This window comes from Rhizobium tumorigenes, assembly GCF_003240565.2.
In the GTDB taxonomy this organism is placed as follows: domain Bacteria; phylum Pseudomonadota; class Alphaproteobacteria; order Rhizobiales; family Rhizobiaceae; genus Rhizobium; species Rhizobium tumorigenes.
Genome location: NZ_CP117255.1, coordinates 3618017 through 3664408 on the forward strand (window position 1 = coordinate 3618017; position 46392 = coordinate 3664408).

44 protein-coding genes (1 of these 44 running past the window's edge) are annotated in these 46392 nt (G+C 59.9%); 23 read left to right on the plus strand and 21 right to left on the minus strand.

The window, feature by feature from the left end; translation table 11 throughout:
- From PR017_RS17540 to PR017_RS17560, 5 genes are all read right to left on the minus strand, one after another.
- Nucleotides 1-362, minus strand: partial view of an ABC transporter permease gene (locus tag PR017_RS17540; protein WP_111216308.1) — the start only. It extends 637 nt beyond the left edge of the window; 362 of the gene's 999 nt are visible here — the first part of the coding sequence; its start codon is at nucleotides 360-362; the stop codon falls past the left edge of the window.
- Complete coding sequence (locus PR017_RS17545) at nucleotides 355-2274, minus strand: ABC transporter substrate-binding protein (protein WP_111216310.1); 1920 nt, start codon at nucleotides 2272-2274, stop codon at nucleotides 355-357. The genes PR017_RS17540 and PR017_RS17545 overlap by 8 nt, the downstream gene beginning before the upstream one ends.
- Nucleotides 2268-4154 carry an ABC transporter ATP-binding protein gene (locus PR017_RS17550; protein WP_111216312.1) on the minus strand — a complete coding sequence of 629 codons (1887 nt, stop codon included), beginning with the start codon at nucleotides 4152-4154 and terminating at the stop codon, nucleotides 2268-2270. The genes PR017_RS17545 and PR017_RS17550 overlap by 7 nt, the downstream gene beginning before the upstream one ends.
- A 154-nt stretch (nucleotides 4155-4308) precedes the next feature.
- Nucleotides 4309-5649, minus strand: coding sequence for an adenylate/guanylate cyclase domain-containing protein (locus PR017_RS17555; protein WP_111216314.1), 1341 nt, complete (start codon nucleotides 5647-5649; stop codon nucleotides 4309-4311).
- Between the two features lie 167 nt (nucleotides 5650-5816).
- Nucleotides 5817-6998: a DUF3095 domain-containing protein gene (locus PR017_RS17560; RefSeq protein ID WP_111216316.1), complete on the minus strand. Its 1182-nt coding sequence runs from the start codon at nucleotides 6996-6998 to the stop codon at nucleotides 5817-5819.
- A gap of 156 nt (nucleotides 6999-7154) precedes the next feature.
- On the opposite strand from PR017_RS17560, the gene PR017_RS17565 reads away from it, so the two are divergent.
- On the plus strand, nucleotides 7155-7634 hold the full coding sequence (locus PR017_RS17565) for a class I SAM-dependent methyltransferase (protein WP_111216318.1): 480 nt from the start codon (nucleotides 7155-7157) through the stop codon (nucleotides 7632-7634).
- Between the two features lie 3 nt (nucleotides 7635-7637).
- Here PR017_RS17565 and PR017_RS17570 read toward each other — a convergent pair whose 3' ends face one another.
- Nucleotides 7638-8513: an FkbM family methyltransferase gene (locus tag PR017_RS17570; protein WP_111216320.1), complete on the minus strand. Its 876-nt coding sequence runs from the start codon at nucleotides 8511-8513 to the stop codon at nucleotides 7638-7640.
- Nucleotides 8514-8541: 28 nt separating this feature from the next.
- On the minus strand, nucleotides 8542-10188 hold the full coding sequence (locus PR017_RS17575) for an adenylate/guanylate cyclase domain-containing protein (protein ID WP_425070007.1): 1647 nt from the start codon (nucleotides 10186-10188) through the stop codon (nucleotides 8542-8544).
- Nucleotides 10189-10497: 309 nt separating this feature from the next.
- Between PR017_RS17575 and PR017_RS17580 the strand changes: the two genes are divergently transcribed.
- A complete protein-coding gene (locus PR017_RS17580; protein WP_111216322.1) occupies nucleotides 10498-11592 on the plus strand; it encodes a glycosyltransferase family 4 protein in 1095 nt (364 codons plus the stop codon).
- Entirely contained in the window at nucleotides 11582-12325 is a 744-nt protein-coding gene (locus tag PR017_RS17585) for a polysaccharide deacetylase family protein (protein ID WP_111216324.1), read from the plus strand. Before PR017_RS17580 ends, PR017_RS17585 begins: the two co-directional genes overlap by 11 nt.
- Here the strand turns inward: PR017_RS17585 and PR017_RS17590 are convergent.
- Nucleotides 12322-13152 carry an MBL fold metallo-hydrolase gene (locus PR017_RS17590; RefSeq protein ID WP_111216326.1) on the minus strand — a complete coding sequence of 277 codons (831 nt, stop codon included), beginning with the start codon at nucleotides 13150-13152 and terminating at the stop codon, nucleotides 12322-12324. The two genes, PR017_RS17585 and PR017_RS17590, sit on opposite strands and share 4 nt — an antisense overlap.
- A 355-nt stretch (nucleotides 13153-13507) precedes the next feature.
- Between PR017_RS17590 and glgX the strand changes: the two genes are divergently transcribed.
- From glgX to ku (PR017_RS17610), 4 genes are all read left to right on the plus strand, one after another.
- Entirely contained in the window at nucleotides 13508-15673 is a 2166-nt protein-coding gene (gene glgX, locus PR017_RS17595) for a glycogen debranching protein GlgX (protein ID WP_111216328.1), read from the plus strand.
- Nucleotides 15674-15685: 12 nt separating this feature from the next.
- Nucleotides 15686-16720 (plus strand): DNA topoisomerase IB, encoded by a 1035-nt coding sequence (locus PR017_RS17600; protein WP_111216330.1) that lies wholly within the window; start codon nucleotides 15686-15688, stop codon nucleotides 16718-16720.
- A 72-nt stretch (nucleotides 16721-16792) separates the two neighbouring features.
- Nucleotides 16793-17044 (plus strand): hypothetical protein, encoded by a 252-nt coding sequence (locus tag PR017_RS17605; protein WP_111216332.1) that lies wholly within the window; start codon nucleotides 16793-16795, stop codon nucleotides 17042-17044.
- Nucleotides 17045-17046: 2 nt separating this feature from the next.
- Nucleotides 17047-17880, plus strand: a complete 834-nt coding sequence (gene ku, locus PR017_RS17610) for a non-homologous end joining protein Ku (RefSeq protein WP_111216334.1) — start codon at nucleotides 17047-17049, stop codon at nucleotides 17878-17880.
- Nucleotides 17881-17896: 16 nt separating this feature from the next.
- On the opposite strand, the gene ku (PR017_RS17615) is transcribed toward ku (PR017_RS17610), so the two are convergent.
- The 3 genes from ku (PR017_RS17615) to PR017_RS17625 all read right to left on the minus strand — a co-directional run bounded on the left by ku (PR017_RS17615) (nucleotide 17897) and on the right by PR017_RS17625 (nucleotide 19833).
- On the minus strand, nucleotides 17897-18703 hold the full coding sequence (gene ku, locus PR017_RS17615; RefSeq protein WP_111216336.1) for a non-homologous end joining protein Ku: 807 nt from the start codon (nucleotides 18701-18703) through the stop codon (nucleotides 17897-17899).
- A gap of 23 nt (nucleotides 18704-18726) precedes the next feature.
- Nucleotides 18727-19458, minus strand: coding sequence for a glutathione S-transferase (locus tag PR017_RS17620; protein ID WP_111216338.1), 732 nt, complete (start codon nucleotides 19456-19458; stop codon nucleotides 18727-18729).
- A gap of 108 nt (nucleotides 19459-19566) precedes the next feature.
- On the minus strand, nucleotides 19567-19833 hold the full coding sequence (locus PR017_RS17625; RefSeq protein ID WP_111216341.1) for a DUF2934 domain-containing protein: 267 nt from the start codon (nucleotides 19831-19833) through the stop codon (nucleotides 19567-19569).
- A gap of 323 nt (nucleotides 19834-20156) precedes the next feature.
- Here PR017_RS17625 and PR017_RS17630 point away from each other — a divergent pair, with 323 nt between their 5' ends.
- A complete protein-coding gene (locus PR017_RS17630; RefSeq protein WP_111216343.1) occupies nucleotides 20157-21620 on the plus strand; it encodes a phospholipase D-like domain-containing protein in 1464 nt (487 codons plus the stop codon).
- A 93-nt stretch (nucleotides 21621-21713) separates the two neighbouring features.
- The gene (locus tag PR017_RS17635; RefSeq protein ID WP_111216345.1) at nucleotides 21714-22541 is read left to right on the plus strand and encodes an endonuclease/exonuclease/phosphatase family protein; all 828 of its coding nucleotides are present in this window, start codon (nucleotides 21714-21716) and stop codon (nucleotides 22539-22541) included.
- A gap of 9 nt (nucleotides 22542-22550) precedes the next feature.
- Here PR017_RS17635 and PR017_RS17640 read toward each other — a convergent pair whose 3' ends face one another.
- From PR017_RS17640 to PR017_RS17655, 4 genes are read right to left on the minus strand one after another with little or no spacing between them, the layout of a single operon-like run.
- Entirely contained in the window at nucleotides 22551-23597 is a 1047-nt protein-coding gene (locus PR017_RS17640; RefSeq protein ID WP_111216347.1) for a sulfate/molybdate ABC transporter ATP-binding protein, read from the minus strand.
- Between the two features lie 9 nt (nucleotides 23598-23606).
- Complete coding sequence (gene cysW, locus PR017_RS17645) at nucleotides 23607-24479, minus strand: sulfate ABC transporter permease subunit CysW (protein WP_111216349.1); 873 nt, start codon at nucleotides 24477-24479, stop codon at nucleotides 23607-23609.
- Complete coding sequence (gene cysT, locus PR017_RS17650) at nucleotides 24469-25326, minus strand: sulfate ABC transporter permease subunit CysT (protein WP_111216351.1); 858 nt, start codon at nucleotides 25324-25326, stop codon at nucleotides 24469-24471. The genes cysW and cysT overlap by 11 nt, the downstream gene beginning before the upstream one ends.
- A gap of 6 nt (nucleotides 25327-25332) precedes the next feature.
- Complete coding sequence (locus tag PR017_RS17655; protein WP_111216353.1) at nucleotides 25333-26361, minus strand: sulfate ABC transporter substrate-binding protein; 1029 nt, start codon at nucleotides 26359-26361, stop codon at nucleotides 25333-25335.
- Nucleotides 26362-26612: 251 nt separating this feature from the next.
- On the opposite strand from PR017_RS17655, the gene PR017_RS17660 reads away from it, so the two are divergent.
- Nucleotides 26613-27896 carry a nucleotide sugar dehydrogenase gene (locus PR017_RS17660; RefSeq protein WP_111216355.1) on the plus strand — a complete coding sequence of 428 codons (1284 nt, stop codon included), beginning with the start codon at nucleotides 26613-26615 and terminating at the stop codon, nucleotides 27894-27896.
- On the opposite strand, the gene PR017_RS17665 is transcribed toward PR017_RS17660, so the two are convergent.
- A complete protein-coding gene (locus PR017_RS17665) occupies nucleotides 27893-28819 on the minus strand; it encodes a UDP-glucose 4-epimerase family protein (RefSeq protein WP_111216357.1) in 927 nt (308 codons plus the stop codon). The genes PR017_RS17660 and PR017_RS17665 overlap by 4 nt on opposite strands.
- Before the next feature lie 191 nt (nucleotides 28820-29010).
- Between PR017_RS17665 and PR017_RS17670 the strand changes: the two genes are divergently transcribed.
- From PR017_RS17670 to PR017_RS17705, 8 genes are all read left to right on the plus strand, one after another.
- Nucleotides 29011-29586 (plus strand): sugar transferase, encoded by a 576-nt coding sequence (locus PR017_RS17670; protein ID WP_111216359.1) that lies wholly within the window; start codon nucleotides 29011-29013, stop codon nucleotides 29584-29586.
- A 186-nt stretch (nucleotides 29587-29772) separates the two neighbouring features.
- Nucleotides 29773-31110 (plus strand): O-antigen ligase family protein, encoded by a 1338-nt coding sequence (locus PR017_RS17675; protein ID WP_161959278.1) that lies wholly within the window; start codon nucleotides 29773-29775, stop codon nucleotides 31108-31110.
- A 203-nt stretch (nucleotides 31111-31313) separates the two neighbouring features.
- Nucleotides 31314-31793: a chemotaxis protein CheW gene (locus PR017_RS17680; RefSeq protein WP_111216363.1), complete on the plus strand. Its 480-nt coding sequence runs from the start codon at nucleotides 31314-31316 to the stop codon at nucleotides 31791-31793.
- Between the two features lie 235 nt (nucleotides 31794-32028).
- Nucleotides 32029-32238 (plus strand): cold-shock protein, encoded by a 210-nt coding sequence (locus tag PR017_RS17685; RefSeq protein ID WP_111216365.1) that lies wholly within the window; start codon nucleotides 32029-32031, stop codon nucleotides 32236-32238.
- A gap of 226 nt (nucleotides 32239-32464) precedes the next feature.
- Nucleotides 32465-32707: a DUF982 domain-containing protein gene (locus tag PR017_RS17690; protein WP_111216367.1), complete on the plus strand. Its 243-nt coding sequence runs from the start codon at nucleotides 32465-32467 to the stop codon at nucleotides 32705-32707.
- Nucleotides 32708-32904: 197 nt separating this feature from the next.
- On the plus strand, nucleotides 32905-34116 hold the full coding sequence (locus PR017_RS17695; protein WP_111216369.1) for an efflux RND transporter periplasmic adaptor subunit: 1212 nt from the start codon (nucleotides 32905-32907) through the stop codon (nucleotides 34114-34116).
- 3 nt (nucleotides 34117-34119) lie between these two features.
- A complete protein-coding gene (locus PR017_RS17700) occupies nucleotides 34120-36081 on the plus strand; it encodes a MacB family efflux pump subunit (protein WP_111216371.1) in 1962 nt (653 codons plus the stop codon).
- Between the two features lie 388 nt (nucleotides 36082-36469).
- Nucleotides 36470-36946 carry a hypothetical protein gene (locus tag PR017_RS17705; protein ID WP_111216373.1) on the plus strand — a complete coding sequence of 159 codons (477 nt, stop codon included), beginning with the start codon at nucleotides 36470-36472 and terminating at the stop codon, nucleotides 36944-36946.
- A 27-nt stretch (nucleotides 36947-36973) separates the two neighbouring features.
- Here the strand turns inward: PR017_RS17705 and PR017_RS17710 are convergent, their stop codons facing one another.
- Together PR017_RS17710 and PR017_RS17715 are read right to left on the minus strand one after the other, a co-directional pair.
- A complete protein-coding gene (locus PR017_RS17710; protein ID WP_111216375.1) occupies nucleotides 36974-38245 on the minus strand; it encodes a sensor histidine kinase in 1272 nt (423 codons plus the stop codon).
- Complete coding sequence (locus tag PR017_RS17715) at nucleotides 38242-38973, minus strand: response regulator (RefSeq protein ID WP_111216377.1); 732 nt, start codon at nucleotides 38971-38973, stop codon at nucleotides 38242-38244. The genes PR017_RS17710 and PR017_RS17715 overlap by 4 nt, the downstream gene beginning before the upstream one ends.
- Nucleotides 38974-39176: 203 nt before the next feature.
- Between PR017_RS17715 and PR017_RS17720 the strand changes: the two genes are divergently transcribed.
- Both PR017_RS17720 and PR017_RS17725 read left to right on the plus strand, forming a co-directional pair.
- Nucleotides 39177-39614, plus strand: coding sequence for a hypothetical protein (locus tag PR017_RS17720; protein WP_111216379.1), 438 nt, complete (start codon nucleotides 39177-39179; stop codon nucleotides 39612-39614).
- A gap of 131 nt (nucleotides 39615-39745) precedes the next feature.
- Entirely contained in the window at nucleotides 39746-40006 is a 261-nt protein-coding gene (locus PR017_RS17725) for a DUF2934 domain-containing protein (RefSeq protein WP_111216381.1), read from the plus strand.
- A 111-nt stretch (nucleotides 40007-40117) separates the two neighbouring features.
- Here PR017_RS17725 and PR017_RS17730 read toward each other — a convergent pair whose 3' ends face one another.
- The 3 genes from PR017_RS17730 to ubiE form a co-directional block, all read right to left on the minus strand.
- The gene (locus tag PR017_RS17730) at nucleotides 40118-40795 is read right to left on the minus strand and encodes a spermidine synthase (protein WP_111216383.1); all 678 of its coding nucleotides are present in this window, start codon (nucleotides 40793-40795) and stop codon (nucleotides 40118-40120) included.
- A gap of 93 nt (nucleotides 40796-40888) precedes the next feature.
- Entirely contained in the window at nucleotides 40889-42463 is a 1575-nt protein-coding gene (gene ubiB / locus PR017_RS17735; RefSeq protein ID WP_111216385.1) for a 2-polyprenylphenol 6-hydroxylase, read from the minus strand.
- 64 nt (nucleotides 42464-42527) lie between these two features.
- A complete protein-coding gene (gene ubiE / locus PR017_RS17740; protein ID WP_111216387.1) occupies nucleotides 42528-43304 on the minus strand; it encodes a bifunctional demethylmenaquinone methyltransferase/2-methoxy-6-polyprenyl-1,4-benzoquinol methylase UbiE in 777 nt (258 codons plus the stop codon).
- A 174-nt stretch (nucleotides 43305-43478) separates the two neighbouring features.
- Here ubiE and mutM point away from each other — a divergent pair, with 174 nt between their 5' ends.
- The 3 genes from mutM to rpsT all read left to right on the plus strand — a co-directional run bounded on the left by mutM (nucleotide 43479) and on the right by rpsT (nucleotide 45638).
- Nucleotides 43479-44369, plus strand: a complete 891-nt coding sequence (gene mutM / locus PR017_RS17745; protein WP_111216389.1) for a bifunctional DNA-formamidopyrimidine glycosylase/DNA-(apurinic or apyrimidinic site) lyase — start codon at nucleotides 43479-43481, stop codon at nucleotides 44367-44369.
- A gap of 15 nt (nucleotides 44370-44384) precedes the next feature.
- The gene (locus PR017_RS17750) at nucleotides 44385-45158 is read left to right on the plus strand and encodes an enoyl-CoA hydratase (protein WP_111216391.1); all 774 of its coding nucleotides are present in this window, start codon (nucleotides 44385-44387) and stop codon (nucleotides 45156-45158) included.
- A gap of 204 nt (nucleotides 45159-45362) precedes the next feature.
- Nucleotides 45363-45638: a 30S ribosomal protein S20 gene (rpsT, locus tag PR017_RS17755; protein ID WP_111216945.1), complete on the plus strand. Its 276-nt coding sequence runs from the start codon at nucleotides 45363-45365 to the stop codon at nucleotides 45636-45638.
- Nucleotides 45639-46392: the final 754 nt, after the last annotated feature.

Here is a 46392-nt window from a genome sequence, read left to right on the forward strand (position 1 = left end):
GGAAACGCGATCAACCATGTCAGCAGGATGGTGGTGAACGACACGAGGATGGTCAGCCACAGTCGGTCGCCGACCACCTGCGATACCGGCAGCTGATATTCGAAGGAATAGCCGAAATTGCCGTGCAACATGCCGGCCACCCAATAGACGTACTGGACTGCCACCGGCTTATCCAGGCCGTATTCCTTGCGAAGCTCCTGTATTTCCTGAAGGTTGGCGGTCTCGCCCTGGGCTTGCAGTTCAGCGATCTGGCTTTCGAAGAAGTCGCCCGGTGGCAACTGGATGATGGTGAACACCAGCATAGAGATGACTAGAAGCGTCGGAACCATGACGGCAATGCGCCAGACGATATATCTAAGCACGGGGATGGTCCTCCGTCAGCCAGAAGGTATCGGGCATGTAGATGCCGAGAAAGCATGTCGGGTCGAAGCCGTAGAGCGCCTTTTCAGGCACGTTCTGCAACCGCTTGGAGTGCAGGATGGGCTGCAGGGTGCCATTGATCAAGCCGATCGAAAAGACCTGCTCGGTATAGATCGCCAGCATTTTTTGCCAGATTTCCGTTCGTTCCTCGAACGACGCTGCGATACCCCATTGTGCCAGGAGCTCGTTCAGCTGCGCAGCCTCGGGAACATCGGGGGCAACCCCTTGGCTGCCGCCGGACAGGTAATACATGCCCCAGAGCGGCCATTGAAGCTGGTCGTCCATCGTGGGGGCCAGTTCGCCGGGGTTCATGTCTGCGGTCGGTACGCCGTTATCCAGCCCGTACCAGATGGACATCATGATACGCCCGCCCATCGCGCGGCTGCGGAAGATGTCGCGCTGCGAGGAGCGGGTAAAGGCGGCAATGCCGATCTTCCGCCAGTGGTCGGTGACCAGCTCCATCACATCGGTGTCGAGCGAGCTTTCGCCCGCCGTCTCGACGGTGATTTCCATCGGCCGCCCGTCTGGCAGCAGGCGCAGGCCATCGGCGTTGCGCTTGTCGAGGCCAGCGGCGTCAAGCAGGGTGTTGGCCTGGGCCGGGTCGTGGTTCACCCACGCCTTGGCGTATTCCGGCTTGAAGAGCGGGCTTTCGGGCAGCACGGTGTCAGCGCTTTCGGCACCGAGGCCATAGAAAGCCGCCATGTTGATCTCATGGCGGTCGATCGCCATGGACAGCGCCCGGCGTACCCTGACGTCGCGGAAAACATCGCGCCAGACCTTGTCGGCGCAATTGAGATTTGGCAACAGCGCCACGCGGGAGCCGCGCGCCATTTTCCAGAGGTTTACCTTCACCGGGTAGCGCTTTTCGGCGTCTTTCAGGAACGCATAATCATCAAAATCGATGCCGGTCGCCTGCAGGTCGCTTTCGCCGGCACCGGTTTTGGCGGCTATGATCGACGACGAACTGACATTCAAAATGAAGCGGTCGATATAGGGAAGCTGCCGCCCGTTCTCGTCGACACGGTGGAAATACGGGTTGCGCTCGAAAACGAACTGCTCGGCCGGTGGTGCGGTGGTGTTGTGCCACGGGTCCAGCACCGGCAGGGCCGGATTTTCCGGACGGTATGCTCGACCCATCTTGATGTGCATCTCCTGCCACTTGCGCGCATGATTTTCCTTCATGAGCGAAGACAGCCTGATCTCGTCCTGGTATTTCTTGTGGAACTGCTTGAGGTAGTGAGCGGGGCCGGCAAGCACCAGCGGCTGCGGGGCAGCGATGATCGGCAGGAAGTTGGGGTTCGGCTTGTCCCAGGAGTAACGCACCGTCAGGGAATCGATCACCTCGAACTTCGGCAGGCTGCCATGCGGCCTCAGTTCCAGAGCACCGCCGCCCGGAGTGAGCTGCTTGTTGAGGATGACGTCTTCCCACCAGTAGCGAAAATCGTCGACGGTGAACGGCGCGCCATCCGACCATTTATGGCCGGGCCGGAGGTGGAAGGTGAAGACCCGGTCGTCTTCGATGTCGTAGGATTCGAGGATGTCCGGCTGCATCTGCAACTTCTGGTCATAGCCGATCAGTCGCGCATAGCCGTAGATCGTCATGAACCGGAGATCGCTCTGCCCGCCGATGATGGTCCGCACCGAGCCTCCATATTGGCCGGGCTGGCGCCCCATCGCCTTTAGCTGGATGACCCTAGGGCGGTCCGGCAGGCGGTCGGCCATAGCTGGCATCTGGGCTGCATCGAGCCAAGGCCGAAGATATTCCGGCTCGATATCGCGATCTGCAGCGCGCGCCGAAAACGCCGGCAGCATGGTCGATGCGATTGCACCAAGGAACGTCCGACGGGTTACCACGTGCGCAATTCCTGGATGTTGGCGTCGCGATGGGCGCGGACGAAATGGCCATCGCCGAGATCTGCGTAGGCAAGTTCCTCGCCTTCGGCCTCAGCGAAATTAGGCCCCCAGTCCCGCTTCGAACTCGGGCCGACTGCTTGCAGCCCGGCAAAATCCAGAGGACGGTCGAGGTCGGGGAAGGGGACAGCGGACAGCAGCGAACGGGTATAGGGATGCACCGGATCGCGCAGGATGATGCCCCTGGGCGCAATCTCGACGATGCGTCCGCGATACATCACGGCAATGCGGTCGGCCATGTAATCGACGACGGCCAGATTGTGCGAGATGAATAGGTAGGTGAGCCCGAGTTCCTTCTGCAGGTCCTTCAGCAGGTTGAGAATCTGCGCCTGCACGGAAACATCGAGCGCCGAGACCGGCTCGTCCAGGATCAGCAGCTTCGGACCGAGTGCCAGTGCCCGGGCGATGCCGATACGCTGGCGCTGCCCGCCGGAAAAGCTGTGTGGATAGCGGCTGAGGTAGCGTTCGTCGAGGCCGATCGCGCGCATCAGCGCCGAGACTTTCTGCTTCCGGTCGGCGCTGTCGCCGCGACCGTGTATTTCCAGAGGCTCGCTGAGAATGTTGCGCACGGTCATGCGCGGCGAAAGCGACGAAACCGGATCCTGGAACACCATCTGGATGTTGGTGCGCATTTCCATCAGTTCGTCGCCGCTCACGGACAGCACGTCGACGTCGCCGTGGCCGTCGTTGAAAACGACAGTACCGCTGTCCGGCTGCACGGCGCGCATCAATATCTTGCTGACGGTGGTCTTGCCGCAGCCGCTTTCGCCGACCAGTCCGAGGCACTCGCCGCGACGAATGTCGAAGCTGACATTGTCGACAGCACGCATCTCGGAACCGCTACCCCTGTCGAAAAGGCCGCGTTTCTTGGTCTTGTAGGTCTTGGCAAGATTGCGCACCGTCAGCAGCACTTCCGGCCCTGCGGGCTCGCTCTTGCGCTTTGAGGAGAATGTATCGATGTTGACAGGCACGTCGCGCAGTGATTTCAACCGCTCGCCGGGCTTCATGTCGAAATGCGGTACGGCAGACATCAGCCCCTTCAGATAGGGATGTTGCGGGTTCCTGAAGATTGTCTCCACGGGACCGGCCTCCATCACCTCGCCGTGGTAAATGACTACAACCTCGTCGGCCATGTTTGCGACCACGCCGAGATCGTGGGTGATCAGCAGCATCGCCATCTGCATCTTGCTCTGCAGATCGCGCAGCAGGGTAAGGATTTGTGCCTGGATGGTCACATCGAGGGCCGTCGTCGGCTCGTCTGCGATCAGCAGCGCCGGGCTGCAGATCAGCGCCATGGCGATCATTGCGCGCTGGCGCATGCCGCCGGAAAGCTCGAACGGATACATGTTGAAGGTGCGCTTTGGATCCTGAAAGCCCACCAGCTCCAGCATTTCTTCGGTCTTGCGGCGCTGCTCTTCTTTGGTCGCAGTGCTGTGGATGCGAAGCGCTTCGCTGATCTGGTTGCCGACAGTGTGAAGCGGCGACAACGACGTCATCGGCTCCTGAAAAATGGTCGCCATCCTCCCGCCACGCAGCGCCCGCATGGGAGCACTGTCGCGAGACAGGCTCAAAATGTCGGTGGTGAGGCCGTTTTTTGGGTCGGTGAACAAGATGCTGCCGGAGGCTGTAGCAGGCGTGGGCAAAATGCCCATGATTGCCTGGCTTATGATCGACTTTCCGGATCCGGATTCGCCCACCAAGGCGGTCACCTTGCCCGGCAAGATCCGGAGGCTGGCGCCTTTGACGACGGACAGCCTATCGCCATAGAGCGAAAAGGACACGTCGAGATTTTCGATACGCAGCAAGTCCGTCTCAGGCGCCATGCAAAAAGAATTTCCCCGTATCACCTGTGACCCGCGCCGGCACACTAACGTAGGCTATAACGGGTGTCCAGTTAGCCGGTTCCAGTCTCCTGACAGAAATCTGGTTCGTCTTCAGATACCTATCGGAATGGCGCGAAGGAGCTTATGCTTGGCTCTACTGGACGATTTTTCCGGGTTGCCGCCGGATATCCTGTTTCTTGGCGTCACGATGCAGAAGAATGACTTGCTCTGCCTCGGATAACCCGTCCGTCGCGGCATCGTAGAAAACATCTTGATCACCCTGCGATGTAACGACAGGCTTCGGATGAAGTACAGTCAGTTTCTGGCCTACGCCGCGAAGCTTTTCTTCGCCAAGCGTTACCCAATCGCCGCCGCTATAGCCAACGAATGCCTTGCTGGCGACCACTTCGCGGGAATACTTCTTGGTCAGCGACTGCAGTCGTTGTACTTCGTTGACGGCAGAGCCGAACGCGGAGAACGTCAGCCGGTCCCTGAGGCCGACATTGCCGAACATAACATTGCCGACATGCAAGCCGATGCCATAGCGGATCGGGTTTAGCTTTCGAGACAGGCGATCTTCGTTCAGTTGCGCGACACGCATCTGCGCCTGCGCGACCGCAGCAAGCGCTGCCCGGCAGGCAACCTTGGACGGGTCCCTGTGCCTGTCGCAGGGATACACCGCCAGAAATCCGTCCCCGAGGAAACTCATGATTTCGCCGCCGTTCCGATTGAACGGCGCGGCTATCGCGTCGAAGAACGCGTTCAGCGTGTCGATATACGCCTGGCGCCCCTCTTTCTCGGCAAATACCGTCGATTGACGCATGTCTCCCATCACCAAAGCCGCACGAATGGTCTCGCCGTCGCCGCGCCGGATCTGGCCGTTCAGCACGCGTCTGCCCGCATCGCCTCCGAGATAGGTGGTCAGCATATTGTTGGCGAGCTTGCCGAGCACCGCCATCTTGGCTGCCAGCGCCAGATGGTTTTGCATCCGCAGCAGGGCGCCGATCATCTCTTCGCTGAAGCCGCTGGCGCCGTCCGTTGCCCACGAACCCATCATGCCTTGCGCCGAGCCGTCGCCGAACGTCTGCACGAAGGCTATGTAGTCGGTAACTTTCTCCTTGCGGAGTTCCTCGAATATCGGGAAGTCGAGCGGCCCGTCGCCGTCGATGCGGCGGCGCATGTAGTCGAGATTGCTGGTCAGCAGATGGTAATAGGGGCTTTGCAGGAACCGCTCCGGCTTTTCGCCGGAATGGCGATAGCCTTCGATCGTCAGCCCGCTTGCGCGACGCCAGGTGAAGCCCAGCGCATCGTAAAGTGGATGCAGCATCGAAAACGTCAGATGCACACGGGCAATCGGCAGGCCGGATGCGGAAATACGGTCGCAGAAACCGCGCACGACGTTCTCGAGGTTTTCACCCGTCAGCGCCGCTTGCGTCAGCCACTCCGCCACCTTGTCGAGAAAAATGTCGGAGACGCTGGAAAAGGAGTTCGTCATGCAACCGGTTCTCTGGATTGGCGTCAGCTGCCCAGTCGGAAGGCGCAACTGCTACCCAGGCAGATAAGAACATTTCAGAGTGAGGCAATGGGCATGGCAACGTCCGTCGCGTAAAACGCAGTTCCACCGGACGAACAGCGTCAGGCCGGGCCCGGTGCGAGAGCCGACTAGCCTCCAGCTGGCATCTCAGCCCCAGACTGCTGCTTGGCACGAAGATCCGCGGCAGCCATTGCGTAGCCGCCATTGGCGCCATCGATGAAATGCATGTGGTCGCGCGACAGGGGCGTTGGCACGAAGCAGGTCATCAGGGCCGAGGCCTGCCGGTGCAATCCGTAGCGGCATATGCCCGCGGCTTCCGCTTCCTTCAGGATTTGCCCCAGTCGTGCGAGGCGGTCGGCATCGAGGTCGATCGTCATTTTCAGGCCGTCGTCGAATTTCCGGAAGTCGGAATTGGCCGCGACGTCCTGCTTGTAACGGCGTGCATTGAAGGACCCGAGTGTCAGCCGAAGCTTATGCAGGGCGATGGTCAGGCTGATTTGTGCGGCGATGGCAAGTTTGCGGCGCAATATCCGTCCGTCCAAGGCGGTCGCGCGCGCTTCGTCCGCTACCCCGCCAAGCGCGAGACCGAGGTTGGGGCCGTCGACGGGCACCGGATGGCCGTCGCGACCTTGCTCGGCGACGATCGCAATGATGCCAGCCACAAGGCTCTGGAACTCCCGGCCATGGCCGCGCGCATCCGGCACCGCGATGACGGAGACGATTTCCCCGTTGCGCGCCTCGATCGGGTTCCAGCGACAGGAGAGACCTGTAAGGTCCGGACGCATCTGGGTCTGGTCGGCTTCGACACCGTAGTTACCGGTCTTCATCTGCGCCTCGGCCCAAGTGGTGCCGCCGCCGGCAAACATGGCGTATGAGACGAAATCCGTTGGGCTGAAGCGCGCCACCCTAACGTCCATTCCCTGTGCCCTGATGTCGGCCATCGGCACGAGCGCGCATCGCAGGCTCAGGTGCAGGTCGGCGGCCACGAAGGACTGCACAGAGGCCAGCGCCTGGCGTGTGCGCTCGAGGCCGGCAGACGGAATGGCAATGCACGCCCCGTCTCCGCCGAAGACGAAAGGATAGTCGGCGCGTCCGAGTGCGTTGAGAACGGCGGAGATAACGCTGGCACCGGCCATGTTGACGGCCTTGTAGCGACCGGCTGCAATCGCTTCCGTCGAAGAAACGATATCGGCCAGCGCCAAGTACCAGTCGTCGGGTAGGGGACTATAGTTGCCGTCGTCCGTCACCCCTTCGAAACGGGTGAAAACCGGCAGGGCACTGAAGAACGCATCATGTGTCAAATCGTCCATAATCCATCCCTACCATATCCCTTTATGTTGAACGAGTGCAGTGACGGATGAGTTGCACGCGGCGCGACAGATCGAAAACGCAGTTGCCCTGTCGACGGGGCCTTCCTGACCTGCTAGGCGGACGAACCCAATTGCCAATCCTGGAAATTCCCGACCATGAGCCGCCTTGACAGCTTCATTCGACGCCTGAGCGCCCAGCGCGATATCCTCGATCATCTTACCAGAGATATCGCCGCTCTCGAAGGCCCGATCCTCGAATTGGGATTGGGCAACGGGCGCACCTTCGATCACCTGAGGGAGCGTTTCCCGGGTCGTCGCATCATTGCCTTCGACCGCGCCGCCAACGCCTCCGCCCATTCGATGCCGGCGCCGGAAGATCTGGTGCTCGGCGAAATCCAGCAGACGGCCCAGGCATTTCTCGGTGTCGATGCGGCACTCGCCCATGCCGATATCGGTACCGGCTACCCAGACCGGGACGAGATCACGCTGCGTTGGCTGCCGCAGTTGATGGCCGGTGTGTTGAGGTCCGGTGGCGTGGCAGCCAGCGGCCTGCCGCTTGTCCACGCCGAACTGCAGCCGCTTCCGCTGCCGGACGGCATTCATGAGGATCGCTATTTCATCTATCGCCGCAGATAAGCCTCAGCCGTAAAAGAGCACGTCGAACTGTTCGCCGGTAACCGGCAGCTCATCGACCTGCATGTCGATCTGCCGGTCTTCGCTGAAGACGATGCAGGTCTGGTAGAAGCCGGCCAGCTGCCGCTTGAATTCTGCAGCCTGCTCCGGCCCGTAGAATGCTGGCGTGAACTCCATGTAGAGCGGCACGCGACGGGCCATCAGCGCGTGCATCGAGCGACACGCCACGGGCTCGTAGCCCTCGATATCCATCCAGATCAGCCCGACCTGACTAACCGCCACGCCGGCCTCTTCGAGAATCTGCGCCACCGGCTTGACCGGCACCGAGATTTTCAAGGACCCGCCGGCCTTGCTCAGGGCGCTGCTTTTGCCATGGTTGCTGTGGTGCTGGAAGAATTCGAGGTTGCCCGTACGATCCCCTGCGGCGCAATTGACAAGCGTGACGCGTTCGTCGAGCTGGTTCTGCCTGATATTGCAGCTGAGCAGCCTGACATTGCGCGGGTCCGGCTCGACCGTCACGATCCGGCGATAGGCCTGGCTCAGGGCAAAATAGATGGTCTGCGTGCCGATATTTCCGCCCAGCTCGAGCAGCACATCGCCGCGGCGCTGCAATCCGCGTTCGCGCAATACAGCCAGCAGGCGGTCGACATGGTCGCGCTCGAAATGTCCCTTCCGGAACACCTTGCGACCGATATAGTCCGATGGCGAAACGCTCATGATGTGATCGCCGCAGTCTACCGTCAGCGTCAAAACCCGCGGCCCTATCCCGCCGATCAGCAGCTTGCGGCCGAACGGCATGTCGAATATGCGCGTCGCCAGACGGTCGCGCAGCTTGCGCAGGCGTCGCTTGTAGTTTTTGCTTATCCAAAGGAGAGGGCTCATCATTGCCTTCCCTACACCGGCCGCCGGCTCATGCAAAGCGGCGGCTCTCGCTCTTCGGCACGATATAAACCTGCAGAGGCTGCGCGCGACCTCGCACGGCGATCTCGCGGCTCTCGATGCCCGCAGTGTCGACGCCGGAGAGCAGCGCGACCGGCTCCGAGAATACAAGCGCGGTCTCGAACTCCTTCGCAGCGCTCTCGAGCCTGCTTGCGACGTTGACCGTATCGCCGATTGCCGTCAGCGCCTTCACGTTGCCATAGCCCATCGATCCGACAACGGCTCTCCCGGTGTGGATGCCGATGGCGATCTGCAGGGGCTTGGAGAGTTCATCCGCCAGTTCCGCCGCCAGCTTGTCGATCTCGACGACAATCGCAGCCGCAGCCTTCAGCGCCTGCCGGCAGGCAACTTCCGGCGTAGTACCAAGCCCGAACAGCGCCATCACGCCATCGCCGATGAACTTGTCGATACGGCCGCCTTGCTCCTCGATGACGCGCCCGACAATGGAGAAATAGCGGTTGAGCAGGAACACGATGTCGAACGGCAGGCGCGATTCGGTGAGCGTTGTGAAATGGCGGATGTCGCAGAATAAAACGACGATCTCGCGCTCCCGGCCCGGGCTTGCCGCCTGGCTGAAGGTGGGAATGGCCGTCTCGGCGAGAGGCACCAGCATCGGCACGACGGTGACGTTATGGGGCGGGCGCAGCTGGCAGGCGAGCCTGACCTCAGGTGCGGCACCAATCCTGGTCAGGGTTTTCTGCTCAAGGGAATCAGGCGGCGGCAGGTTTTTGCCACCTTCGATCACCTGGACGCGGCAGGTCGAACATTGCCCCTTGCCGCCACAGATCGAATAATGCGGAATGCCCCCGAGGCGACTGGCTTCGAGCACGGTAAAGCCACGCGGAACCTCGATGGTCTCTCCGCCGGGATAGCGAATGGTAATCTGGTGCGCCCGCTCGCTCCACCGACGTCTGGCCCGCAGCAGGAACAGTCCAACGATCGAGACAGCAAGGATTCCGTAGAGCGCTAAGCGGTATGGGACAAGCGCCTCCGACACGCCGCGGGGTGCTGGGCCTGCGACGCTCGCAGCCTCCCTGGCTCCATAGTAGCCGCCTGGATAGCCATTGGGGACTTCATGGGCGATCTGGTAGGCGATATTGCGGCCCATCGCCGCAAACCCCAGCAAACCCAGCACTGGCAGTAGGATGGCAAACGCAAGCAGCGCAGGTGCGAGGCGGCTATACCATGAGCGATATCGCAGCCAGAAATGCAGCCCGATGCATCCATGCACCCAGACGACGACCAGCGCGATTGCCTGTCGCGCGCCGACATAGGGCGAGTTGACCCAAAGCGACCGTACAGTTGAGTGGTAGGTGTCGGCAAAGCCGTAGAGACTGTAGACGACCCGGGTGGCGACAACGTGGTCGATCAGTAGCAGCGGCACCAGCAACCCGGTGATAATCTGGAATGCCTCGCCGATAGGCATCCGGAGCGTCCTGCGGAGATACAGCGCCCGGAACACCAGAAGGACATGGATGACGACCGCACCGTAGAAAAGGCCGGTGCCGATGGGATTGCGCCATATCAGCAGGAAGATGAGGCGACCTTTTTCCGCGGCATGGACTGAAATCAGCCCGAGCGCATGGTTGCTGATATGCATCAGCACGAACAGGAACACGACCAGACCCGAGCCCAGTCTGGCTCTCCGGATGGATCGGTCGGAAAGCAGGGTATGTCGCGCCGCTATGGTTTCAATCCGCCTCTGGATGGCTGTTCACAAATGCGCTCGGATAGGCTAACCAAAACCGGCCATGAATATCGACATGCCAGATTTGTCTATGGTTTATCTAGCGAATAACCGGCAAGCTGTCGAGGATCACCCCGCAATACAAGGTTGCTTCACCCTGTCGTTCACGAAGGCTTTATGGGTTTTCCACGCCGTTCGACGGCAACGCGACCGGGGAAACGCCAACAAACCGGCGATGCCATGAAAATTGCCTTCTATGCGCCGCTAAAATCGCCCCACCATGCCGTCCCCTCTGGCGACCGCCTGATGGCAAGGCAGTTGATCGCAGCGCTCGAAATGGCAGGCCACAGCGTCGAGGTTGTATCCGAACTGCGCAGCTTCACGGCAACTCCGGATCCTGATTTGCGCGCGCAAATGACGACAAGGGCAGGCGAGGAGATCGCGCGCCTGCTGGCAATGCCGACGTCTACCAGGCCAGAGCTCTGGTTCACCTACCACCCTTATTACAAGACGCCGGACCAGATCGGTCCGACCGTCGCACGTGTGTTCGGTATCCCCTATGTCACCGCCGAAGCCTCCTATTCCGGGCGTCGGGATAAACAGGGCTGGCGCGAAAACCAGTGCTTGGTTGCCGATGCCGTACGACAGGCCGCCGTCAACTTTTGCTTCACCGAGCGCGACCGGCGGGGGCTGATGGAAGCCATCCCTGAGGGTGTTTACGCTCATCTCCCGCCGTTCATCGACCCCGCGCTGTTTCAGGCGCCTGCGGAAAAGGCGCCGCGCCGGCTGATAACTGTCGCGATGATGCGCGATGGCGACAAACTCGACAGCTACGCGATGCTGGCGCGCTCTCTCGATTTGATTCGCGAGAAAGACTGGACGCTGACGATCATTGGCGATGGCCCCAAACGTCCGGACGTCGAGGCAATGTTCGAAACGTTCGGAGACCGGCGCATCGATTGGCTCGGCCAGAAAAGCCCCGACGAACTCGCCGTCGAGCTTTCGCGCGGTGGCGTCTATGTCTGGCCGGGGTGCGGCGAGGCCTATGGTCTCGCCTATCTCGAAGCCCAGGCAGCTGGCCTTCCCGTCGTTGCCCAGGCAACGGCCGGTGTTCCGGAAGTCGTCGTGAACGGCAAAACGGGCATCCTGGCGCCGGATGGCGATTTAGAGGCATTTGGGGCAGCGATTGCCGAGCTTCTCGACAATCCCCAGCGCAGTCGGGAGACGGGGGGCGCCGCGCGTCAATTCATTTTTGCCGAACGGTCGCTGGAGGCTGCATCGATGCGGCTGGACGCGCTTTTGCAGCAGCATCTGGGAGAACGATATGCGCGATGAGCGGCACTGGAAAAAATTGGGCAACGTGCTCGAGAGGCTGTCCGACGCCAATCGCGGCGTTCGGCTCTGGCTGCGCGATGACGATGCTATCGAACCGACGCCCGCCCTCGAGCGCCTGCTGGACATGACAAGGCATGCCTCGGTGCCGATAAGCCTTGCCGTCATCCCCACCTTCACCGGCCAGCCGCTAGCAGACAGGTTGGAGGGCGAGACCCACGCCGCCGTGACCGTTCACGGCTGGGCCCACGAAAACCATGCCGGCAGCGGTGGCAAGAAGTGCGAACTGGGGTCGGATCGCCCGCCCGCCGTGGTGCTTGGGGAGCTCGGTGACGGTTTGGCCAAACTCCGAGCGCTCCATGCCACCCGGCTCGATCCAGTGCTCGTCCCGCCATGGAACCGGATCGACAAGACACTGCTGCCCGAACTAAAGCCCCTCGGATTTCGCGCCGCATCCGTCTATGGCAAGGCAGACATCGCCAGCCCTATCGAATTGATCAATACCCATGTCGACATCATGGATTGGTCAGCAGGCATATGCCGCCCGCATTCCGCACTCGTGGATCTACTAGTCGCCGAACTCGAACGTCGCATGGATGGCAGCGACGAGCCGATCGGAATTCTGACCCATCATCTCGTGCACGACGAAGCCTGTTGGGATTTCATGGAAAAGCTGTTCGAAGTTACAGCTACAAGCGACGCGCGCTGGCATCCGCTGCGCGATCTATTGGATTAAACAGCCACCGTCTGGCCATCGAAAGCGGCAAATGCGCCGGGCAGCCGTTCGCGAGCTTTTGCCTGCATGGCGTCCAGTTCATCGTCCGTACGCGATGGAGCGTGATGAAAGAGGGCCATGCGCTCGACACCGGCCATCTTTGCGAGCTTGACGCCTTCTTCCCAGGTCGAATGGCCGAACCCGCGATATTTCGTCATTTCCGGTTCGGTATAGGTCGTGTCGTAGACCACCAGATCGGCTCCCTGCATCAGGGCCAGAGCCGCTTCGTTGATCTGGTCGTCACGGTGCTCGGTGTCGTAGACAAGGGCGATGACCCGGCCGGCCCATTCTATGCGGTAGCCGACGGCACCGCCTGGATGATTGAGCAGCGCGGTGTGGATGACGATCCCTGCATGGGGCTCGATCACATCGCCGGGTTTGAAATCGCGAAAGCCGAGTGTCGCCCGGCAGATATCAGGCTCGACTGGAAACCATGGCGGCCGCATGAACTGGTCGATCATGCCTCTCGTGGTCGTTTTGCCGGCGAGATGTCCCGACCACAGGTTTACGGTGACGTTCGGATTGTAGATGGGCTCAAAGAACGGCAGGCCGATAATGTGGTCGTAGTGGGAATGGGTGAAAAACAGGTCGATGTCCGTGACACCGCCTTGGCGCAACGCAGCCGACGCTTCGCGCACGCCTGTTCCAGCGTCGAACAGCAGATGCCTGTCGCCAAATTTGATTTCGATGCAGGACGTGTTGCCGCCGTAACGCTCGAATTCCGGGCCGGAAACCGGGATACTTCCCCGGACGCCCCAGAATTTGAGTTCAAGCAGATCGCTTTTCATGCTCGTTTTTATACCAATTCCCCATTGCCGACAACGTAACCACACTTTTTCCTTCATGCGAAGCCAGCAATTTCCATAAAAGTTCCCTGCAGGCGAAAACCAAATCACCAAAGACCCGGCGTCGACCTTCGACGCCCACGCTTAACGACAGCTTTGTGCGATTTCACGGGAACCTAAGCATCGTCTTAACGTTTCAATTCTCGGCATCATAACGCCTGCCGATCCAGAAATTTTGCAAACGGTGCATCATCTCCTTGTCGATATTCCATCGCATAATGCCATGGCGCCTGTGCTCGACAACGCGATGGGCGCGTTCGCCTGATCTGACAACCAACCCAAGAACGGACATATCCTTATGAGTTTTTCATTCTCGGAACTGGACTTTATGAAGCCGGAACTCGGCGCCGAATACACCGGCGCCGGAACGCATTTTGCGGTGTTTTCGGCCAATGCCGAGAAGATTGAACTTTGCCTCTACACGGAAGACGGCAAGACAGAGACAGCCCGCATGGCTCTACCAAAGCGCGAAGGCGATATCTGGTCGGGATACATCGCAGGCCTCGGTCCGGGCACAGTCTACGGCTATCGCGCGCACGGCCCCTATGATCCCGCCAACGGTCATCGCTTCAACCCTAACAAGCTTCTTCTTGATCCCTACGCCAAGCAGATCATCGGCGAAATCAAGTGGGATGATGCGCTCTACGGATATACGATTGGCGCAGAGGACGGCGATCTCTCGTTCGATGAGCGCGACAGCGGTCCGTTCATGGTCAAGGGCGTTGTTCAGGATCCGGATTTCGATTGGGACGGGGATAAGGCAATCCGCCGCCCCTGGACCGAAACCGTCATCTACGAAGCCCATGTCCGCGGGATGACGATGACCCACCCGGACGTTCCCGACGACCTGCGCGGCACCTTTCTCGGCATGTGCAGCGATCCAATCATCGAGCACCTGACCAAGCTTGGCATCTCCGCCATTGAGCTCCTGCCTATCCAGTCCTTTGTCGATGACCGGTACCTGGAGGAAAAGAATCTCCGCAACTACTGGGGCTACCAGACGCTCGGCTTCTTCGCGCCGATGAACCGCTTCATGTCGAGCAACAAGATCACCGAAATCAAGACGATGGTGCGAAAGTTCCACGCTGCCGGCATCGAAGTGATCATGGACGTCGTCTACAATCATACTGCCGAGGGTTCCGAACGTGGACCGACAATGAGCTTCAGGGGGCTGGACAACCAGAGCTACTATCGCCTGTCGCCGGACGATCAGCGCCACACCTTCGATACCACAGGCACCGGCAATACCCTCAACGTGTCGCATCCGATGGTGCTGCGTATGGTGCTCGACAGCCTTCGTTATTGGGTCGGCGTTATGCACATCGACGGTTTCCGCTTCGATCTGGCGAGCACGCTCGGCCGCGAGGAAATGGATTTCGACCGCCAGGGCGGCTTTTTCGACGCCATTCGCCAGGATCCGGTCCTGGCCGGCGTCAAGCTGATTGCCGAGCCGTGGGACATCGGCGAGGGCGGTTATCAGGTTGGCGGCTTTCCCTATCCCTTCCGCGAATGGAACGATAAGTTCCGCGACACCGTCCGGACCTACTGGACAGGCGAGGGCGGCCAGATTTCAAAGCTTGCCACGCGTCTCGCTGGCTCGGCACGGCAGTTCAACCACTCAGATCGTGGCGCCACCACGTCTATTAATCTGCTGAGCGCCCATGACGGCTTCACATTGATGGACACCGTGTCCTTCAACGAGAAGCACAATGAGGCCAACGGCGAAAACAATAATGACGGCCATTCCGACAATCACTCGGACAACATGGGCGTGGAAGGCGCGACAGACGATCCGGAGATCAACGCTGCCCGGGCCCGTCGCCGTCGCAACATGATCATGACGCTGATGCTGAGCCAGGGCGTGCCGATGATTGTCGGCGGCGATGAAGTCGGCAACAGTCAGGGAGGCAACAACAACGCCTATTGCCAGGACAACGAGATCGGCTGGACGGACTGGAACGGCCTGAAAGATCCCTTCCTTGAATTCTGCCAGAAAGCAGTCGCCTTCAGGAAGGCTCATCCCGTCCTTCGCCAGGAGCGCTTTCTGACCGGCGACACGTCGGAAGACGGTCGCGCTGAGATCGCCTGGTTCAAGCCCGACGGCAACCAGATGGACGACGGCGCCTGGGATGATGGCGAATTGCGAGTCTTGGGCGTCTACATCGGCAAGAGTGTTCACGCCACGGACAGCGAAGTCCTCGACGACCTGTTCATGGTGTTCAACGCCGGCGGCGACAGTGAATTCCATCTTCCTGAATTGGGAGAAGGTGAAAAATGGTGCCGCGTTGTAGACACTGGCACGGAAGAAACCTTCACAACTCATGAGGTCGAAAACACGGTTGTCGTCTACGCCGCCAGTGTCGCGGTATTCGCACCGAAAGCCGATGAGCCAGATCAGCCGAAGACTGCCGAGCGCAAGCGTTGGTTCCACTTTGGTCGTCAGGCTCAACCCGACAGGAAATAGCAGGCAGCTTCGATGAGCGAAATATCGATCACAGATCTTGGTCTTGTGTATGTGAACGACAGCGAACCTGGTATTCGCCGCCATCGAAGAGGCACAGGCTTTTCCTACAAGCTACCGGACGGCAGCGTGCTCAACGACGCGGTCCATCGCAAGCGGATCGCGTCGCTCGGTCTTCCGCCCGCCTATGACAATGTCTGGATCTGCCTGCAGGAAAACGGCCACCTGCAGGCAACCGGCATGGACGCGCGCGGACGCAAGCAATACCGCTATCACAAGGAGTGGCAGTCGCACCGGAGCGTGGAGAAATTCCACCAGCTTATCGAGTTCGGTCAGGCGTTGCCGAAAATGCGCCGCGCCGTTCTGCGTCACCTCGATGGTGGTATGGATGACATCCATGGCGTCCTGGCCGCGTTGGCCACGTTGCTGGACGAGGCGCACCTGCGCGTTGGCAACCAGAGCTATGCGCGCGAAAACGGTACCTATGGCGCCACCACCCTGCTGAAACGCCATCTTAAACTCAATGGCGGGCGTATCGAGCTTCGGTTCATCGCCAAGGGTGGCAAGAGGGTGCAGCGGAGCCTGAAACATCCGCGTCTGCAAAGGATGCTGGAAGAGATTGCCGATCTTCCCGGTCGCCAGCTGTTTGCCTGGAAAGACGAACACGGATTGCTGCGGCCGGTGGATTCGGGCCGCCTCAATCTCTACCTCGGGGAAATCTCCGGCCTTTCAGTCTCGGCAAAGACGTTTCGAACCTGGGGCGGCTCGCTCGCCGCCTTCACTTCCGCCCGCAACGCGCTGGAAAAAGGCATACGGCCGACGGTCAAGGAAATGTCCGAAGCATCGGCCGAGGTGCTTCACAACACGCCGGCAATTTCGCGTTCGAGCTACATACATCCTTCGATCATTGCGCTTGCAGACAAGCAGCATTCCCTCGACGAAGAGGTCTTTGCGCCCCTCGTCGAACCGCTGCGCGGTCTTCGGGCTGACGAAAACCGATTGCTCGATTTTCTGATCAGGCGCAGTGAACAGAGCAGTCCATCTGCATAGTTAGGCCTCGGCTCCAGGAACCATTTGCCCCTGCAGCAGTTGCAACCGGAACGATGCTTTATGGAGGTGGGGATGACGAGCGTGCAAGATACCAAGGCCTCCAGGCAGTCGGATCCCCGCGACCGTCTTATCGTTGCACTCTACGCGCAGCTGAAGGCAGAACGTGAAACCCGCGAGGCGCTTGAATGGCTCATCCATAACGGCACCTTGTCGAGCGAGGTACTTGAGGCGGTCGCGGGCGACGCTGTGCCCGCTGTCAGCAGTGATGAACTGGCTGCCGTCGAAAAGATCGTCGCTTTAGACAACCGTCGTCGTGGGCACTGATCATGACAGCACGAGCAAGCTGGAAGGGGCAGTTGACCATCGGCGCACTAAGTTGCTCGGTAGGGCTCTACACTGCAGTATCGTCCTCCGAACGTCTTTCATTCCACATCATCAATCGCAAGACGGGCAATCGCGTCGAGCGCCAGTTCGTCGACAGCGAGACCGGCAAGCCCGTGGAACGCGACGATCAGGTCAAAGGCTACCTGCTGGACGATGGTGAGTACCTCGTCATGGAAGGCGACGAGCTTGCCTCGATAGTCCCCGAAAGCGACAAGGTCCTGTCGATCGAAAGCTTTATCGCCTGGGACGAGATCGACCGGCTCTATTTCGACCGACCCTATTTCCTGATGCCGGTCGGCGACGATGATCGCGAGGTCCTGGCGCTGGTGATCGAAGCGATGAACCGGGAAAAAGTTGCCGCTCTCGCCCACGCTGTTCTTTTCCGTCGGTACCGGACGTTGCTGGTCCGACCCTATGAAAAGGGTCTCGTCGCCACAATGCTCAATTTCGACTACGAGGTCCGTTCCGAGGCCGATGCCTTCGAGGATATACCCGAGCTCGAGGTGACAGGCGAAATGCTGGAGTTGGCAAGCCATATCATCGATACCAAGAAGGGCACCTTCGACGCCTCGGCCTTTGACGACCGATATGAGGAGGCATTGGTGGAACTGGTCAAGGCGAAGGTGGAGGGCAAGCCTCTGCCGAAGAAGCGGCCGGTGAAGGAAGAAAAGGTCGTCGACCTTATGCAGGCCTTGCGCGAGAGCGCGGGCATGGTAAAGCCGAAGCGCGTGACAAAGACAAAGAAGACACCGGTGCAGGCAAAGAAAGCCGGCTAACCAGTTCGTGACCGCGCTATTTCCCCTTGGTCTTCTGGTTGGCTTCAATGCTCTTCTTCAGCGCATCCATGATATTGATGACATTGCCCGATGTGGCGGGAGCTTCTTTGCGAGCAGCTGCCGGCTTCTTGCTGCGCCCCTTCTTTTTGGCCATGATCAAAGCTGCGAGCTTGTCCTGAACAGGATCCAGCGTCAGCTCGGCAGACCAATCCACCTTGCGTTTTTCTATCAACGTCTTCATCAGGGCCAGCGCTTCTGCTTCCGGCTTTTCTGCCACCGCAAAGGATTTTTCCGGCTCACGTACCTCGTCGCCGTAGCGCAACGTCCAAAGGATGATGCCGTTGCCGCTAGGCTCCAGCAACACCGCGCGTTCGCGCCTGTTCAACACCAGTCGCGCGATCCCGACCACGCCGCTTGCCTTCATGGCCTCCCGAATGACGCAGAAGGCTTCCATGCCCACCTTGTCCTCAGGCGCCAGGAAATGTGGAGCGTCGTAATAGATCCAGTCGATGGAATTCTTCGGCACGAACGTGTCGATACTGATCGCGCGATTGCTTTCCAGGGCGACCGCCTCGATCTCCTCGTCCTCGAGGAAGACGTAATCGTCATCGCCGCGCTCGTATCCCTTGACCTGCTGATCGTCGGTGACGGGCTTTCCGGTCCCGGAATCGATATAGTGACTTTCCAGCCGGTTTCCGCTTTTCCGATTGATCACATTGAAGCGAATCTTGGCGTTGTCCGTTGTCGCCGGCGTCAGCGATACCTGGCAGGTCACCAGCGAGAGCTTCAAGTACCCCTTCCAGTATCTAGGCTGCTTTGCCAAAGTCTGTCTCCTCGTCTTTGCGACTACGTGACGTCCTGATCCAATTCAGGATAGTGCCTGAATATGCCATCTTCGTTGAATGGGAGGCGCCTCTCGGATTGCAGGTAACGCGCAATGTTCGGTCTCTTTGCGACGGCGTCGCGAAGCGCGATCAGTGAAGGATATCGAGGTGCATAGTCTTTCATGGCGCGCGGAAACGCATAAGTCAGTCCTTCAACGACCTGAAACAGCGATAGGTCCACATAGCTCAGCGATGGCCCGACACTGTATGAGGGGCCGGATGTGTTCGCATTCAGGATACGCTCGAAATAGTCGAGGTACTTCGGAATGCGTTCCTGGATGAAGGCTTCAGCGCGCAGCTTTGCCGCCTCCTTCTGATCCTCGTAATATTTCGATGTGGAAAGAGGATGGTGTGTATCGTGTACCTCTGACACAAGGTCCGTAATCGTCGACTGCAGGCCGTTGGCGACAAAACGTTGCGTATCGCCCACAGGCGCCAGCCCGAGCTTCGGCCCAAGATAGAGCAAGATATTGGCAACATGCGATATGAAGAGCTCTCCATCCTTCAGAAAGGGCGGTGAGAATGGGATAAGGGGACGCTTTTCGCGCTTCATAATTTCCAGCATGACACTTGTTCCCCCGCCGGAACTTTCGCGAGCAACATCGATGTATTCAGCGCCGGCTTCTTCCAGCGCAAGGCGCACGAACTCGCCACGGCCCTGTAGTCCGTCCCAGTAATATAATTCGTAGGTCATCGGTTTGATTTCACCATTGCGTAGTCGAGTTTGCTGCCGCAAGCCATCGAACCCCGCTGACAGACTGCCGCTGAGCGGATGACCGTATGATTTTTGGAGAGGTCGGTGCTACGCCTTCGCGGAAGCATCCTTCTTGGTCGACCGCTTGGGCGAAAGGGCCGCCACCGGTGTTTCCGCAGCAACTTTGGGCGCCTTTGGAGCGTTAGTCTTTGCTTTCGGCTTCACAGCAAGGCCATGTGGCGCCGTTGTCTCCATGACGGCCCGCTCCTTGGTCGCCTGTTCCCAGTGGAGGGAATCTCGCCCTGTTGGATAGCCTTCCTCCTCCCAGAGTGCGTATGCGCGTTTCATGATCCATTCGTCTCGGGATTCCGTCATCGCTCGTCTCCATAGCAGCTTGGGAAGTCTAACTTCTCGGGAAATGCAAAGTTCCAGCTCCGCTGTCACATCGGTTTTTTATCGGATTACAGCGCCGGGACGCCGCCGCCGAAACTGGGGCAAAAGTGGGACCAGGAGACATCCGCTCGTCGCGGACATCAGATCGCATCGGCATTGCCGCAAAATCAATATGAGCCGGCAATGTTGCTTCTTCAATTCAAAAACGTGATCCCTCGTTTTTTGCAGTGCAAAACCACCTCTCTCCGCACCGCTCCTCCCAAGCCTCCGATTGCGCACAATCCCGGCACCGTTATAGTCGCCCGATGTTCAGTCTTATCATTACCTATTGGCCCCATATCCTCCTTGTGCTGTCGGTTGCCATGGGTGCAACTGCGGCTATTCATGCCGCTATGACGAAGGAAGATGTGCGTGCCGCCATCGGATGGGTCGCTCTCATCGTCCTGTCTCCCATCGTCGGTGCGCTTCTATACGCGGTCGCGGGCATCAACCGCATCCGGCGGGCGGCGCTGACGTCCCAGCGAGACATGCTTTTCAGGCAGGAAACGCGCAGTGAACTGGCAATCTTCGAAGCCGATAGCGACGCGCTGCGGATTGCCTATGGGCAGCGTTTTGGCGCGATGAAGGTGCTGGGAGATCGCGTCACCCGCCATCCCATGACCAGTGGCAATTCCATCAAGATGCTGGAGGGCGGCGATGTCGCCTACCCGGCGATGCTGGAGGAAATCAATGCCGCGGAGCGTAGCATCGTCCTCGAAACCTACATTTTCGATCGCGATCCCATCGGGCTGAGGATTGCCGATGCGCTGATTGCTGCTGTCCGGCGCGGGATCACGGTCCGCGTGCTGATCGACGCCGTCGGTGCCCGCTATTCGGTGCCGAGCATCATGGGCCACCTGAAGGAGGGTGGGGTTACCGTCGACGTCTTCAACGGCAATGTCATCATTGGCCTCCGGCTGCCCTATGCAAACCTTAGAACCCACCGCAAGATCCTGATCGTCGACGGGCGCGTAGCGTTGACCGGCGGTATGAACATCCGGAAGGGCTTCACGACAGAATTTGCCGGCGAACAGGCCGCCCACGATGCGCATTTCCGCGTCACCGGTCCGGCCGTCGCAGACCTGTTCCACACCGCTTCCGAAGACTGGCGTTTTGCCACAGGGGAAATCCTGCAGGGCGATGAATGGCGAATGGCAGAGCAGCAGAGGGATCCGGATGCACCGATCCTGATGCGCATCGTTTCATCGGGTCCAGACCGTAGCCTCGAGACAAACCACAAGATGCTGATTGGAGCCTTTTCGGTCGCCCGCAGCTCGATCCTGATCATGTCACCCTACTTTCTGCCGGATCGCGAATTGATCAGCGCCCTGATCACGGCGGCGAGACGCGGCGTCACTGTCGATATCGTCGTTCCTGCGGCCAATAATCTGGTGCTTGTCGACCGTGCAATGACCGCGCAGTTCGATCAGATGCTGAAGAACTACTGCCGTATCTGGCGCGCGAAAGGCGCTTTCAATCATTCGAAGCTGCTGTCGATCGACGATGTCTGGGCCTATGTCGGTTCGTCCAATCTGGATCCTCGCTCGATGCGGCTGAACTTCGAGGTCGATATGGAGGTCATCGACCGGGGTTTTGCGAAGAAGATCGGCGATCACATCCGCGAAGTCCTGTCGACTGCGGAGCAGGTCGAGCAGCATGCATTGCGCAAGAGACCGTTCCTGGTGCGGCTGCTGGAAAAGGTTCTGTGGCTCGGATCACCTTTTCTTTAGCGCTAAACGGGCATTGGGGACTGGCAGTCGCGTCGGCCGGCCCTATAGTCGGCAGAAGCGACATCGCGGTTGCCTGCAAGCTGGTCGAGTGAAATGCATACCAAGAACCACCAAAGCCTGCGTCGAAGCATTTTGCATTCCATCCGGAACCGGAAGATCCATCGCGCGCACGCCCATGCGACCGACCATGAACGCATGCCAGGCACTGTGATTGCCTCCTACAATGTTCATAAATGCGTCGGATCGGATCGACGCTTCGATCCTGATCGTATTCTGCGGGTCATCCAGGAAATCGATGCCGACATCATGGCTTTGCAGGAGGCCGACAGCCGGTTCGGCGAACGCACCGGCCTGCTCGATCTTTCCAGGCTCGAGCGTGAGACAGGGTTGGTCGCCGTGCCGGTCGAAGGGGTCGCGAAGGCCCATGGTTGGCATGGCAATGTCGTGCTGTTCAAGCAGGGAAAGGTCCGCGACGTCCATCAGATCAAGCTGCCAGGCCTCGAGCCCCGGGGTGCGCTGGTAGCGGAGATCGAGCTGTCGAACGGCAGTGCCCTGCGCATCATAGCCGCCCATTTCGGCCTATTGCGTCGCTCGCGCGCGCAGCAGGCGCGTGTCCTCGTCGATATCATGACCAGGGACGATGAAACGCCGACCATTCTGCTCGGCGATCTCAACGAATGGCGCCTGGGCAACCGCTCATCGCTACACACGTTTCACGCGGCGTTCGGTCCTCAGCCGGCTGCGGTACCGAGCTTCCCCGCCAATATGCCGATCCTTGCGCTTGATCGCATGATCGCTAACAAGAGCGGCCTTATCTCGGCAATAGAGGTCCATAACACCCCTTTGGCGCGCATGGCCTCCGACCATCTGCCCATCAAGACGACGTTGGTGGCAGAGCCGATAGCCGCAGCAAGCGTCTGATCGCCGGCGTCAAACCTTATCGCGAAACAGTTTCCACCGTGTTGGCCTGAAGGCAATCCTGCTCCGGTCGAGCTCGCCGACTTTTTCCGGCGGCAGCTCGATCTCGACCCGAGGATGATCGGCGCCGATATCGATTTCGATATGACGCGTGCCGGCAACGCGCCGGCTTGCGGTCAGCAGCCCCGCTATGCAGCCGCCGCATCCATCGCGCAGTTCGACGTCGTGAGGCCGAAAGTAGAGATTGGCCGGACCGTCGGGCTCGCCTGCGGCCGTCAGTCCGAGCGGGCGATCCTCGAACCAGATCTCGCCATCGGTCACCTGCACCTTCAGGCAGTTCGACTGGCCGATGAACCCAAAGACGAAAGGCGAATTCGGGGTGTCGTAGATATCGTCGGGCGTGCCGATCTGCTCGATGGCGCCCTGGCTCATGACGACGACCCGGTCCGCAAGCTCGAGTGCCTCGTCCTGGTCGTGGGTCACGAAGACGGTCGTGTGGCCCGTCCGGTCGTGAATTTCCCGGAGCCATTTGCGCAGATCCTTGCGCACCTGCGCATCGAGAGCCCCGAAGGGCTCGTCGAGCAGAAGCACGTTGGGCTCGACGGCCATGGCGCGGGCGAGCGCCACGCGCTGCCGCTGGCCGCCGGACAGCTGTGCTGGATAGCGTTTTTCGAGGCCGGAAAGCTGAACCAGATCGAGCAGTTCGAGCGCCCGCCGACGGATCTCCGATCGCGCCGGGCGGCGCGCCGAGGGACGCACCTTGAGTCCGAATGAAATATTGTCGAGCACCGTCATGTGGCGGAACAGCGCATAGTGCTGGAAGACGAAGCCGATATTGCGCTGCTGCACGGTCTTCATCGAGGCGTCTTCGTTGCCGAAATAGATCTCGCCTTCCGTCGGCGTCTCCAACCCGGCGATCAGCCGCAGCAAGGTCGTCTTGCCGGAGCCGGAGGGCCCGAGCAGCGCAATCAGCTCGCCGGAGCGGATGTCCAGCGTGACGTCGTGCAGGGCCGGAAAGCGGCCGAAATCCTTGCGGATGTTTAGAACGCGAACTTCCATCAGTCTTCCTTAGTGACGCCGGCTCGCAGCGATTTCCTCGCTGAAGCGCATTTCCAGCAACGTCTTGAGAATAAGCGTCACCAGGGCGAGCAGCGCAAGCAGCGTTGCCACGGCGAAAGCGCCGGAGAAATTGTAGTCGTTATAGAGGATCTCGATCTGCAGCGGCATTGTGTTGGTCTCGCCGCGGATATGACCTGACACCACCGAGACTGCGCCGAATTCGCCCATGGCGCGGGCGTTGCAGAGCAGCACGCCGTAGAGCAGTCCCCATTTGATATTGGGCAGCGTCACGTACCAGAAGGTCTGGAAGCCGCTGGCACCGAGCGAAAGGGCGGCCTCTTCATCGGCCGTGCCCTGTTCCTGCATCAGCGGGATCAGTTCGCGGGCGACAAACGGAAAGGTCACGAACATCGTTGCCAGCACGAGCCCCGGCACCGCGAAAAGGATCTTGATATTGTTTGCCTCAAGCCATGGGCCGAGCAGGCTGTTGGAGCCGAAGAGCAATACGAAGACCAATCCGGCGATGACCGGGGATACCGAGAAGGGCAGGTCGATGAGCGTCGTCAGGAACGCCTTGCCCTTGAATTCGAACTTTGCGATCGCCCAGGCCGCACCCACGCCGAAAACCAGATTGAGCGGCACGCTGATGGCCGCGACAATAAGCGTCAGCTTGATGGCGGAAAATGTCTCCTCGTCCTGCAGCGCCTCGAAAAATGCACCAGCGCCCTTGCGAAACGCTTCGACGAAAACGGCGGCCATCGGTAGCAGCAGGATCAGCGCCAAGAAAACCAGCGAGATTGCGATGAGCGTCCAGCGCGCGAACCGGCTCTCGGTGACGGCGGAGGTCACCTGATGAGGAGGCACTATTGGATCATGCGCCATAGCCGTACCTCCGCCTGCTCCAGGTCTGGATGAGGTTGATCACCAGCAGCATCACGAAGGAAATGATCAGCATGATCGCGGCGATACCCGTCGCTGCGGCATAATTATATTCCTCGAGCCGGATGACGATCAGCAACGGTGCAATTTCCGACACGTAGGGCAGGTTGCCGGCGATGAAGATCACAGATCCATACTCCCCGACCGCGCGTGCAAAGGAAAGCGCGAAGCCGGTGAGCACGGCAGGAGCCAGCCCCGGCAGCAGCACCCGCGTGATGGTCTGGAAGCGGTTAGCGCCGAGCGTTGCTGCAGCCTCTTCGACCTCGCGGTCGATTTCTTCCATGATCGGCTGTACCGTGCGCACCACGAAGGGCAGGCCGACGAAAATCAGCGCGATCACCACGCCAACAGGCGTGAAGGCGACCTTGATGCCGAGCGGCGAGAGAAACTGGCCGATCCAGCCATTCGGCGAATAGAGTGTGGTCAGCGCGATACCGGCGACGGCCGTCGGCAGCGCGAAGGGCAGGTCAACGACGGCATCGATGATCCGCTTTCCGGGGAAATTGTAGCGGACCAGCACCCAGGCCAGAATGACGCCGAAAATTGCATTGACGACAGCAGCGACCAGGGCGCCGCCAAAGCTCATTCGCAACGCCGCGAGAACCCGAGGGTCTGACGCTATCGACCAGAATGCTCCCCAGCCGAGCGAACTCGTCTTCAGCAGCAGGCCTGAAATCGGAATGAGAACGATGAGGATAAGCCATATCAAGGTAAAACCGAGCGCCATTCCGAATCCTGGAATGACGCTCGGTTGCCTGAATTGCCACCGCCTACGGGTTGGTGCCTGCATCTAGTCCTACTGTCCCGGCTTGTAGATCTTGTCGAAGATGCCACCATCCGCGAAGAATTTAGGCTGCGCCACCTTCCATCCGCCAAAATCGTCGATCGAGGCGAGCTTGAGGTTAGGGAAGCGGGCAATGTCTTTCGGGTCGGCGGCCGCAGGCTTGATCGGACGGTAATAATGCCCAGCCGCAATCTTTTGTCCATCGTCCGAATAGAGATAGTTTAGATAAGCCTCGGCAAGCTTCCGCGTGCCCTTCTTGTCGACATTGCCATCGACAACGGCAACCGGCGGATCGGCCCGGATCGATATCGAAGGTGTGACGATCTCGAACTTGTCCGGCCCGAGTTCCTCAAGCGACAGGTAGGCTTCGTTTTCCCAGGCCAGCAGGACGTCGCCAAGGCCGCGTTGCACGAATGTCGTCGTCGCGCCACGGGCGCCGCTGTCGAGAACCGGCACATGCTTCAGGAGCTTCGAGAGGTATTCCTCCGCCTTGGCATCATCGCCGCCATTGGCTTCTTTTGCCCAGGCATAGGCCGCAAGAATGTTCCAGCGCGCGCCACCCGAGGTCTTCGGATTTGGAGTGATTACCTGGACGCCGTCCTTGATGAGGTCGGGCCAGTCCTTGATAGCCTTGGGGTTGCCCTTGCGCACGAGGAAGACAATCGTCGAGGTGTAGGGCACGCTCTTGTTGGGAAACTTAGTGTTCCAGTCCGCCGGGATCTTGTTGGTCGCCTTGGAGATCGCATCGATATCGCCTTCGAGCGCCAGCGTTACAACATCTGCGTTCAGCCCGTCGATCACGGAGCGAGCCTGGGCGCCGGAACCACCATGCGAAGCCTTGAGCTCGACGGTCTCTCCGGTATCCTTTTTCCACTTGGCAGCGAAGGCAGCGTTGAAATCCTTGTAAAGTTCGCGTGTCGGGTCGTAGGACACGTTGAGCAGCGTCTGTTCGGCTGCAAACACGGATGCCAGTCCGGGGAGCGAAAAGCTGCCGATCAGCACTGCGGTGGCAAGAAGTCTGGATAGCCGTAGCGTCTGCATGAACACCTCCCTGATTGTGCATCAACTCTACCAATCTGGTCGTATAATGTAACGGCGATTGTTCCCGCGACGCCCGCCAACGTGGAATTTCATCCCATAGACTCGCGAAAAATGAAATCACATTGCTGAGCGAAGCAGCGTGGCCCTGCAATTGCCGCAGAGGCCGGATCTCATCGCTCGTCAATCATGATTTAAGCTGACATTGCCGGTCCCTTTGCGTTAATTGCTCGAAATGCCTGAGGAATAAATTCGTGAGCGAAAAAATTGCAGTGATAGGGCTCGGCTATGTTGGCCTGCCGGTCGCCATGGCCCTAGCCGACAAATACGCCGACGTGATCGGTTTCGATATCCACCACGCGCGGGTCGAAGACCTGAAAAACGGCCGGGACGCGACCCGAGAAGTATCGCCCGACCGACTTCGCAAGACCTCGCTGCGCCTGTCGAGCAGCCTGGAAGACCTTGGCGACCGCACCGTATTCATCGTCGCGGTGCCGACGCCGATCGACAAGAACCGCCAGCCGGACTTGCGGCCGTTGATCGCCGCCTCGCGCACCGTCGGCCAGGTGCTGAAGCCGGGCGCAATCGTCGTCTACGAATCGACCGTATTTCCCGGTGTCACGGAGGAAATCTGCGGCCCGGTGCTGGCCGAAGTCTCCGGCCTGAAACAGGGCGAAGGGTTTCATCTCGGCTATTCGCCGGAGCGCATCAACCCCGGCGACCGCGAGCACACGTTCGAGCGAATCGTCAAAGTGGTGTCAGGCGATACCGCCGAGACCCTTGAACGGGTCGCGGCGATCTACAGCAGTGTCGTCGATGCCGGCATCCACCGCGCGACCAGCATCCGTGTTGCCGAGGCTGCCAAGGTCATCGAGAACACCCAACGCGACCTCAACATCGCGCTGATGAACGAGCTGTCGATCATATTCGAAAAGATGGACATCCGAACCGCCGACGTTCTCGAGGCCGCGCGGACCAAGTGGAATTTCCTGCCTTTCACACCCGGGCTGGTCGGCGGCCACTGCATCGGCGTCGATCCCTATTACCTGACGGCCAAGGCGGAGGAACTCGGCTACCATCCGGAAGTCATCCTGTCCGGCAGGCGGATCAACGACGGCATGGGGGCTTTCATAGCCCAGAAGCTGATCAAGATGCTGGTGTCTGCGGAAAAGCCGATCAACGGCGCGCGGATCGGTATCTTCGGCCTGACATTCAAGGAGAATGTCCCCGATCTGCGCAACAGCCGCGTACCGGACATTATTCGCGAGTTGCATCAGTTCGGCCTCAAGCCCCTGATCCACGATCCGATGGCCGATGCGGACGAGGCCGAACATGAATATGACGTTCGCTTCACCGCCCTCGATGCATTCCCGCCACTCGATGCCGTCGTCCTTGCCGTCCCGCACCGCCAGTATCTCGTCGACGATGCCGGAGCCCTGCTAGGACTGCTGAAACCCGGCGGCGTTGTGGTCGATGTGAAATCGGCGCTCCAACTCGATAATCCAGGCCTTGTGGGCCATGCCGTCTGGAGCCTCTAGCCTGGGAAAGACTGCACCGTCAGCGCCAGACCCTGTTCGCATGAAAATGGCGGTGTCCAGCCGGCAACGCGGCGGGTCTCGCCGGTATCGACTTGCAGCGAACCCAGCAGCCGTCTCGCCGCCGGACCCTTGCCCAGCATTGCCGCAGCCGCTTCGATGAGGCGGGGTGGCACGGGCAGCAGCCAGGCCTTGCGACCCATCGCGCCGGAAATGCCGGCGATCAACTGCCCGATGGAAAGATCCTCGCCGTCGCTGACGAGAAATGTGCGGTTGGTGGCGTTCGGGTGAGCGACGCAGAGGATGATGAAATCCGTCAGGTTACCGACAAACAGCAGCGACCTTCTGTTGGAGATGAGGCCGAAGGGCAGGGGCAGGCCGCGCCGCGCAAGGCGCATCAGGCTCGCGAAATTGGCTTTGACACCCGGGCCGTAGATGAGGGGCGGACGGATCACGACGATGTCCATCCCCGTCTGCCTGCCGAGGTCAAACAGCGCCTGTTCTGCCTCCCATTTCGAAAGTCCGTAGGGATCCCCGGGCTCCGGTACGTCTGCCGCGGTGAACGGACGGTCCGGGGCCGTCTCCTCGCCGTTCACCTTGATCGAACTTATGAAAATGAAACGTCGGGCGCCTGCCGCTGCGGCTTGGCGTGCCAGATTGAGCGTGGCGTCGACATTCGCGGCACGAAACGCAGCCAGCGGATCTGCCGCCGTATCATCCATGACATGCACGCGTGCGGCAAGATGAACCACGCAATCGACGCCGACCAGCGCTTGCGTCCAGTCCGTGCGGGAGTCGATCACGCCCACCGGATGAAATCCTGACGTAGGCAGACGACTGGCCGGACGAAAGGCAATCCCGCGCGCCGTAAGGTCCGCACAGAGCGCTGTGCCAACGAACCCGGTTGCCCCGGTCACCAATATCATGCGCCGGCCCCTCTGGTAGTTTCAAGCATTCGATCATTCCGCATTTCTGTCTGCTATTAGCGGCATCCGCACTCAGACGATAGACATCGGGATGCGATCCGAAACCGGGAAACAGGGTGCAAGCGACAATCTGATTGTGAAATCGCCCCGGATATGAGATTCACGCCGAAATTTCTCTCCGGCAGTTCCAGATGTTGTACCCCGTCGCCAAACGCAGTTTCGACCTGCTCGCAGCCCTTGCGGCAGCGATCCTGTTCTCGATTCCGATCCTGGTCGTGGCAATCTGTGTCCGTGCAACCTCGAAGGGGCCGGTGCTGTACTGGTCCGATCGGGTAGGCCGGGACAATCGCATTTTCCGGATGCCGAAATTTCGTAGCATGCGAGTCGATACGCCAGCCGTTGCGACCCATCTGCTTTCCGACCCGAAACGCTACCTGACGCCGATCGGCTCCTTCCTGCGCCGCTCCAGCCTCGACGAGTTGCCGCAGCTCTGGTGCATCCTCAAGGGTGAGATGAGCCTTGTCGGGCCGCGTCCAGCCCTCTTCAACCAGCAGGACCTGATCGAGCTTCGTACTGCCAGCGGCGTCCACTCTCTGGTGCCGGGCCTGACCGGCTGGGCCCAGATCAACGGCCGCGACGAGCTGCCCATTCCCGACAAGGTAAGGCTCGACGCCGAGTATCTGAAGCGTCGATCCTTCGCGTTCGATCTATGGATCATTCTCCTCACCGCCATGAAGGTGCTGGGGCGGGATGGCGTAGCGCATTGAGCCGAGTGCGATCTTCTTGCCATGACGGCGTGAATTTCGAGCCCTGCTGCAGCTGAAACCCCGATCCCCTCTTTACAGCCAGCCGGCACCTCGGGATAAGCGTCAGGAGATTGTCCGGTCGGACACCCGAAGACCTCGGTGAGGCCGAGGTCAATGCCTAGTTACCTATCGGAGCGGTCAAGGGATATGATGACTACGTCGCCTGCAGCGAAGCCGAACTCCCTTTTGACGATTGTCATCAGCATCGCCTGGCTTTTCGCCGCCTCCGCGGTGTTCGTTGAAACGGATGCCTATCGCTATGCATCTGCAGTTCTCGCCATCATTGCCCTGGTCCATTTCCTGAAGATGCCGAACCGGCCCGCCACCAACTGGCTCGGCTGGCTGTGCATGGCATGGGGCGTCTATGTCGCCGTCCGCTTCCTCCGCTTCTACATCATGACGCATCCGCACGAAAGCGGCGCATCCGAGTGGCTTTATGCCTTCCCGTTTTTCTTCCCGATCCTGGGTGTTGCCTTTTCGATGACGGAAGGGCGGATCGAGCGCATCGTCGCAGCGTTTTTCGCGATCGCCCTAGTGATGCTCGCGACCACCACCGGATACGTGCGGATATTTGCCGGCGAAACGGTCAAGCCCCTGATCATGAACAACCAGATCCACGGGGCGGTCGCCTGCGGACTTATCCTATTGTCGACCTATTTCTGGTGGCTTCACTACCTTTCCAACAACGATGCAAAGCCGCTCCTGCGCCGATTTGGCCTTGTCGTCGCACCTATTGTGATGGTCCTCTGTCTCATCGCTATCTATGGCGCAAAGTCCAAGGGCGTCTGGTTGGCGCTGACCCTGACGTTGCCGATCGCCGGATTATTGTCCCTGACATATCTGTGCCTGCGTACCGGGCTGATCACCATTGTCGCCGCATCCCTCCTGCTCGGTTGCGGTGCCTATGCCGTACGCCACAATCTCAACAAGACGGCCGGGCCGACTGTCGATGCGGCGATTTCCATGCTTGAAGGCTTTCACGCGCGTCGCGACTTCAACGGGGTCGTGCTCGGAACGATCGATTCACCGACCACACCTGTCTCGATGGATGAGCGTTTGCAACTCTGGTACGACGCCGGCGAACTCATTTCCTCGGCGCCGTTGTTCGGCTGGGGAAGTAAGTGGGTCGACCAGTTGAATGCCGCGCGCTATCCGAATGTCAGGTACACGCTGTTCCACAACGGCTATCTCGAAATCCTGGTGCGTTTCGGTATCTTCGGCGCGGTCTTCATGTCTGTCATCCTCGGCGCGCTGTTCGTTTCGGTGTTTCGCGCCTTTCGTGCCGGCGTCATCCCGCGCGCCGCCTTCCACGTCTACACGGTCGGCCTTTTCTTCTTCGCCCTGACGCTGCTCAGCAACTCGAACAACAGACTGGCGATCGGCGAAAGCCTGGCCCTCCTGAGTTCGGCCTTTGCCTGCTGGTGCAACATGCGCACCGCGCACGATTACGACACATTACGGGAGCAGCCCGGCGCGATAGGCTGAAAGCTCGGTGCGCCGGCAAATGAGCGTCGCTGTCGGCACGCGAATATTCGAAAACTCTGCCGTTTGCTTAAAAGGGCAACCGCTCGTTTAATCAAAATGCAATTGTTACCCGTCATGGTAAGAGCGTCCAGGCGCCGCCATCCGCCTGTCAACGTTCGGGTCATTCGCTGGCAACGCAGCCGCCTCGGCCGGCAGGAGTTTTGATGAACATCGTCCACAAGCAATCGCATTCGAGCGGCGATACCCTCGAAATCCTCTCCTTCCACCTCAATGGCCAGGAATTTTGCGTACGCACGACCGCCATTCGCGAGATCCGCGGCTGGGATGCCGCAACGCCGATCCCCCATTCGCCGGCTGAGGTCATGGGCGTGATGAACTTGCGCGGCACGGTGATCCCGATCATCGACCTGTCGCTCAAGCTCGGCATGAAAAGCACCGTGCCGACCGAGCGCAGTGCCATCGTGGTCGCTGAAATTAACGAAACATCGATGGGCCTGATCGTCGATAGCGTATCCGATATCCTCACCATCGATGCCGGCCTGCTGCAACCGGTTCCCGACATGAACGTCCCCGGCGGCACGAGCTATTCCGATGGCATCATTGCTCAGGATAGCGGCATGATCTGCTTTCTCAATCTTGAGCGGATGTTCGAAGCATCCGGACTGGAAAACCTCGCCGCCTGAACCAGTGGCTGACGACATTTGTGTTCGGTGACGTGCCCTGGTTGTCCCGGCTGATAGCCGACAGGTTGACATCAGGGCCACCGAACCCTATCTAAAGCTTGTCGATATTGCTTGTCTGACTTTTGTTATTGCGCGCATCTTGCGTGCCCTGGACGAACTTCCTTTCAAAATCGGGACTTCACCTCGCGGCGCTTTTTGCGCAGCGATCCTTCAAATTGCATGAAAGGGTTTCGTCATGGCCACTGGCACAGTTAAATGGTTTAATTCCACAAAGGGCTTCGGCTTCATTCAGCCTGACAACGGCGATGCCGATGTTTTCGTTCACATCTCGGCCGTCGAACGCGCTGGCATGCGCGAAATCGTCGAAGGCCAGAAGCTCTCCTACGAGCTTGAGCGCGACAACAAGTCGGGCAAGATGTCCGCCGCTCAGCTTCAGGCTGCTTAAAGGTCTTTCTGTCCCGGCAGCGGCAACGTAGTTGGGGCATGAACACCATCGGAAGGTCAGGCAATATGCCTGGCCTTTTTTGGTTGCAGTCGGTCTTCTCGCTGCAGGCAAACCCCTTCGTGTCCAGGCATCTCGAGCCGACACGCGCCAGCCTCCCGATCTAACCAAACAATCTGTACCGGCAACTTCATCCAAAAAGGGTGACGATTGCGGCATTGGAGATATCATGCGCCCTACACGATGGAGCGAAATCGTCACGCTGACGGTCAAGCCAGGCGAACTCATAACCCTCAAGAACCCTGCCGAGGCGCTCGAGTTCCTGGACGGCCCATGGCCGGGCAGCCCCGGCCCACGCCATGCTGCCGCGCGCCGTTTTTGCCGGGCTGCTCTTGCTGGCAACAAGGATTCGGAAGATGCCCGCAAGGTCTTTGTCGAGGCAGCCCAGGAGGCCAACCTCAAGCCTCGCTGATTTCCCAGCCATATCCAGCGGATCGTCGCATGAAACATGCGGCAATCCTTTAAAAAATACCAGTCCAGACACTTTTGGAAATATTCGGAAAAACGCCGTTCGCCGATGGATGTTATGTCCGGCGCAATGGAGAGTTTGATGATCCGATTGCTGCAGCCTGCCTGTCCCGGCTTTGACGTTGACAGGGAAAATTCCTGATGCGCCGTGCACTTTTATTCGTGCTCCTGCCGCTGCTGGTCGTCGCTGCGGTAGTCTTCGTATTTCGCGGCCGGCTGTTTGCGGCCGACGGACCGTCTTTCATCGCGGCAGCCGTCACGCGCGGCGATGTCGAGGAGACAGTTCTCGCCTCTGGCACCTTCAAGCCGGCTCAGATGGTAGCCGTCGGCGCGCAGGTTTCCGGCCGCATCACCGCCCTCAACGTCAAGCTTGGTGATACGGTCCAGAAAGGTGCGCTGGTTGCCGAGATCGATTCCGTCACCCAGAGAAACGAACTTCGCACGGCGCAGGCCTCCCTTGCCAACGTCAAGGCGCAGCGCGACGAGAGCGAAGCTGATCTCGAAAACGCCGAGATAACCCTTGCGCGCCAGCAAGCGATATTTGCCAAGCAGGCCGGTCCTAAGTCGGACCTCGACAGCGCCGTAGCAACCGTCAAGAAAACGACCGCCGAGATCGCAGCTCTCGATGCCCAGATAACCTCTGCCCAAGTCGCCGTCGAGACAGCAGAGGCCAACCTTGCCTATACCCATATCACCGCGCCGATGGATGGCACCGTTCTGGCGATCGTCAATCAGCAGGGCCAGACAGTCAACGCTGCACAGTCGGCTCCGACCATTGTCATTCTCGGCCAATTGCAGACGATGACGGTGCGGGCCGAAATTTCGGAGGCCGATGTTGTCAAGGTCAAGGTCGGCCAGGCGATCGACTTTACCATCCTCGGCGATCCCGGAACGATCCACCGTACCGTGTTGCAATCTATAGAGCCGGCTCCTGAATCGATCACCAGCGACAGCAGCATCAGTTCGTCGAGCACGTCGTCGAGTTCGTCCACCAGTTCGTCGACATCGACCTCTGCGATCTACTACAACGGCATCTTCGATGTTCCCAATCCCGACGGCCGCTTCCGGACCTATATGTCCGCCGAGGTTCACATCGTGCTGGGCTCGGCGCGCGGCGTCCTCACGATAGCTTCGGCAGCCTTGGGCGCCATGGGCGCGGATGGCCAGTACGATGTGCAGGTCGCTGCCGCCGACAATTCGACGTCGATGCGCAAGGTGAAGATAGGTCTCAACAACAACGTTAGCGCTGAGGTCCAGTCCGGGCTTTCGGAGGGCGAGCGGGTCGTCGTCGGCGAGAGAAGTGCCACCCAGGCGACGACGAAAATGGGCGGGCCGCCACCGATGGGACTTTAGGCCATGGGCAAGCCAATCATCCGGCTAACCGATCTCAGGCGTGACTACCTTTCGGGCGACAGCACGATCAGCGTGCTCAAGGAGATCAACCTGTCGATCGAAGAGGGCGAGATGATCGCCATCGTCGGTCCCTCGGGATCCGGCAAGTCGACGCTGATGAACATTCTGGGGCTGCTCGACAGGCCGACGTCGGGGACATATGCCGTCGCCGGCCAATCGACGCAAACGCTCGACAGCGACGCTCTGTCGAAGCTGCGCCGCGAGCATTTCGGGTTTATCTTCCAGCGCTATCACCTGCTGTCCGAACTGACGGCCCTCGGCAATGTCGAAGTCCCGGCCATCTACGCCGGCCAGTCGTCCGCCCGCAGCATCCGCGCGCGGGAACTGCTTGTGCGGCTTGGTCTTGGAGATCGTCTCGGTCACAGGCCCGGCCAGCTTTCCGGCGGCCAGCAGCAGCGTGTCTCTATAGCCCGGGCGTTGATGAACAACGGCAACGTCATCCTCGCCGACGAGCCCACCGGAGCGCTCGACAGGCAGAGCGGCGAAGATGTCCTGCGCATTCTCAACGAGTTGAATGCCGAAGACCATACGGTCATCATCGTCACCCATGATATGTCAGTCGCGGCCCACGCCAATCGCATCATCGAAATTTCCGACGGCTGCATCGTCGCCGATCGTCCTTCGGAGAAGGCCGCATTGCCGACCGGCCCTGTATCCGCGATGGCGAGACCTGCGCCGCAATCCGGCCCGGGCTGGCGGGCTGGCCTCGCCAGTCTGCGCGAAGCCTTCATCATGGCGATCCTGGCGCTTAAGGCGCACCGTCTGCGGACTTTCCTGACTATGCTCGGCATCATCATCGGCATTGCCTCGGTCGTCTGCGTCGTCGCTCTGGGGCAGGGAACGCAGCAGAAGGTGCTGTCCAATATCAGTGGCCTCGGCACCAACACGCTGGAGATATTTCCGGGCAAGGGTTTTGGCGATCCCCGCGCAGGCCGCATCAAGACTTTGGTGGTCTCGGATGCCAACGCGTTGAAGCAGTTGAGCTATGTTGCAGCGGTGACGCCCACGGTTTCGACCAGCACCACCGTTCGGTTCGGCGCCAAGGAGGCCAATGCCCTGGTGAACGGCGTCGGCGACCAATATTTTGTAGCCAAGGGCTCGAAGCTGACGAAAGGCCGGTTCTTCGATGACAGGGATGTGCGGGACATCACCCAGAACGCCGTCATCGACCAGAATACCGCATCATCGCTGTTCGAAAATACCGGGCTCGATCCGGTAGGCCAGATCATACTGGTCGGCAAGACGCCGATCCGCGTCATCGGCGTCATTGCCATGCAGCAGGGCGGGTTCGGCTCCAGCGACAACCTGTCGGTCTATCTGCCCTATACCAGCGTCCAGGCGCGCTTCCTTGGCGACATGTCGCTGCGCAGCATCACCGTGCGGGTGGCTGACGATGCATCAAGCTCGGTTGCCGAGGATGCCATCACGCAATTTCTGAAACGTCGCCACGCGGCGCAGGACTTCTCCATTCTGAACACGGACGACATCCGCAAGACGATCACCGCCACGGCCGAAACCCTGACGCTGCTGGTTGCGGCCATCGCCGTCATTTCCCTGCTCGTCGGCGGTATAGGGGTGATGAATATCATGTTGGTGTCGGTGTCCGAGCGGGTGGGTGAAATCGGCGTGCGGATGGCCGTCGGCGCCCGGCGCAAGGATATTCTCCAGCAATTCCTGATCGAAGCCGTGATCGTCTGTGCGCTCGGCGGCGCAATAGGCATTGCCACAGCCATGGCCTTCGGCGCGGTTTTCAATGCGATCAGTACCAATTTCTCGCTGATCTATTCCGATGGCTCGATCGTGCTGGCGCTCGGCTTTTCGTGCCTGATCGGCGTGGTGTTCGGCTTCATGCCGGCGCGTAACGCCTCGCTGCTGGATCCTGTCGCGGCGCTGGCGCGCGATTGAGCGGACGTGTCCGTGGCTTTCAAGGGAAAAAGCCAGCTTCGCCAAGATGTGGGGCATGGTGACGAAGCTGGCCGATCGATGCTAATCAGGAAGCAGCGAACAACCAAAATTTACAGCACTGCGCGGCAGAAACATTTCCAAGCGTTGCTGAAAGAAGGTCATTCTGCGGAAATTGGTGTCTCAATATGCCGGCCTTTTTGAATGGTGACCCGACATGCGTGCATGACACGGTCTCGACGAAATCCGGGCATTGATTTCATTGACTAATAGCCAATCTGCGACTGCCGCGTCTAAAGCGCGGTGTAAAAAGAGCCAAAACGGGCCGTTTACCACCGCTTAATTGAACGCGCGCGAACGTGATGTCTCAATTCATCACGGGGGTAGCATCATGGTCAGCGCAGTCTCAAGCTCCACAGTCTCGCTTTTTACAGCATCGACGACGTCATCGTCGTCTTCGTCCTCGTCCTCGTCTACGGGCGCCAGCGACGAGACGACCATCAAGGCCCAGATCGCGGCCAAGAAAGCGGAGCTAGCCGATACAAAGGATGCCGACGATGCCAAGACGTTGAAAGCGGATATCGCGACATTGCAGGCAAAGCTCGACAAGATCGAGGCCGCATCAACCGCAAGCGCGCAGTCCGGCACGGCTGCTGGCGGCAAATCTGGCGGCACACAGTCATCCGCCACTGCGGGTCCGGCTCAATCTGGTGCGTCCACCAAGGCAGCACCGTCCGATAGTGCAACGGCAAATAGCACCAGCGCGGACGACGAGGCATCATCGCCGATGTCCGGCGAAAGCGACCGCATCGGCACCACCAACTTCACCGCCGATACAAGCTTCGGCCAGCGCACAGCCTACGTCTGAGATGGCAGTGTGTGGGGGCAGCGGCCCCTAGGACTGCGCCTCCTGTAAGACGGCCGCCTTGAATGTGACCACCTGAGCAAGGCCGCCTGTGGTTCTGTTGCGAACCGCAATCTCGCCATCGAAGCGGGAGATGATTTCCTTGGCGATTGCCATCCCGAGCCCTGCGCCAGGGAAGGATTTCTGCCGGGCGATGTCGATCCGGAAGAACGGCTCGAACACCTGGCTCAGTCGCTCCTCGGGAATGCCCGAGCCCGTGTCGTTGATCTCGACCTTGGCAATGCCATTGGTCTCGGTCACGGAAACGGTGGCGGATTCACCGTGGGTAGCAGCATTGATCAGCAGGTTTCTCAGCGCCCGCGTCAGGGCCAGCGGCCCGACACGCACAATCGTCTGCTCTGTCGTTGCCACCGAGACATCCATGCCGATTGCCGTCAGTTCGTCGACGATATCCGTGACGACAAGATCCAGTCTGATATCCTGCAGGCTGTCGTGATTGACCTCTTCCCGCACCAGGCCGATCGCGCTGTCGGCGATCTGGTCGAGTTCCTCCAGGTCGGAAAGCCATTTCCGGCGCTCGCTGTCGTCAGCGATGAACTCGGCACGCAAGCGCATACGGGTCATCGGCGTTCTGAGGTCATGGCCGGCTGCAGCGACCAGCCGCATGCGGCTTTCCGTGGCGCTCTTGACCTTGGCCGACAACCGGTTCAGCACCTGCGCCGTCACGCGGATTTCGCCAGGCCCTGTTTCCGGCACATGCGGCAGCGTTCCATCGGGGCCGATCTCGCCCAGCACCTTCTCCAGCAGGCGCAGCGGCTTGATGATTTTCGAGGCGGCGACGATGGAGATAACGACGCTGCCGGCGACGATGAGGCTGAGCCAGCCGATGAGAATTTTCCAGCCGCCGGGCGGCGGGCCGAAATTCGGCATCGGCACCAGCAGCCATTTTCCGCTGGCAAGCTTGATCGATGCCGTTGTGCCGGCTGTCTCGTCCTGCCTGGTGACGAAGGCTTCCAGCGGCTCGCCGGTACGGCTCAGTCCTTCCGTCAGGAAATTGGAAAAGCGCTCGTCGCGCTCACCTACGGCAGGTTCATCAGAGATCACCATGCCGCGGGATGCCGCTTCGTCAGCGTTGTGCTCGGCGACATTGGCAAGCCAGTGCATCTGCCGCGCCACGGGGTCCATGGTCTCCTCAGGCCTGGGCCCACGCATGACAAGCGCTGCGGCCAGCGACGAGGTGATGACGACCAGCACGATGGCGGTCACCAGCAGCAGTGCAAGGCGCGTACCGAGCGATTTCATGCCTCGCCCTTTACGGCCGTCACCGGAACGACGAGCTGGTAGCCGCCGTTGCGGATGGTTCGGAAAATCGGAATCTCCGGTGTCTCGCCGAGTTTGCGCCTGAGGCGGCTCATCAGAACGTCGATCGACCGGTCGGCCGGATCGCGGTCGCGGCCCTGGGTGACATCGAGCAGCTGGTCTCGTGACAGGAGGCGCCCGGAACGCTCGAGGAATGCCTTCAGCAGGTCGAACTCGGCCCCGGTCAGGCCGATGATCTCGCCGGTGTCCCGGGTCACACGCCGCAGCTGCGGATCGAGCTTCATGCCTGCGAACTCGTAACTCTGGCGCTGGGGCTCGGTTTCTGCTTCGTCGTTGGAGCGGCGCAGCACGGCGCGGATGCGGGCGGCCAGCTCGCGTGGATTGAAAGGCTTGCCGAGATAGTCGTCGGCACCAATCTCCAGGCCGAGAATCCGGTCGATATCTTCCTTCAGCGCCGTCAGCAGGATTACCGGCACCCGCGGCCTTCGGCCCCAGAGATCGCGGCAAAGGTCGAGCCCGGAGCCATCCGGTAGCATGACGTCGAGAACCAGCAGATCGGGGGTGCGGCGGCTCATCGCCTCGTTACAGCCGCGCAGATCGCCGGCCGTCGATACCCTGAGCCCCTGCTCTTCGAGATAACGGCTGAGCAGCGTCCGGATTTCGTGGTCGTCGTCGACGATGAGGATGTCGGGGGGGGCATTGTTGTTCATGATTAAAAATCCAGTTCAGCAAAGCTTTATACAAACCGGGCGGCATGAGAAGGGCATCGACCGCTGCCGCCAGCCAGAAAATAGCCCGGACGGCCAGGTTCACAAAAAATCCTTTTGCGAGAAAAGTTCAGACATCTAGGGAAAGGTGCCGTTCACACGCCATGGTTAGCGTCTGCACCATAGAAGCGAATCAAGGAGCGGAAATGCGCCATTCCCACGATCTTTCAGACACGTCACTTGGCCATGTCAGCCATGTTCCCAATGGCGACGCCGATCTCGTTGACCTCTGCTCCCGGATCCGGACGGCAAGCGGCTCCTCTGCCAGGGAGTTGCCGGCGTTGGTGCTACGTTATCTGGCAAGCAGCCTGCATAGGATCGAAATCGACATCTATGTCGAGGAGTGCCTGCCGATGGTTTGCGACGCATCCCATGCCTTCGTTGGCGCGATGGGTACGTTCAGCCCGCGCAAAGCCGATGACAGCCTCGTGGAGCAGAGCCGTATGCGCCTGATAGAGTCTCTCGAGACGCTGGCCGACGAGATCAGGCTTTGCAAGATCCGCATGGCACCTTTTTCGCACATCGGGCGGCGGCCGATTGGCCAGCAGGACCTGGAAAACGGGTCTCTGGCCTCGGCAAGGTAGTTTTTTATATCGCTGGTTGATGATCTCCGACTCGCATATCCGATGTTAAAACCGGTGATCCGGGAACTTCTTCCTGTCCTTTTGGTTTATCGCTGCCGAAAGGCAGTTTTTGCCAAAAGGAGGAAATGACTATGCAAGACGACCGCGAACAGCAGATCAGGGACCGCGCGTACAGCATCTGGGAAGAGCAGGGACGCCCCCAGGGTGAAGACATGCGCCACTGGCTGCAGGCCTGGCAGGAGATTTCGAACGCAGATATCCCAGCGGAAGATGCCAACGCAATGACGCTTCCCGATAGCGCCGAAGCTACCGTCAAAAAGCCAGCGGCCGCCAGTGCCCGCCGTGGCAACGGCGCCACGCCACCCAAATCCAATCGCAAGAAAAAGTCCTGAACAGGCGGCGATGAGGGCTCCAGCGCCGCCGCGCCATGCGATTGAGATGCCGGCCAATATTATGTGGAGCCGGCTAACAATCTATCCTCGCGCCTTCAATTACACCCGCTCCTATAGCGACTTGACGGCTATCCAGATCATGTGGCGGGCGCCTCCGCGCTTGCCGTTCGCCCGAATGGCGACCTCTTCCGCAGAAAAACGTGCATCGCGCAGCCGTTTGGTAAAGCGCGTATCGGGGCCCGAGGACCAGACTGCCAGTAAACCTCCCGGGCGCAGGGCGTCACGGGCGGCAAGCAGTCCCTTTCGATCATATAACCCATCATTGGCCGCGTGCGTTAGTCCGTCCGGGCCGTTGTCGACATCGAGCAGGATGGCATCATAGCTCTCGCGGCCGCTCTGGATAGCGGCAGCCACGTCGCCCTCGTGGATCGCAACGCGTGGATCGACGAGGCTTCCGGAGAAAATCTCTGCCATCGGGCCGCGTGCCCAGGCGACCACGGCCGGCACAAGCTCCGCCACGGTCACCCTGGCATCGCTGCTGATCGCAGCCAATGCCGCCCGCAATGTGAACCCCATGCCGAGCCCGCCGATCAACAGGTGGGGCGACGGTCGATCGGCAATCCTCTCGCAGGCAAGCGTTGCCAAGGCTTCTTCGGAGCCGCTGAGCCTGCTGTTCATCAACTCGTTGCTGCCGAGCATGATCGAGAACTCGCGGCCTCGTTGCTTCAGCCGCAGTTCGCCGCCACCGTTGGGGATGGATGCGGTATCAAGCAGGGTCCATGGGATCACGGGGCGGCTCTTTGATGTTGGTTACGGTGGTGGTCATCTCCGGTGGCTGGACGCGCTGCCGGGCACTGGCGATACAGTTGCTCAGCCACGCTTCTAGCTCAGTTTCCAGGCGATATAGATCAGCGTCAGAGCGATCAGCCAGAGCGCCAGGCGACCAGACCGCGTGTGGCGGGCCTCGGCCTTGCCGATCGCCTCGGCGGTCTCGTTGTCGAAGCGCAATCCGTTCTGGCTCATGGCCAGCAGCTGGCGGTGAAACAACTCGGTCTTGGCGGCGATTTCGGGCACGGCCTCGGCCAGTTTGACGCCGGCCTTCAAGGCATCCTGCAGGTCGCCGATAATGCGTTTCGGACCGAGATTGTTGCGGATCCATTCGCCGACGACGGGCTCCGACGCCTTCCACATGTTGAAGCGCGGATTGAGCATGCGGGAGACGCCCTCGACCACGACCATGGTCTTCTGCAGCATAACCAGTTCGGGTCGCGTTTCCATGTCGAACAGTTCCGTCACCTCGAAAAGCAGGGTCAGCAGCTTGCCCATCGAGATCGTTTCCGCCGGCTGGCCATGTATAGGCTCGCCGATGGCGCGGATCGCCTGGGCAAAACTCTCCGTGTTGTGGTGGGCCGGCACGTAGCCCGCCTCGAAATGCACTTCGGCGACACGCAGGTAATCGCGGGTGATGAAGCCGTAGAGGATTTCGGCGAGGAACCGGCGTTCCTTCTTGCCCAGACGGCCAACGATGCCCATGTCGACAGCGACGATAATGCCCTGCGGATCGACAAAAAGATTGCCCGGATGCATGTCGGCATGGAAAAAGCCGTCGCGCAGCGTGTGGCGCAGGAACGACTGGATAAGCGTGTCTGCAAGGCGGTTGAGATCATGTCCGGAAGCGCGCAGCGCATCGACATCGGACATCTTGACGCCGTCGATCCATTCCATGGTGATGACGTCGCGACCGGTGCGCTCCCAATCGACCTTCGGTACGCGGAAGCCTTCGTCGCCTGCTGTGTTCTCTGCAATTTCCGACAGTGCCGAGGCTTCCAGCCGGAGGTCCATCTCGACCCTGGTTGTCTGCTCCAGTGCCTTCGTCACTTCGACAGGGCGCAGCCGCCGGCTTGAGGGGACGAACCGTTCCTGTAAGCCTGCCACCAGATACATGACGGCGATGTCGTTGGCGAAGCGCTGGCGTACGCCCGGCCGGATGACCTTGATTGCCACTTTCCGCAAGCCATCGGCCGTCCTCACCTCGGCCGGATGCACCTGCGCGATCGAGGCCGCGGCAATCGGTTCGCCGACGCTAGCATAGAGATCGTCGAGCGACCGGCCGAGCGAGCCTTCGATATTGGCCTTGGCAGCAGCCATCGGGAAGAACGCCATGCTGTCCTGCAACTGGGAGAGATCATTGGCAAATTCGATACCGACAACATCCGGCCGCGTAGCAAGGAACTGGCCGATCTTCGCGTAGGAGGGTCCGAGCCGCTCGACCGCCTTCGACAGCCTGTCGCTGCGCGCCTTGGTTTTCGAGCGGCGGCGGGCAAATAGCGCCACGAAGGACTTGGCGAGGCTGACCGATGGCGGCAAGCCTTCGGAGGGCAAGGCCTCGACAACGCCTTCCCGCACCAGGACCCAGCCAACCCGGATCAGGCCAAAATATCCGCCGAAAGAGCTCATGCTGTTGTTTCTCTGTCTGCTGCGCCGGGCAGCGCAGGCTTCTGGACCTCTGTCCGCCCCATCCCTAGAGCTTCCAGCCGGAATGCAGTGCCGCAATGCCACCGGTGTAGTTGGTAAAGGTGACGCGACCGAAGCCGGCCTGGCGGATCATCGTTGCAAAGTCCTGCTGGTTGGGAAACTTGCGGATCGACTCTACCAGATACTGATAGGGCTCGGCTTCGCCGGTTATGGCCTTTCCAAAGCGCGGAATGGCGTTGAACGACCATGCGTCGTAAACCTTGTCGAGCAAAGGCAGGTCGACCTCGGAAAATTCCAGCACCAGCAACCGGCCGCCGCGCTTCAACACCCGATGGGCTTCCTTCAACGCCACGTCGATGCGCGGCACGTTTCTGATGCCGAAGGCGATCGTATAGGCGTCAAAGCTGTTGTCCTCGAACGGCAGGTCCTCGGCGTTGGCTTCGACGAAAGTCAGGTTTTCCGAAATCTTCTTCTTTTCGGCGCGGTCGGCGCCGACCGCCAGCATCGAGCCATTGATGTCGAGCACGGTTGCATGGGCCAGCTTGCCGGATGCCTCGACGATGCGGAAGGCGATGTCCCCTGTCCCGCCGGCAACATCGAGCACCTTGTAGGACGGGTCCTTGCGCGGATGAAGGGCTGAGATCATGGCGTCTTTCCACGCGCGGTGCAGGCCCATAGACATCACATCGTTCATGACGTCGTAGCGTTTGGCCACCTTGTGAAACACGTCGTTGACGAGGGCCTGCTTCTCGCCTTCGGCCACGTCGCGAAATCCGTAGGATGTCTCCATGCCGCCATCGGCGGCGGTGCGGCTCTTTGCCATCACTCAACTCCCTTGTCTAAATCGCCGCCGGCTGTGGCGAAAATGTTGGTGCCACGCTATCTGACTGGCTGATGCCACGCACGTTGTCGTTGGTTTAGAACATGGCCGCTGGAAAGCAAAGCGCATTTGGTCGCGGTCCCTGCTGCTGCCGGTCACACCTGAAGATGGATTGTCATGCCCGAATTACCAGAGGTCGAAACCGTGCGGCGTGGTCTTGCCCCGGCGATGGAAGGGGCAGTGATAGAGCGGCTGGAGCTGCGCCGGGGCGACCTGCGCTTTCCGTTTCCGCTAGAATTTGCAGCATCCGTAGCGGGCCAGCGGATCGCATCCCTCTCGCGCCGCGCCAAGTATCTGTTGATCGATCTAGACAACGGCATGACCGTCGTCGCCCATCTCGGCATGTCAGGTTCGTTTCGCATCGAGGCTGGGGAGGCGGCCGTCACGCCCGGCGACTTTCACCACCCGCGCTCCAAGAACGAGCTTCACGATCACGTCATTTTCCATCTGGCGCGCGATGGCGAGGCCATGCGTGTCGTCTACAACGATCCACGTCGTTTCGGGTTCATGGATATCGTCGCCCGCGCAGAGATGGCTGCGCACCCTTTTTTCCGCGATCTCGGTCCCGAGCCGACGGGCAATGCGCTGAGCCCGGAGGGCCTGGCAAAGCGGTTTTCCGGCAAGGCACAGCCGCTGAAAGGCGCGCTGCTCGACCAGAAAACGATTGCCGGCCTCGGCAATATCTATGTCTGCGAAGCTCTCTGGCGGGCCCACCTGTCGCCTTTGCGGGCCAGCGGCACATTGTCGACCAAGACTGGCAAGCCGCGCGAGACGCTGGTGCGGCTGGTGGCCTGCATACGCGACGTCATCGCCGATGCGATCGCTGCCGGAGGGTCGTCGCTGCGCGATCATATCCAGACGGACGGTTCGCTCGGCTATTTCCAGCATTCCTTTTCCGTCTACGACCGGGAAGGCGAGGCTTGCCGGACAGAGGGCTGCGGCGGTACGGTCGGCCGAATAGTCCAGGCCGGCCGCTCGACCTTCTTTTGTGCCACCTGCCAGAAATGATGCGAGGAGATGTCGATGGCCTATGAAACCCTGATCATCGAAACCCACGATGCCGTCGGTCTGATCCGGCTCAATCGCCCGCAGGCGCTGAACGCACTGAATTCGACCATGCTCTCGGAGTTGAGGACGGCCTATGCGGCTTTCCACACGGACGACGCCATCGGTGCCATCGTCCTTACAGGCTCGGACAAGGCCTTCGCCGCCGGCGCCGATATCAAGGAGATGCAGTCACTGGATTTCGTCGATGTCTACAAGACCGACTTCCTTGGCGGCTGGGACGAGATCGCCAAGGCACGCAAGCCGGTAATCGCTGCCGTCGGTGGTTTTGCGCTGGGTGGAGGCTGCGAGCTCGCAATGATGTGCGATTTCATCATCGCCGCCGAGACGGCAAAGTTCGGCCAGCCCGAGATCACGCTCGGGATCATCCCCGGCATGGGAGGCTCACAGCGCCTGACGCGGGCCGTCGGCAAGGCCAAGGCCATGGACATGGTGTTGACCGGACGGATGATGGATGCGACTGAGGCCGAAAGGTCTGGGCTGGTTGCGCGGATCGTCCCGGCTGAGGCGCTCCTGGACGAAGCGCTCAAAGCCGCTGGGAAGATTGCCTCACATTCGAGACTGTCCGTGCTGATGGCCAAGGAGGCTGTCGGCCGCGCGTTGGAAACGACACTCGAGGAAGGACTTCACTTCGAGCGTCGCCTTTTCCAGAGCCTCTTTGCCACCGATGATCAGAAGGAAGGCATGGCGGCTTTCGTCGCCAAGCGTAAGCCAATCTTCAAAAACCGCTGATGCTAAAAGCGCCGGTGGAAAACGCGCTGCTGATTGGTTTTTGGCGAAACCGCGTTGACGGACCTCCGCTTTAAGGCTATATGCCCGCCACAGTTTGGAAAGCCTATGTGGTTTTCCGCGATTGCTCCCGCATTGCTGGATGACAGGACCACACGGTTCGGCACGACGGTGACGGGACTTTGTTCGAATTCTAGAGAGGCATACATGGCCAATACAAGCTCGGCAAAAAAGGCGACCCGCAAGATCGCTCGCCGCACAGACGTAAACAAGGCGCGCCGCTCGCGCGTTCGTACTTTCGTTCGCCAGATCGAAGAGGCAATTGCTTCCGGTGACGTGGCTCTGGCAACTGCAGCCTTCAAGGCTGTTGAGCCAGAACTGGCACGCGCTGCCAGCAAGGGTGTGGTACCGGCCAACACGGCAGCACGCAAAGTCTCGCGTCTTGCCAAGCGCGTTAAAGCTCTGTCGGCTCCTGCCGCTTAAATTACAGTAGCGTTAGCAGCGTCAAGCTCCAAGCCCGGCCCTTAGCCGGGCTTTTTGGATTCGGAATTTTTCCACCGCCTGATGACGGCAGCATGTCTGATTAATGTCTTTCTTGTGACACGAAAAGAAGTTGTAAATCAGAGGCTTGGCTCAATTGGATAAGGTGAATTGCGGCTTTTTCTGTCAAATTCAGCCGCTCATTGAGTCAAGAACTTTATTATTTTTTTTGATTTCGGACGTGTCGAATTTGCATCAGAGGCGAATCCCCTTGATTCAAAAGCGATTCTTTTTTGACAGGGGCGTGACAGCCAAAATTGGCTCCCGGAGTCAATGGCAAACCCTCCGGCAAGCGCAAAAATGCCCGTTGATCTTGGCAGCCGATCCTGCCTAAATGATTTCCAACAAGGGGCACGGCTTAATCCAAAACGGCTTTGGCGAACGCTGCCAGTTCAGGCAGGGTGGATAGGTTTGTTTCTTGTGACGGAGCGTTAGTTTCCGTTTTTTCATAAAGTTGACGCGTTCGGACAAGATGACAGCAATGTCTCCTGAAGGCCGACGTGTGTCCTGATGGCCCGGTCAATATGCCAGATTGTCAGGAGCTGCGACAAGATTGAACAGCCACTCTGGCGGGTCGGTCGGTAAGCGAGGACCGAGAGACTGCGCTTGGGCGAGAGGATCGAGACGGGGGCCGCTTGAATGCGGTGTTCGTCATAGGTGTTTTGCTGGCTCCATGGGGAGCTGTGGAGAATAACCG

Coding starts and splice junctions, on each gene's coding strand:
- PR017_RS17550 (WP_111216312.1), bottom strand. CDS start 4,154: ATGGCGCCTGAGACGGACTTGCTGCGTATCGAAAATCTCGACGTGTCC.
- PR017_RS17555 (WP_111216314.1), bottom strand. CDS start 5,649: ATGACGAACTCCTTTTCCAGCGTCTCCGACATTTTTCTCGACAAGGTG.
- PR017_RS17560 (WP_111216316.1), bottom strand. CDS start 6,998: ATGGACGATTTGACACATGATGCGTTCTTCAGTGCCCTGCCGGTTTTC.
- PR017_RS17565 (WP_111216318.1), top strand. CDS start 7,155: ATGAGCCGCCTTGACAGCTTCATTCGACGCCTGAGCGCCCAGCGCGAT.
- PR017_RS17570 (WP_111216320.1), bottom strand. CDS start 8,513: ATGAGCCCTCTCCTTTGGATAAGCAAAAACTACAAGCGACGCCTGCGC.
- PR017_RS17580 (WP_111216322.1), top strand. CDS start 10,498: ATGAAAATTGCCTTCTATGCGCCGCTAAAATCGCCCCACCATGCCGTC.
- PR017_RS17585 (WP_111216324.1), top strand. CDS start 11,582: ATGCGCGATGAGCGGCACTGGAAAAAATTGGGCAACGTGCTCGAGAGG.
- PR017_RS17590 (WP_111216326.1), bottom strand. CDS start 13,152: ATGAAAAGCGATCTGCTTGAACTCAAATTCTGGGGCGTCCGGGGAAGT.
- glgX (WP_111216328.1), top strand. CDS start 13,508: ATGAGTTTTTCATTCTCGGAACTGGACTTTATGAAGCCGGAACTCGGC.
- PR017_RS17600 (WP_111216330.1), top strand. CDS start 15,686: ATGAGCGAAATATCGATCACAGATCTTGGTCTTGTGTATGTGAACGAC.
- PR017_RS17605 (WP_111216332.1), top strand. CDS start 16,793: ATGACGAGCGTGCAAGATACCAAGGCCTCCAGGCAGTCGGATCCCCGC.
- ku (WP_111216334.1), top strand. CDS start 17,047: ATGACAGCACGAGCAAGCTGGAAGGGGCAGTTGACCATCGGCGCACTA.
- PR017_RS17620 (WP_111216338.1), bottom strand. CDS start 19,458: ATGACCTACGAATTATATTACTGGGACGGACTACAGGGCCGTGGCGAG.
- PR017_RS17625 (WP_111216341.1), bottom strand. CDS start 19,833: ATGACGGAATCCCGAGACGAATGGATCATGAAACGCGCATACGCACTC.
- PR017_RS17630 (WP_111216343.1), top strand. CDS start 20,157: ATGTTCAGTCTTATCATTACCTATTGGCCCCATATCCTCCTTGTGCTG.
- PR017_RS17635 (WP_111216345.1), top strand. CDS start 21,714: ATGCATACCAAGAACCACCAAAGCCTGCGTCGAAGCATTTTGCATTCC.
- PR017_RS17640 (WP_111216347.1), bottom strand. CDS start 23,597: ATGGAAGTTCGCGTTCTAAACATCCGCAAGGATTTCGGCCGCTTTCCG.
- cysW (WP_111216349.1), bottom strand. CDS start 24,479: ATGGCGCATGATCCAATAGTGCCTCCTCATCAGGTGACCTCCGCCGTC.
- cysT (WP_111216351.1), bottom strand. CDS start 25,326: ATGCAGGCACCAACCCGTAGGCGGTGGCAATTCAGGCAACCGAGCGTC.
- PR017_RS17655 (WP_111216353.1), bottom strand. CDS start 26,361: ATGCAGACGCTACGGCTATCCAGACTTCTTGCCACCGCAGTGCTGATC.
- PR017_RS17665 (WP_111216357.1), bottom strand. CDS start 28,819: ATGATATTGGTGACCGGGGCAACCGGGTTCGTTGGCACAGCGCTCTGT.
- PR017_RS17670 (WP_111216359.1), top strand. CDS start 29,011: ATGTTGTACCCCGTCGCCAAACGCAGTTTCGACCTGCTCGCAGCCCTT.
- PR017_RS17675 (WP_161959278.1), top strand. CDS start 29,773: ATGATGACTACGTCGCCTGCAGCGAAGCCGAACTCCCTTTTGACGATT.
- PR017_RS17680 (WP_111216363.1), top strand. CDS start 31,314: ATGAACATCGTCCACAAGCAATCGCATTCGAGCGGCGATACCCTCGAA.
- PR017_RS17685 (WP_111216365.1), top strand. CDS start 32,029: ATGGCCACTGGCACAGTTAAATGGTTTAATTCCACAAAGGGCTTCGGC.
- PR017_RS17690 (WP_111216367.1), top strand. CDS start 32,465: ATGCGCCCTACACGATGGAGCGAAATCGTCACGCTGACGGTCAAGCCA.
- PR017_RS17695 (WP_111216369.1), top strand. CDS start 32,905: ATGCGCCGTGCACTTTTATTCGTGCTCCTGCCGCTGCTGGTCGTCGCT.
- PR017_RS17700 (WP_111216371.1), top strand. CDS start 34,120: ATGGGCAAGCCAATCATCCGGCTAACCGATCTCAGGCGTGACTACCTT.
- PR017_RS17705 (WP_111216373.1), top strand. CDS start 36,470: ATGGTCAGCGCAGTCTCAAGCTCCACAGTCTCGCTTTTTACAGCATCG.
- PR017_RS17710 (WP_111216375.1), bottom strand. CDS start 38,245: ATGAAATCGCTCGGTACGCGCCTTGCACTGCTGCTGGTGACCGCCATC.
- PR017_RS17715 (WP_111216377.1), bottom strand. CDS start 38,973: ATGAACAACAATGCCCCCCCCGACATCCTCATCGTCGACGACGACCAC.
- PR017_RS17720 (WP_111216379.1), top strand. CDS start 39,177: ATGCGCCATTCCCACGATCTTTCAGACACGTCACTTGGCCATGTCAGC.
- PR017_RS17725 (WP_111216381.1), top strand. CDS start 39,746: ATGCAAGACGACCGCGAACAGCAGATCAGGGACCGCGCGTACAGCATC.
- ubiB (WP_111216385.1), bottom strand. CDS start 42,463: ATGAGCTCTTTCGGCGGATATTTTGGCCTGATCCGGGTTGGCTGGGTC.
- ubiE (WP_111216387.1), bottom strand. CDS start 43,304: ATGGCAAAGAGCCGCACCGCCGCCGATGGCGGCATGGAGACATCCTAC.
- mutM (WP_111216389.1), top strand. CDS start 43,479: ATGCCCGAATTACCAGAGGTCGAAACCGTGCGGCGTGGTCTTGCCCCG.
- PR017_RS17750 (WP_111216391.1), top strand. CDS start 44,385: ATGGCCTATGAAACCCTGATCATCGAAACCCACGATGCCGTCGGTCTG.
- rpsT (WP_111216945.1), top strand. CDS start 45,363: ATGGCCAATACAAGCTCGGCAAAAAAGGCGACCCGCAAGATCGCTCGC.